Raw genomic sequence first — 43,580 nt, 5'->3', positions numbered from 1 at the left:
CCCCACCACTCGTCACTCAGCCGACCGTGACCTCTTCGGTCACGATGTCACCGAACGCGTCGATCTTCACGTTGTCGACCCGGTCGCTCGTCACGGCCTGGTTCAGTCCGTAGAAGAGCGGCGTGGCGGGCAGGTCGCGGAACAGGATGTCCTCGGCGCGCTGGTATTCCACCGTGGCCTCGTCGAGGGTGTCGGCGTTGTTACCGGCCGACAGGGCCCCGTCGAACTCGGGGTTGCTGTAGAAGGTCATGTTCGACCCGGCCGGCGGCATCGCGGCCGTGCTGTAGACGGGAGCCAGGAAGTTGTACAGCGACGGGTAGTCCATGATCCAGCCCATCCGGAACGGACCGGTCATGCCCTTGTCGTCCTGCAGCGGCAGGTACTGCGCGAACTGCAGGTCGCCGCGAAGCACGTACTCGACACCGAGGTTGCTGCGGAACTGGTTGCCGATCGCGGTCATCCACTGGTCGTGCCCGGCTCCGGCGTTGAACCACAGATCGACCGGCCGGCTGCGATCGAAGCCGGCCTCGTCGAGCAGCTTGTTGGCCTGCTCGACGTTCAGCTCGCACTTGGCGCCGCAGGCGTCCTCGCGGTAGCCCTCGACGACGGGCGACCCGAAGGAGGCCGCCGGCGTGCGGGTGTCGGTGAAGATGGCCGTGGTGATGGCCTGACGATCGATCGCCATCGAGAATGCTTCGCGGACACGCGGGTCGGCGAAACGCTCGTCGTAGGTCGGGAACGAGAGCGCGGTGATGTCGGGGCGGGCGCGCTCGACGTAGCGATCACCGAACTGGTCGCGGGCGGTGGCCCAGGCGTCCGGCGGCAGGTCCAGCAGCACGTCGAGGCCGCCGGCCTGGACGTCGGTGTAGGCGGTGGTCAGTTCGGTGTAGACCTTGAACTGCACGCCCTCGGCCTGCGCCGGGTTGTCGCCGGCGTACTCCTCGTACTTGGTCACGGTGAAGCCCTGACCGTCGACGAAGTCCTCGTCGGCCTTGAACGGGCCGTTGCCGATCGGACGGCGACCGAACGCCTCGGGGTCGTCGAAGAACACCTCGGGCAGAGGGTAGAACGCGGTGTACCCGAGGGTGACCGGGAAGATCGCGAACGGTTCCTTCAGCTCGACGGAGATCGTCGTGTCGTTCACGGCCTCGAGGCCCGACATGGTCGTCGCGGCGGGCTCGGCACCGTCGGCGGCCTGCAGCTCGTCGTATCCCTTGACGTTCTCGAAGAAGTACGAGGCGCCGTACGCGTTGGTGCTCAGAGCGGTGTAGTTCCACGCGTCGACATACGACTTCGCGGTGACGGGAGTTCCGTCGTGGAACGTCCAGCCCTCGTTCAGTTCGATGGTCCAGGTCATCTGGTCCTCGGACTCGACCGATTTCGCGACGCCGGTGTACTCCACGTCGCTGGTCTCGTCGTTGTAGCGCACCAACGGCGTGAACAGTGACTTGAGGACCTGATTGCCCTCGCTCTCGGTGGTGTTGCCCGGAACCAGCGGGTTCTCGGGCTGCATGATGTGCAGGCTGTAGACGCCCTCGGCACCGGAAGCGCTGCCGCCCCCACATGCCGCGAGCAGGCCGGCAGCCACGAAGCCTGCCGACACGGCCGCGATTACGCGCTTGACCCTCAAGATCGATCCTCCCTCAATTCCCGCGGGACGGGGTCGCCGTCCGCGCAGGCCGCGATGGTCCGCGGTGTCGGTGTGGGCCACAGTGCGAACGATGTGCAGCCCGGAATGCCGGGGGACTCTGGACACACTTCGAGAGTCCGTCACGCGGCGTCCCCCGATCGGGGGACCGGAAAAGAACGAACGAAATACCTTCGTAATCAGACAGGAACACACGTCGCCTGCCGGATACGTCGATGCGAAAGGGTTCCGACCACGGAACCGACCCTCATCCCCGCACTACATCCGCTCCCGCACCCCTTACCGCTGCCCGACCGGGAACCGGAATTGCTTCGTCCACCACCACTGTGTCCACAATCGTCTATGACGACCGTCACACATAATAAGCACAGGTAAGCAATGAGCGCGAATCCGCTGGATACGGCCGCGAGCGACCCGCCGACGGCCACATCGGGCAGGACCGGCTCGCGCGACGGCCGTCGCCTCCTTCCCGTCGAAGAGGGCCGACACCGCAGCGGTGACCTCGACGAGCGCATCCCACTCGTGGATCTCGCAGCGCCGCAATCGCACTCGCATCCGTGTGGTGATCACCTCGCTCGCCTCGCAGGCCTCCACGACCCCGCGGTCCAGTGCCGAGGCGACCGCCACCGCCGCCAGGTCGGCCGCCGCCTGCGCACGATGACGTGCGACGACGACCGACCCGACGTGCAGCAACGTGGCCGTGATCGCGATGAGGCCGGCCATCACGGCGCAGCCGATCACACTCGCGCTCCCGTCGTCGCCGAGGAGGGAGGGGCCCGACCTCATCGCGTTCCTTCCGGCTCGCGCACCGCCACCGCCTCGGCCGTGAGGGTCAGCAACGGGAGCAGCGGACTCTCCGCGGTCACGACCGCCACGATCAGATCTCCCTCCTCGCGTACCGCCACGCGTGCGTCCGGAGGCGCGACTCGCATGGCCACCTCGATCGCCCTCGCCTGGTCTCCCCGCGCAGCGAGGCGGGCGGCTTCGCGGGCGGCGTCATGGCACCGCACCTGGTACGCGATGCCCAGCACCGCACCGAGGCACAGTACGAGCACCGTGACCAGGCTCGCGACGGCGAGAGCCGCTTCGACGGTGACCCCGCCTTCGTCCTCACGAACGAAGGCACGTAACCAGCGTCGTCCGAGCATCTTTCGCATGCTTCGGTGTCACACCGCCGTGTTCAGGGCACGCTCGACGATGCCCGTCAGCGCGGACACGATCGAATCACCGGTCACCACGGTGTACAGCACCGCCCCGAAAGCCGCCGCCGCAATGGTCCCGATCGCATATTCCGCCGTCGACATGCCGTCGTCCTGCACGACGAGCCCGCCGAGACGACCACGCAGGCCACGTGCGAGCCCTGCGTCCGGTGTTCGTTTCCCCATCTTCCGTCCCTCCCATCCGTGCGGCGCGGACCGTCCGCGCCGACGTTCACATCAGCCCCGCACCCAGGACGTCCCGCGCCAGGCCGACGACGACCGGCACGATGCCCAGGCACACGAAAGCAGGCAGAAAACACAGACCGAGCGGCCCGCTCACGAGCACTCCGGCCCGATCGATCTCGGCAGCCACCCGGTCCTCCGTCTCGGCGCGATGCCGGACCGCGAGTTCGGCGACGATGTCCGACAGGGGCGCACCGGATTTCGCGGATCGTCGTGCCGCGCGGGCGAAATCGTCCAGCACGTCGACCGCTCCCGAACCTCCCCACGCATCGGCCGGATCGGCTCCGAGCGCCAATCGGTCGGCACCTCTCCGCAACGCCGCCGCGAGGTCGGGTGGAGCAGACTCCGCGACGACCCGCGCCGCAGAACCGGCGGGCATCCCCGCGCGCAGGCACGCCGCGAAGAGATCGAAGGCGGCGGGAAGCGCGTGCGGGTCGGTCTCGGGTGTAGTTGTATCCGACTGATCGGCAAGGGTTCTCGTGGAGAACAAGCGGGTGGTTCCACGAGGTGTCGGCGCGACGACGAGCGAGGCCGCTCCCAGCAACACCGCCCACGTCGCGCTCATGTCCCCACCCGTGCCGCGATCCGATCCGTCCACAACAGACCCGCACAGACCAGCGCAGTGCCCACCACGAGCATGACGCCGCCGAGCCCACCGGTGAGAAGGATGCCGAGCGGAGCGGCGCCCATGAGTTGCCCGAGACCCACCCCGAGCACCGGCAGTCCCGCCAGGACCGTCGCCGTGGCCCGCGCGCCGGCGAGACCTGCCTCCGTACGGGCACGGATCCGCATACGCGCGGCCAGATCGACGCGCGCGGCCCCGAGCAGTTCGGCGAGAGCGAGACCGTGACGGTCGGAGACCGCCCACGCGTCGGCAACACGGTCCAGACTGTCGGCGACGCCATCGCCGTCCGACGATGCTGCAGCAGATCGTAATCCGTGTGCCGCCGACCCGCCGAGTCGCGCCCGGGCCGCAGCGACCCGGAAGGCACCGGCGACGGACCCGGCCGTCTCCCGAGCCGCCGTCTCGCACGCGTCGGCGGGATGCGTCCCCACCCGCAGATCCGCGATCACGGTGTCGAGTCCCGACAGCAACATCCGCCGTTGCCGATCGAGCTCCGCAGCGCGACGACGCGATCGACGACGCCCCACCACGGTCGCCGCGACGGTCGCGCCGGCCACGGCCGGCGTGATCCCCGCCCACACCACAACCGTCGTGAGCACGACGACCACCACCCCGGCGACGAGGGCGCGCGGTATCGGGCGCGGCGCCGCGTCGGGCACCCCGCGTCGCAGTCGACGGCGGGCCGAGGACGACGGCAGGACGAACAGCGCCGCCGCGAAGCACAGGAGCGTCGCGTTCACGGCGCGTCCCGTCGACGCAGGATCCGCTCGAGGGTGTCCATGCCGTGCTCGTCGCCCCTGTCGTGGGTCCATGCGGGCGTGACGATCACGCCCGCGACGGGGTCCCGCTCGACCACGCCGATCCCCACGAGACGTCGCACTCCGTCGCTGCCCCGATGAACGTGCAGAATCACCTGCACCGCTGCGACGAGCTGGCTGTGCAGCGCCGCCCGGTCGAGACCGCCGAGCGCGGCAAGGGCCTCGAGCCGCGCGGGCACTTCGTCGGGCGAATTGGCGTGCACGGTCCCGGCACCACCGTCGTGACCCGTGTTCAGCGCGGTGAGAAGATCGACGACCTCGGCGCCCCTCACCTCACCGATGACGATGCGGTCCGGTCGCATCCGCAGCGCCTGCCGCACGAGATCGCGGACGGTGACCTCACCGACGCCCTCCACATTGGGTGCCCGTGCCACGAGGCGCACCACGTGCGGGTGGGCCGGGACCAGTTCGGCGGCGTCCTCGACGCAGACGATGCGTTCGGTCGGGTCCACCGCGCCGAGCAGCGCCGCGAGCATCGTCGTCTTCCCCGCACCCGTACCGCCGACGACGAGGAAGGCCAGACGCGCGCGGACGATGCGCAGCAGCAATCGGTAGGCGGCCTCGGAGACCGCACCGCGATCCCGCAGTGCTTCGAGTCCCTGGGTCGCGGGTCGCAGGACCCGCAGCGACAGGCACGTCCCGGCCTGCGCGACCGGGGAGAGGACCGCGTGCAGCCGGACACCGAACTCACCGTGCCCGGGCAACCTGCCGTCGACCCACATCTGGGCGTCGTCGAGTCGACGCCCGGCGAACAGTGCCAGTCGCTGCGCGAGTCGTCGGACCGCGGCCTCGTCGGGGAAGGTGACCTCGGTCAGGTGCAGCCCGTTGCCGCGATCCACCCAGACCCGGTCGGGTGCGGTGACGAGCACGTCGGTCACCGCCGGGTCTGCCAGCAGAGTCTCGAGCGGGCCCGCTCCGGTCAGTTCGGTCTGCAGATGCCGCAGTGCCGCAAGCAGATCGGAGTCTCCGAGCACTCCCCCCGATTCCGCGCGCAGGGCCGCGGCGACGCGGGCCGGAGTGAGCTCCCCGGTCTCGTCGGCCAGACGGTCGCGGACCCGCGAGAGGAGGTCGTCCCCAAGAATCCCGGTCATGCCGCACGCCCCGGGCCGGCGCGGTCTGCCCCGACGGCCGCCAGCACGTCGTGCGCCGCACCGAGCAACGGCGAGCGTGGCCGCAGCCGCAGGCCACCGCGTTCGAGCATCTCGCTCAGGCCCGGCTCGGGACGCATCGAAGTGAGCACGTCCAGGCCCACCGCGTCCGCCACGTCGACGGCTCGCAGGCCCCCGGGTGCAGGTCCGCGGACGACGACTCCGGCCGGTTCACCCCGTGCCGAGAGCGTGCGGGCGACCCGGGCAGCGGAGAGCACCGCACCGATCCGGGCCGGCACGACGACGACAGTGAGGTCGGCCAGTGCGATCACCGCGTCGGCGACCGGGTCGAAGCTGCGCCCCACATCGCAGACGACGGTGGCTCCCGCTCCGCGCACCCCGTCGACGACCGACTCTGCGGCGACGGCGGTGAGCCGAGCGGTGTTCTCACGGTCGGTGGACAGGACACCCACCCCGGATGCCCACACGGGCACGGCGTCGCGCAGGGCACGCGCGGAGACCCGTCCGCCGTCGACGGTGAGACCGGACCACCGCACTCCCGGACGCTCCTCGAGACCGGTCAGGACGTCGAGTCCCGCGCCGAACGGATCGGCGTCGACGAGCAGGGTGTCGCGTCGTTCGTCGTTCCCCGCGGCCCAGGCCAGTGCGGCGGCGAAGGTCGACGCGCCCGCTCCCCCGCATCCTCCGACGACCGCGAGGACAGTACCGGCACCGGTCGAGGGCTCGTCGGCGGCCGCGACGATCGAGAGCAGTTCCACCTCCTCGGACGGGAGGGCGAGGACGTGTTCGGCGCCGACGGTCGCAGCGGCCTGCCAGTCCGCCAGACCGGCCGTCCCGCTGCACACGAGGATCACGCCGGGGCGGCGGGGATATCCGGCCGCGCATGCCGCTGCTGCGGACGCGTCGAGGACGACGATCGCCGCGTCGGTCCACGCCCTGCGGGGCACCGGCACGGACATCTCGTGCAGCGTGCGGTCGGCCGCCGCGACCACGCGACGGAGGTCGGCGACCAGCGCAGGATCGTCGACCAGTCCGAGGATGTCGTTCATGCCCGACAGGCTGCCCCGCTGCGGGGTCGTGAGCGCCGGGGGAACGGCCTCGGAAGCCCCACCTGTGGATGAATCGGGGGCCTGTGGACAACCCGGCCGTGCGCACCCTCGTCGCACCTGTGCACAGGTCGGCGGGTGTAGAAGACAGTACGAAGACGTGTGGGAAAGGCCCTCACACAAAGCGACAGCCCTCGCCAGGGGGGAGGAGGCGAGGGCCGTCTGCGTTCAGCCCCGGGGGGTCGGGCTGAACACAACCCGAGTATCGACCCGGGCATTCGCGATAGTACACCGTTAGGCGTGACTACTTGCAACTTCAAACACCGGCGCGGCGCGCCCCTATTGTGGTGATCGTGACCGACACGTCCGTGAATCCGTCCCGACCGGCCCCGTCGACGGGGGGCTCACCGGATTCGGCTCGCATCGCAGCGTTCTTCGATCTCGACAAGACCGTCATCGCCAAGTCCAGCGTGCTGGCGTTCACCCGGCCGTTCTTCGAGGAGGGTCTCCTCAGCCGTCGGGCCGTGCTGCAGAGCACCTACGCCCAGCTCCTCTACCTGTTGTCGGCGGCCGATCAGGCCCGGGTGGACCGGATGCGCGAACACATCGCGCACATGTGCAAGGGATGGGATGTCGAGCAGGTCGGATCGATCGTCGAGAAGACCCTGCAGGACGTCGTGACGCCGCTCGTCTACGCGGAGGCGAAGGACCTGATCGCCGATCATCGGGCCCGCGGTCACGACGTGATCATCGTGTCCGCGTCCGGCCAGGAGGTGGTGACTCCGATCGCCCGGACACTCGGTGCCTCCCACAGCACGGGGAGCCGGATGCGGATCGTCGACGGCCGGTACGCCGGCGAGCTCGAGTTCTACTGCTTCGGGGAGGCGAAGGCGGTCGCGATCCGCGAGCTCGCCGAGCAGTACGGCTACGACCTCTCCCGCAGCTACGCGTACTCCGATTCGGCCACCGACCTGCCGATGTTGCTCGAGGTCGGCAATCCGCGCGCGGTCAACCCCGACCGCCCGCTGCGCCGGGCGGCAACCGAAAATGGTTGGCCCGTTCTCACTTTCGCTCGGCCCGTACCACTCGGACGTCGTGCCCGTCCGTCGCCGCGCGCCCTGGCGACGCTCGCCGCGACCCTCGGAGCGACCGCACTGATACTGGGTGCCACCCGCCGACTGGCCAAGCGCCGGATGCGTTGACACTCAGGGCCGCTCACCGCGAAATCGAAAACGAAGCATTGCCGTCGGGGGCTTGCCGACATCTCGCGGACGGGGTAGAAAGGAGTTACGGAAGGACGGAAGGCCAAGACCGAATCGGAAGAGAAGATTCGATCTCCCGACTGTTCTTCCCAGCACGGACACCGAGTACCCACGCGAAGCCGATGCCACTATAAGGGCACGAGTGTTGTGGGCCTGCGAGTTCCGGATTTTCGAAGACGAGTTCCCCGCACCCGTTGCGAGGACGAATCGACGATACCCGGATCATCGCCGAGGCCGTTGAATCACAACCCATTTCAGCACGCATGGTAACTCGGACCGTCCGTGCTAGCGGGTGGCGGAATCGATCTCGATCGATATGCCACCCGCTTTCGCGTGCAGGGGGTTTCGCGCGCAGAGGTTTGGTGGGGAGGCCCGGCCGGCGAAGCCTCCGGCACTCAGCCGGCGAACGCCTCGGCGATCGAGCCGGCCTCACGAGCCCCGGCCTCGAGCGACCCGCAGCAGAAGAGCACCCAGCCGCCGACGCCCTCCACGGTTCCCGCCCCGAATCCGGCGACCCCGTCGCGGTAGGCCTGCAGTCGGCGCATCCAGTGAACCTCGGGTACGCCCAGATTGCGCGTGTCGAGTCCGGACGCAACGCACACGAGCCGGGACGCGGCCCGCGCGACGATGCCGTCGGCGACACCGAACGGCTTCAGAACGGACAGTTCACCGTGCACGACCGCAGCGAGAACCGGCGCCGGCGCGTTCGTCCCGCCCGTGACGAGTTGCGCGAGCCCGTCGAGACGCTCGGCGACCCCCGGTTCCGTCCGCGGACGACCCAGTTCCTCGGCGTCCTCCACCAGATCCGCGGCAGCGAGCAGGTGCAGGCGGGCGAGCGCCTGCAGCGGGGCACGTCGCCACGTCGCGACCATGTTGCCGAGCGCATCACCGTCGAGCGACTGCGCGACCCGCAGTGCTCCGGCCAGGATCGGGTCGCCGCTCTCCCCCGGCTGCGGAAGTTCCATCGATCCGCCGTCGATCGACGCCGAGGCGCGGGCGGCCCGCACCGATGCCTCCGCGGCGGTGTTCGCCCAGCCACGCCGATTGGTTCGGTGGCGATGCACCTCTGCGAGCGCGTCGCGGGCACGGTCGGCGGCGTCGCGTACGCCCGGAAGGTCGACGAGAGGCTGAAGAGGGTCGGTCACGCCGACGACGGTACCGGCGCGCATGCGGTGGACGGACGAGAGGTTCACCGGTCGTGTCCGAATGCCGTTCGTCGCGCGAATTCGACCGATGAGCGAAAGTGACGGGGTTGCATATCGATGCAACGGTGCGGCGCCGGTCACAGATGATTACGCTCACAAGAGCCCGAATGGAACCATCCCGGAAAGAGGCCCCGCATCATGACGAGCGCAGCCCAGGAGCACGAATCGAAGGCGTACCCGCCGAGCCCGGAGTTCACCGCCACGGCCAACGCCGGTCCGGAACTGCAGGCCGCGGCCGACGCCGATCGGCTCGGATTCTGGGACGAGCAGGCGAAACGACTCGACTGGGCGGAGCCCTGGACGGAAGTGCTCGACTGGTCGAACGCTCCGTTCGCGAAGTGGTTCGTCGGCGGCAAGCTCAACGTCGCCTACAACTGCGTCGACCGGCACGTCGAGGCCGGTAACGGCGATCGGGTCGCCATCCACTTCGAGGGCGAGCCCGGCGACAGCCGGTCGCTGACCTACAACGACCTGCTCGCCGAGGTCTGTCGCGCCGCGAACACCTTCACCGAGCTCGGCCTGGTCGCCGGCGATCGCGTCGCGATCTACATGCCGATGATCCCCCAGGCCATCGTCACCATGCTTGCGTGTGCGCGCCTCGGCCTGACCCATTCGGTGGTGTTCGGCGGCTTCTCGTCGTCGGCGCTGCGCTCGCGCATCGACGATGCGCAGGCCAAGCTGCTCGTCACGGTCGACGGCCAGTGGCGTCGTGGCCAGGCCGCGCCGCTCAAGAACGCTGCCGACGAGGCCGTCGCCGACGCGAAGTCGATCGAGCACGTGCTGGTCGTCGCGCGCACCGGTATCGACGTCGAGTGGACCGAGGGCCGAGACCTGTGGTGGCACGAGACCGTCGAGAAGGCGTCGCCGGAGCACGAGGCGCAGCCGTTCGACTCCGAGCACCCGCTGTTCATCCTGTACACCTCGGGCACCACGGGTAAGCCCAAGGGCATCATCCACACCTCGGGTGGCTATCTGACGCAGGCGTCGTACACGCACCACTACGTCTTCGACCACAAGCCGGGCAAGGACGTCTACTGGTGCACCGCCGACATCGGCTGGGTCACCGGCCACAGCTACATCGTCTACGGACCGCTGAGCAACGGCGTCACCCAGGTCGTCTACGAGGGCACCCCCAACTCGCCGAACGAGCACCGGCACTTCGAGATCATCGAGAAGTACGGGGTGTCGATCTACTACACCGCCCCGACGCTGATCCGCACGTTCATGAAGTGGGGTCGTGAGATCCCCGACGCCCACGATCTGTCGTCGATCCGTCTGCTCGGCAGCGTCGGCGAGCCGATCAACCCGGAGGCGTGGCGGTGGTACCGCGAGGTCATCGGCGCGGATTCGGCACCGATCGTCGACACCTGGTGGCAGACCGAGACCGGCGCGATCATGATCTCGCCGCTGCCCGGCATCACGGCCACCAAGCCCGGCTCCGCGATGGCGCCGCTGCCCGGGATCTCGGCGAAGATCGTCGACGACGAGGCCAAGCCGCTCGGCGCGGGCGGTAACGGCTATCTGGTGCTCGACCAGCCGTGGCCGGCGATGCTGCGCGGCATCTGGGGCGACGAGCAGCGTTACCGCGAGACCTACTGGTCGCGTTACGAGGACCAGGGTTGGTACTTCGCCGGCGACGGTGCGCGTTACGACGACGACGGAGCGCTGTGGGTGCTCGGCCGCGTCGACGACGTCATGAACGTCTCCGGTCACCGCATCTCCACCTCGGAGGTCGAGTCGGCGCTCGTGTCGCACCCGTCCATCGCCGAGGCCGCGGTCGTCGGCGCGGCGGACGAGACCACCGGTCAGGGCATCGTCGCGTTCGTGATCCTGCGCGAGCATGTCGAGAACACCGGCGACACGCTCATCAAGGAACTGCGCGATCACGTCGCGGTGGAGATCTCCCCGATCGCCAAGCCCCGCCAGATCACCGTGGTGCCGGAACTGCCGAAGACCCGGTCGGGCAAGATCATGCGCCGCCTGCTGCGCGACGTCGCCGAGGGTCGCGAGCTCGGCGACACCTCGACCCTGGTCGATCCGGCCGTCTTCGACGCGATCCGCGGCAAGTAGTCCCGCACGAGGAAAGGCCCCTTCCGGATCGGATCCGGAAGGGGCCTTTCGCTGTCGGTACGACTACACCTCGTCGAGCGACCGGTCGCGCGTCTCCTTGACGATGAGCAGCGCGACGAAGGTCGTCGCCGCGGCGATGAGCAGGTAGATGCCCACCCAGCCGACGCCGTAGCTCGTGGCGAGCCAGGTCGCGATGAACGGGGCGACGGCGGCACCGAGGATGCTCGAGACGTTGTAGGAGATCCCGGAGCCGGTGTAGCGGACGTTCGTCGGGAACAGCTCGGGCAGGATCGCGCTCTGCGGCCCGAAGGTCAGACCCATGAGCAGCATGCCGACGAAGAGGAAGAACAGCATGCGGCCGGAACTCATGCCGTCGCTCGACAGCAGGAACTGGAAGCACAGGCCGAACACCATGATCGCGCCCGTGACGACGAGCAGGGTCGAGCGGCGGCCGTAGCGGTCGGCGAGCCATCCGGCGAGGGGCACGGCCGCGGCGAAGAACAGCACCGCGACCAGCTGCAGCACGAGGAAGTCCGCGTACTGGAATCCGGCACCGTGGCCGCCTTCGGCGGGGGTCTTGCCCGTTCCGAAGCTCAGGACCCAGGTGGTCATGATGTAGAAGAGCGTGTACGTCGCGAGCATGACGAAGGTGCCGATGATCAGCTGACGCCAGCTGGTCTTGAACACCTCGGCGAGAGGCGTCTTGACCTTCTTGCCCTCGGCGACGGCCTTGGCGAAGACCGGCGTCTCCTCGAGCTTGAGCCGCACGTACAGGCCGATGATCACCATGATGGCGCTGAGCAGGAACGGGATGCGCCAGCCCCATTCGAGGAAGGCACTCGACAGGTCGGGATCACCGTTGTCGTGGCCGAGCGCCAGCGTGATGATCAGGAACAGACCGTTGGCTCCGATGAAGCCGATGGGCGCGCCGAGCTGCGGCCACATCGCCGCCCAGGCGCGCTTGCCGGGTTCGGCCGTCTCGGTGGCGAGCAGCGCCGCCCCCGACCATTCCCCACCGAGACCCAGACCCTGGCAGAAACGCATGAGCGCCAGCAACGCCGGGGCGATGAGCCCGGCCTGGTGGTAGGTCGGCAGCAGGCCGATGAGGAAGGTCGCGATGCCCATCGTCAGGAGCGAGCCGACGAGGGTGACCTTGCGGCCGATGCGGTCGCCGAAGTGTCCGAAGACCACGGATCCGACCGGACGGGCGACGAAGGCGATGCCGAAGGTCGCGAGGGAGGCGAGCAGCGCGGTCGTGCTGTTGCCCTGCGGGAAGAACAGGTGCGGGAAGACCGAGACGGCGGCTGTCGCATAGATGTAGAAGTCGTAGAACTCGATGGACGTGCCGACCATGCTGGCGACGACGATGCGCCGGCGAGGAACGCCTGCGACGAGCGAGGAGCCGCCGTCCTCCACTCCGACCGATGTGCTCACTGAACCATCCCCACTACTCCACTCACATTCTGAGACAAGATCCCACTTACTAGGAAAAGTGAACACCCGAGTTTCCGCCCACCGCAAATCGGACACTCCTACGGACGCCCCCCGTCCGGCGTTAGACTCTTCCCCGGTGTGCCGGGAAGTCTGGTCGGCGACGGTTCGCCCGTGCCCGTATCCGCCCAGCGAAAGACGCCCGTGTCCGACACCTCCTCCGTTACCTGGACCAGTTCCCTGAACCGCTATCTCCGCGCCGAGACCGTCGGCGGTTCACTGCTGCTCGTCGCCGCCGCGATCGCGCTGATCTGGATCAACTCCCCCTTCGGCGACTCCTACACCGCGCTGCGCGACTTCGAGATCGGACCGGAGTTCCTCCACCTGCACCTGTCGCTCGGGACGTGGGCGAAGGACGGACTGCTCGCGGTCTTCTTCTTCGTCGCCGGCCTCGAACTCAAGCGCGAACTGGTCATCGGCGAACTCGCCGACCGCAGGAAGGCGATCCTGCCGGTCATCGCGGCCTGCGGCGGTGTGCTGCTGCCGGCCCTCATCGCGGCCGCCGTGGGCTGGGGAACCCCCGGCATGGACCGGGGCTGGGCGATCCCGGTCGCGACCGACATCGCCTTCGCTCTCGGCGTGCTCGCACTCACCGGTTCGCGCATCCCCACCAGCGCCCGGGTCTTCCTGCTGAGCCTGGCCGTCGTCGACGACCTCATCGGCATCGCACTCATCGCGATCCTGTTCACCTCCGGTCTCGCGCTCGGCTGGATGCTCGCGACGGTGGCCGCGGCAGCGGCGTACTGGTTCGCGCAGAAGAAGCGCATCACCACCCCGTGGCTGTACGTGCCGCTCGCATTGTTCACCTGGTACGCGATGCACAGCGCCGGTATCCACGCGACCGTCGCCGGGGTCCTCCTCGGCCTCCTCACCCGCGTCCGCACCGATCCCGGAGAGGACTACGGGCCCGCCGAGCGGCTCGCCCACCGCCTCCAGCCGTGGTCGGCGGGTCTGTGCGTCCCGATCTTCGCGTTGTTCGCCTCGGGTGTTCCCATCGGCGCCGAGATGCTCGGCAACGTCTTCACCGACCCCGTCGGCCTCGCCATCGTCCTCGGTCTGCTCGTCGGCAAGACCGTCGGCATCTTCGGCAGCACGTGGGTGGCCATCCGTTTCCGGGTGGCGACGAAACCGACCGGGCTGCAGTGGGGCGACGTCCTCGCCCTTGCCGTGCTCGGCGCGATCGGGTTCACCGTGAGTCTGCTGATCACCGAGTTGTCGCTGACCGGAGAGGCCGCCGAGATCGCCAAGGCCGCCGTGCTGGTGACGTCATTGATCGCCTCTCTCCTCGGGTCGGCGCTACTGTTACGGCGTGGGCGCGCCCACCGCCAACGGAACGAACCAACCGAAGGGGTCGAGTAGTGAGCGTGACGAACGCGAATCGTCCGGAGAACGGAGTCCCGTCGAGCATCTCGGGGATCCCGTTGACGAAGGTGGACGCTCCGACACCCCGCGACGCCAGTGTGGGCGAACTGGTGCGCGACGCCGCGACGCAGCTGTCCACACTGTTCCGCGCCGAAGTCCAGCTCGCCAAGGCAGAGGTGACCGGTGAGGTCAAGAAGGGCGTGCAGGGCAGCCTGTTCTTCATCCTCGCGCTCGCCGTGCTGACCTTCAGTTCGTTCTTCTTCTTCTTCTTTCTCGCCGAACTCCTCGACGTCTGGGTGGCGCGCTGGCTCGCCTTCCTCATCGTCTTCCTGATCATGCTGGTGGTGACGGGCCTGCTGGCCCTGATCGGCTACATGCGGGTCCGCAAGTTGCGCGCGCCCAACAAGACCATCGACTCGCTCAAGCAGACCGCGTCGATCCTCCCGAGCAGCCAGGACGGACACGACGCGGACGGCCCGCGCCACGCCGCGCCGCGTCACGCCACCCGCTGACGAACCGGAACCGTCAGTGCCCGTCCCCGACCCGTCCACGGTCCGGTATCCCGGACCGTGGACGCATCGAGACATCCACGCCAACGGCATCCGTTTCCATGCCGTCGAAGCCGGCCCGCACGACCCGGACACACCGCTTGTGGTGTTCGTGCACGGCTTCGCCGACCTGTGGTGGTCGTGGCGTCACCAGCTCACCGCCTTCGCCGATCTCGGTTACCGGGCGGTCGCGGTGGACCTGCGCGGTTACGGCGACACGGACAAGCCGCCGCGCGGATACGACGGCTGGACGCTCTCGAACGACATCGCGGGACTGATCCGTGCGCTCGGGCACACCGAGGCGATCCTCGTGGGCCACGCCGACGGCGGCCTCGTGTGCTGGGCGACCGCGGTGCTCCATCCCCATGTCGTGCGGGCGATCGCGGTCGTCGACTCCCCGCACCCCCTCTCGCTGCGCGACGCGACCCTGCGCGACCGTGCGCAACGCAACGCTCTGCTGCCGACCTTCCTCGCCTACCAGCTGCCGTGGCGTCCCGAACGGAAACTGGTCCGCGACAACGGCCTGGAGATCGAACGACTGCTGCGCGTGCGGTGCGGCCCGGACTGGCGTCGCACCGACGAGTTCGCCGACGTCGTCGACCGGTTGCGCACCGCGATCCGCATCCCGGGCACGGCGCACCTGACCCTCGAATACCAACGCTGGGCGTTCCGCAGCCAGTGGCGTCCCGACGGTCGCCGTTTCATGAAGGCCATGGACGTCGAGCTCACCCTGCCGATCCTGCAACTGCACGGCGCGCTGGATCCCTACGTGCTCGCCGCGACCCTGCGGCGCTGCGTGCGCCACGCCCCCGGACGGATCCTGAAATTCGTCGACGGGGCCGGCCACTACGCCCACCAGGAGAAACCCGAAGCGGTGACGGGACTGCTCGCCGACTTCGTCCGTGGACTCGACTGACCTGCCCGTCCGCCGGACGGGCAGGCGTCAGACGATGCAGGCGCCGGTCGCGACCGGCTGATTCACTCCGGCCATCTCCAGTTGCCGGCTCACCTCCGCGCCGGTGAGAACGAAACCGGTGTCGGTGTCGTCGACCGCCGCGCCGAAGACCATCCCGAGGACGCTGCCGGACGGATCGACCAGCGGACCACCCGAGTTGCCCTGCCGGATCGTGCCGCGCACCGTGTACACCTCGCGTTCGACGGTTCCTCCGCGGTAGATGTCCGGGCCCTGCAGGTCGAGCGTCTCGCGGATCCGCGCCGCGCTCGCCGTGTACGGGCCACCGCCCGGGTAGCCGAGCACGATCGCGTCGTCACCCGACTCCGCCGGCTCCGGGGCGAACCCCAGCGGCTGCGCGGTCAGTCCCGGCACCGCGAGGATCGCGACGTCCACCTCCGGATCGAAGAGCACGACGGTCGCATCGAGCGGGCCGCTCTCCGTATCGACGGTCACCGCCGCGGTTCCGGCCACGACGTGCGCGTTCGTCATCACCCGTTCGGGGGCCACGACGAAACCGGATCCTTCGAGCGCCTTCTGGCAGCTGGGTGCGACGCCGTTGATGCGCAGCACGCTCGTCTGCAGCCGGGCCGGGACCGATCCTTCGAGGAGACCACCGTCGGGTGCCTCCACCTCGGCGATCGGGGTGCGCCCGAACGGCCCGATCACCTCGGGCAGACCCGAGGTGTCGAGCAGCGCCGAGAACTCGTTGGGGATCGCGCGCATCCAGTCGGGGGCGACATCGTCGACGGTCCCGAGCACCTGGGAGCCTCGCACGGCCGCGGAGACGGCGGGCTGGGTCGTGGCGGTCAGCGGGATGGCGAGCAGCCACGCGGCGACGAGCACCGCGACCGACTGCAGACCGGCGCCGACGACGCTGTCCACCGCCCGCGCACCCGGACTGTGGATGCCGCTGCGCGCGGCACGTCCGAGCACCATGCCGGCCACCTCGCCGATCACCACCAGCACCACGATCAGAGCGATCCCGGCGAGGATGCGCATGCGCGCGTCGTCGATGTGCACGAGCACGTGCGGGGCGATGAGGATGCCCGCGACCGCACCGAGCAGCACGCCCAGGAAGGCCAGCGCCGAGGCGACGGCTCCCTGCCGGAGTCCGGAGGACGCGGCGATCAGGACGATCACCACGATGATCAGATCGATCCAGCCCGATCCGGTCATGATTCGACCACCCCCGTCTCCAGTTCGGCGAGTACGACGTCGAGGTCACGGACATCGTGGTGATCCCACTCGATCTCCCACCCCGACACCGCGAACAGACCCGCGAGCACACCCGCGGTGAAACCCCAGACCAGCATCCCGTCCACCTGGAATGCCGGGCCCTGATAGCCCAGCCGGTGCCGGACCTGGAAACGGTTGTCGGGGTCGAGCAACTCGTGCAGCGACACCCGGACCACGCGGGTCGCCTCCTGCGGGTCGACCACGCCGACGGGGCTCGGGGTCTCCCAGTAGGCGACCACGGGGGTCACGTCGAAGCCGGAAGGCGGGATGAACAGTTCGGGGAGCACAGCGAGCGGCCGGATTCCGGACGGATCCAGGCCGGTCTCCTCCTCCGCTTCGCGCAGGGCGGTGTGGATGGCGCCGTAGTCCTCGGGATCGGCGGCGCCTCCGGGAAAGGCCACCTGTCCGCTGTGCTGCCGCAACGTCGCGGCGCGCTGGGTGAGCAGGACGTCGGCGTCGGCGGGAAGTCCGCCGCGGGCGATCGGATCGGCCTCCGGCGACCCGCCGAACAGCACCAGCACCGAGGCCTGCCGCACCCGCGCGTCGCGCGGCGCGCGGCGGTTCAGGATCGGGTTGAGACCGTGCGGGTCGGTCGGCGACACCGAGGCGACACGCCGGAGCCATTCGGGGATCATGCGGCCACCCCCAGATGCTCCTCGACGACCGAAGCGACCTCGTCGGCCGACCGGAACGGGATCGGGAGCACCGCGGCGACCGATCCGTCCGCGCGGAGCAGCACCGTCACGGGAAGGACGGCGGGCGCGCCGACCGCGGCCTGCACACGACCCGAGCCGTCCTGCACACCCGGCAGATGCACGCCGTAATCGGCGAGCCTGCCGAGGGCGTTCGACTCGTTCGGGTCGGTGTGGACGGTGACGACGGTGATCTCCTCGCCCACCCGGGCGGCGTAGTCCTGGAGAACCGGCAGTTCCTCGGCGCAGGGAGCGCACCACCACGCCCACAGGTTCACCACGGCGGGCTTTCCGGCGAGTGCGGTCGCGAGGTCGACGGAGGATCCGTCGCCCACGCACTCGAAGACCAGCCCGGCGAGCGGACCGGCAGGAGCGGGCGAGGACACGCCCGACTGCGGACACGGATCCAGCGCGGCGGTCTCGCGCAGCGGGGCGAGGGACTGCGCGTCGTCCTGGGGTCGGCGATCCACGGGTGCGGCCGACGGGGTGACCGGTCCCGAACCGGTGGCCGGCGGAGGGTCGCTGCGGTCGCGCGGCCAGATGGCGACGATCAACGCAATGACGACGACGAGTGCTGCCAGGCTCCAGCGGCCTGCTGTGGAAGGACGCACTCCGTCACCGCCCGGCCAGCTCGAGCAGGTGCTCGGTCTCCGGTCCCTTCACCAGCGCGGCCGCGGTCTGCGGATCGGTGGGCCCGGTCCCGTAGGAGGGGCAGTCCTTCGCGAGGACACACACCCCGCATGCCGGCTTGCGTGCGTGGCACACGCGCCGACCGTGGAAGATCACGCGATGGGACAGCAGTGTCCACTCCTTGCGCTCGATGAGCGCACCCACCGCGTGCTCGATCTTGACCGGATCGGTCTCGTCGGTCCATTCCCAGCGACGCACGAGCCGCTGGAAGTGGGTGTCGACCGTGATACCCGGCACATCGAAGGCGTTGCCGAGGATGACGTTGGCGGTCTTGCGGCCGATGCCGGGCAGCGCGACGAGATCCTTCAGGCGGGCCGGCACCTCGCCGTCGTGCCGCTCGAGCAGAGCCTGACCGAGACCGATGAGCGAGTTGGCCTTGTTGCGGTAGAAGCCGGTCGAGCGGATGTACTCCTCGAGCTCGGCGCGGTCGGCCTCCGCGTACGCGCGGGCGTCGGGATACCGGGCGAACAGAGCGGGAGTCACCTGGTTGACCCGCACATCCGTGCACTGTGCCGACAGGATCGTGGCGACGGCGAGCTCGAGCGGATTCGTGAAGTCCAGCTCGCAGTAGACGTGCGGGAAGGCCTCGGCGAGGCGTCGGTTCATCCGTCGTGCGCGACGGACGAGGGCCAGGCGCGACTCCGGTCCGCGAGCCTTTCCGGTCACTCGGCGCGGGGCCGTCTCGGGGCTCTCGGACTGGGTGGCATGCACCTGATCCACTCTACGTAAACACTCTCCCCAGGATCCGGCCCCGTGTCTCTTCCGAGATCTTTCCGGTGTTTACTTCCGGGTATGCAAGCTCTTGCTGTCGTCCTCTTCCCGGTGCTGCTCATGTTGTTCGCACTGTCCATGGAACGTGTCGAAGCGCGCTTGAGTCGGTTGTCCGTCCGTGAGCAGGAAGTGGAGGAGTTCCTCGACAAGGCGGACCAGGCCGATGTCGCGGCACTCGCTCGTGAAGGTTTCCCCGGGGCCCTGGCCCGCTTCCAGCGTCGCCGTCGCCGCGGACCGAGCGCCGACGGCGCAGACGATTCGGACGGCCATCTGCGCGCGCGCCGCGCCAGCTAAACGACTACCTGCCGGTAGCCTCGTAGTGCCGATGATCGGGTTCGTCGACCGTTTCCGTGGTATCGGTCACTCACTCGTGCAGCGCGCACGATAGACTGGGCGCTCGTACGCCTGACAGGTGACCTGCCCGGGAAGTCCGTCGACGTGCAGACCCGGCAGTAGATGACGAATCATTCCCAAAAGGAGCGCACGTGGACGAGGTCCTGGCCAGAGCAGGCATCTTCCAAGGAGTCGAGCCCTCGGCGGTTGCGGCGCTGATCAAAGAGCTTCAGCCTGTAGATTTCCCGCGCGGCCATGTCATCTTCAACGAGGGTGAACCCGGCGACCGGCTGTACATCATCGTCTCCGGCAAGGTGAAGCTCGGGCGTCGTTCGCCCGACGGCCGCGAGAACCTCCTGACGATCATGGGCCCGTCCGACATGTTCGGCGAGCTGTCGATCTTCGACCCGGGTCCGCGCACCTCCACCGCCACCACCGTCACCGAGGTGCGCGCCGTGAGCATGGACCGCGACGCGCTCAAGGCATGGATCGACCAGCGCCCCGAGATCGCCGAGCAGCTCCTCCGCGTGCTGGCCCGTCGTCTGCGTCGCACCAACAACAGCCTCGCCGACCTGATCTTCACCGACGTCCCCGGTCGTGTCGCCAAGGCGCTGCTGCAGCTCGCCCAGCGTTTCGGCACCCAGGAGGCCGGCGCCCTGCGTGTCACGCACGACCTGACGCAGGAAGAGATCGCGCAGCTCGTCGGCGCGTCCCGCGAGACCGTGAACAAGGCCCTGGCCGACTTCGCGCACCGCGGCTGGCTGCGTCTCGAGGGCAAGAGCGTGCTGATCTCCGACTCGGAGCGTCTGGCGCGTCGCGCTCGCTGACCCACGGATCGCCGAAAGGCCGGGACGCTCTGCGTCCCGGCCTTTCGTGTGTCTCACCTCAGCCGGCCGTGGTTGCTCCGGTTCAGCTGTGGCTGCGCAGGTACTCCAGCTGCACGTTGACCGACTTCTCCGCCGCACCCCACAGCGAGGGGTCGACGTCGGCGTAGACGTGCTCGACGACCTGCCGCGCGGAGGCGTCGGTGCCGAGGGTGCGCAGTGCACCGCGCACCTGCTCGAGCCGGCCTTCCCGGTGTGCGAGGTACTCCCGCGCGATCGTCTCGAGGTCGGGCAGCTCGGGGCCGTGCCCGGGCAGCACCGTGTAGCCGCCGCCGAGTCCGATGAGCGACCTCAGCGACCGCAGGTAGTCGCCGAGGTCGCCGTCGGAGTCGTCGAGCACGGTCGTACCGCGGCCGAGGATGGTGTCGGCAGTGAGCACACTGCGGTCCTGTTCGATCACGAACGACAGCGAGTCGGCGGTGTGCCCCGGGGTCGCGACGACCCGGATGCGCAGACCCGCTGCCTCGACGACGTCGCCGTCGGACAGTTGCTGCCCACCGCCGTGGCGGTGTTCCGGCAGCACCGCGTGCACCGGACATTCCGCGAGCTGCGAGAAACGCTCGGCACCCTCGGTGTGGTCGAAGTGGCGGTGACTGATGAGGGTCGCCGCCACCGGCACCTGCGCGATCCGCTCGAGATGCCCTTCGTCGAGGGGACCCGGATCGACCACGACGCACTCATCGCTGCCGGGCGCCCGGAGGATCCAGGTGTTCGTTCCCTCGAGGGACATGATCGAGGGGTTCTCGGCCAGGATCACCGCGGCGTTCTCGGTGACCTGCCGCAACTGCGCGTAGGCGGGGTGGACCAGCGCCATCACTTGTGCCTCTCGTGTCGGGTCCGTCGGGAGCCGCCCTCGGTCGGGGAGGGTGGCGTCAGCGTACTTCCACCATCAGCTCGACCTCGACGGGAGCGCCGAGGGGCAGTTCGGCGACGCCGACGGCCGAGCGGGCATGCGCACCGACCTCACCGAAGATCTCCCCGAGCAGTTCCGACGCGCCGTTGATGACGCCGGGCTGACCGGTGAAGCCCTCGGCGGACGCCACGAAGCCGACGACCTTCACGACGCTCGCGATGTTGTCGAGTCCGACGAGAGCATCAACGGCGGCGAGCGCGTTGAGCGCGGCGGTGCGGGCCGCGGTCTTCGCCTCCTCCGCCGACACTTCGGCACCCACCTTGCCGGTGTGCGTCAGCTTCCCGTCGACCAGCGGCAGCTGACCGGAGGTGTAGACGACGTCGCCGTTGCGGACGGCGGGCACGTAGGCCGCCACCGGGGCGGCGACCGGCGGCAGGGTGATGCCGAGTTCGGTCAGGCGTGCGCTCCAGGTGTTGTGCGACACGGGTCAGCCCTTCGGACGCTTGAGGTAGGCGACGTGCTGCTCACCGGTGGGGCCGGGCAGGACGGTGACGAGCTCCCAGCCGTCGGCACCCCACTGGTCGAGGATCTGCTTGGTCGCGTGCGTGAGCAGCGGCACGGTTGCGTATTCCCATGTGGTGGTTTCACTCATGTCCTGACCCTATCCGGCACCGTTCACCGTCCACGACTTATAGGCTCGTGATCGTGGCATCTCCGACATCACATTCCGGCGAATGGCCGGCAGGCGCCGCCCAGGCGCGACTGCACTTCGTGTCCGGCAAGGGTGGCACCGGGAAGTCCACCGTGGCCGCTGCGCTCGCGCTGGCGCTCGCCGCCGGAGGTCGCAAGGTCCTGCTCGTCGAGACCGAGGGACGTCAGGGCATCGCGCAGCTGTTCGACGTCCCGCCGCTCCCGCCGGTCGAGACGAAGATCGCGACCGCGCCGGGTGGCGGGGAGGTGTCGGCTCTCGCGATCGACATCGAGGCGGCCTTCCTCGAATACCTCGACATGTTCTACAACCTCGGATTCGCAGGTCGCGCGATGCGACGGATGGGGGCGATCGAGTTCGTGACCACGCTCGCGCCGGGTCTGCGCGACGTGATCCTCACCGGCAAGATCAAGGAGACGGTGGTGCGGACGGACGCGTCGGGTACCCCCGTCTACGACGCGGTCGTCGTCGATTCCCCGCCTACCGGCCGCATCGGCAGCTTCCTCGACGTCACCAAGGCCATGGCCGATCTCGCGAAGTCCGGTCCGATCCGGTCGCAGAGCGAGGGCGTGGTCCGGCTGCTGCACTCCGACCAGACCGTGGTCCACCTGGTGACCCTGCTCGAGGCTCTGCCGGTGCAGGAGACGGCCGACGCGGTGGACGAACTCGAGGCCGCCGATCTCCGGATGGGCACGGTGATCGTCAACCGCACCGCCCCCGAACACCTGCCCGAGGAACTCGTCGACGACGTCGCCGCCGGCCGCATCGCGGGGCCCGCGGTCCGGACGACCCTGGAGAAGGTGTCCATCAAGCTGTCCGACGACGATTTCGCCGGCCTGCTGACCGAGACCATCGAGCACGCCGCGGTACTCCAGGCGCAACAGGTGAGCGCCGCTCAACTCGACGAAGTGAAGGTGGCACGCATGTCCCTACCGGCCCTGGCCGACGGTGTCGATCTCGGTGGCCTCTACGAACTCGCCGACGCCCTCGCCGAGCAGGGTGTCCGATGAGCGCACCGATCCGGAAGGCCCTCGACGTCGGCCGCATCCTGGACGACCGCTCGTCCCGGGTGATCGTGTGCTGCGGATCGGGAGGTGTCGGCAAGACGACCACCGCCGCGGCGCTCGCGTTGCGCGCGGCCGAGCGGGGGCGCAGCGTCGTGGTGCTCACGATCGACCCGGCGCGGCGACTGGCGCAGGCCCTCGGGGTCGCCTCGCTCGACAACTCCCCGCAGAAGGTGGAGCTCGGGCCGGAGGCGAAGGGCGAGCTGCACGCGATGATGCTCAACATGCGTCGCACCTTCGACGACATGGTGCTCGAGCACTCGACGCCGGAGAAGGCGCAGCAGATCCTCGACAACCCCTTCTATCAGACCGTGGCGTCGTCCTTCTCCGGCACGCAGGAGTACATGGCGATGGAGAAGCTCGGTCAGCTCGCGCAGAGCGACGAGTGGGATCTCATCATCGTCGACACCCCGCCGTCCCGGAACGCGCTCGATTTCCTCGACGCTCCCCAGCGACTCGGAGCCTTTCTCGACGGCCGGATGATCCGGATCTTCACTGCACCCGGGCGTGGCTTCGGCCGCCTGGTGACCGGCGCGATGGGGCTCGCGCTCAAGGCGGTCTCGACGATCGTCGGGAGCCAGATGCTGTCGGACGCGTCGGCCTTCGTGCAGTCGCTGGACTCGATGTTCGGGGGCTTCCGCGAGCGCGCCAACCGCACCTACCGGTTGCTGCAGCAGCCGGGAACCCACTTCATGGTGGTCGCGGCACCCGAACCCGATGCGCTGCGCGAGGCGTCGTTCTTCGTCGAGCGACTCTCGGGCGATCGCATGCCGCTGTCGGGCCTGGTGCTCAACCGCACCCATCCGACACTGTCGGCGTTGCCGTCCGATCACGCCCTCGCCGCAGCGGACCAGCTCGCCGAGGAGGAGGGCGTGGACGCGAAGGCCGCGGAGGCCGTTCTCCGCATCCACGCGCACCGGGCCGTGATCGCCAAGCGGGAGCTGCGGTTGCTACGCAACTTCACCGCGGCGAATCCCACCGTCCCCGTGGTCGGGGTGCCCTCGCTGCCCTTCGAGGTCTCGGATCTCGAGGCGCTGCGGGCGGTGGGTGAGCAATTGACCCGCGAGGCGTGATGTCTCGCGGGTCATGATCTCGGCGGTTCGTACCGGTGAGGTGGTGACTAGACCGCGCTCTGGTGCTGTCGCTGCGCCTGGAAGAAATCGGCCCAGGACTCGACCTCGGGATGCTGCTTGAGGAGAGCACGACGCTGCCGCTCCGTCATGCCTCCCCACACGCCGAACTCGACACGGTTGTCGAGGGCGTCCGCCCCGCACTCGAGCATCACCGGGCAGTGCCGGCAGATCACCGCAGCCTTGCGCTGCGCTGCGCCACGCACGAACAGTTCATCGGGATCGACTTCGCGGCAGCGAGCCTTGGAGACCCAAGCGATGCGCGCTTCGGCCTGATCGACGTCGAGTCGGGTCGTCGGGGTGGTCATGTGCATTCAGTTGCCCCTTTACTTTCCGAACGCCGGTTCGCGGTGTTCGAGGTCTGCGCCGCCCGTGTGCCGCGACGGCGCGAAACCTGCCCGTCAAGGTGTTATCTGCGTCACACTGATGTCTCAATCTAGGTAAACTGATGCCCACGCGCAAGGCGAACGAAACCTTTTCTGGTACGTACGTACAAAGTTGCACGTCGGAGGCGTTTTCACAGCGCCCGTCGTGCCACGCCCGCTCCCTGGAAACGGCCGGCCGGTCCCCCGCCACGTAGTGTGTAGGCGTGTCGATCCGAAGAACGGTGGCGAAGCTCGCTGGTTGCACGGCCCTCGGCGGCGTTCTCGTAGCAGGGATGCTCTTCCCCGCCGCGGGTGGATTCGGGTACGTCTCGAACCGCGCCGCGGACACCGTCGACAACAGTTCCGCAGAGCTCGTCGAAGGTGTCGTCCCAGCCGTGACGACCATGGTCGACAAGGCGGGCGAGCCGATCGCGTGGCTCTACGACCAGCGTCGCTTCGAGGTGCCCAGCGACCAGATCTCCAACGAGATGAAGCTGGCGATCGTCTCGATCGAGGACAAGCGGTTCCCCGAGCACCAGGGCGTCGACTGGCAGGGCACGATCCGCGCGTTCCTCACCAACACCACGAGCGGTCAGGTCGAGCAGGGCGCCTCCACGATCGACCAGCAGTACGTCAAGAACTACCTGCTGCACGTGATCGCGAAGACCGACGCCGAACGCCGCGCGGCGATCGAGACGACGCCGGCTCGCAAGATCCGTGAGATCCGCATGGCGCTGACCCTCGACGATCAGCTCACCAAGGACGAGATCCTCACCCGCTATCTGAACCTCGTCCCCTTCGGCAACGGGTCGTTCGGCATCCAGGACGCCGCCCAGACCTACTTCGGCATCGACGCGAAGGACCTGAACATCCCGCAAGCCGCGATGCTCGCGGGCATGGTGCAGTCCAGCTCGGCGCTGAACCCGTACACCAATCCCGACGGTGTGCTCGCCCGTCGCAACATCGTGCTCGACACGATGATCGACAACATCCCGGAGCGCGCCGACGAGATCCGCGCTGCGAAGGAACTGCCGCTCGGCGTGCTGCCCGAGCCCAACACGCTCCCCCGCGGCTGCATCGCCGCCGACGACCGCGGCTACTTCTGCGAGTACGCGCTGCAGTACCTCGAGAACTCCGGCCTGTCGCGCGAGCAGATCGACCGGGGCGGATATCTCATCCGCACGACCCTCGACCCCGAGGTCCAGAACTCCGTCAAGGAGTCGCTCGACCGGTTCACCAGCCCCACCGTCGACGACGTGGCCTCGGTGATGAACGTGATCGAGCCGGGCCAGGATTCGCACAAGGTCCTCGCCATGGGGTCGAGCCGCAAGTTCGGTCTCGACGCCGAGGCCAAGGAAACGGTCCAGCCGCAGCCCTACTCGCTGGCCGGTCACGGCGCCGGGTCGATCTTCAAGATCTTCACCGTCGCCGCCGCCATGGAACAGGGTCTCGGCACCTCTGCCGTGCTCGACGTCCCGTCCCGCTACAACGCCCGCGGTCTGGGCGACGGCGGTGCCCGCGGCTGCCCGGCCAACTACTACTGCGTCGAGAACGCCGCGCCCTATCCGTCGCGACTGTCGGTGACCGACGCGCTGGCACAGTCGCCGAACACGGCGTTCGTCAAGCTCATCGAGGCCACCGGCGTCGACGCGGTTGTCGACATGTCGGTGCGCCTGGGCCTGCGGTCGTACCTGCAGCCCCGCACCTCCGGCTTCGGCGACCAGTCGATGGCCGAGATGCAGAAGGACCAGCACCTCGGCTCGTACACGCTCGGGCCGACGTGGATCAACGCGCTGGAGCTGTCGAACGTCGCGGCGACACTCGCCTCGCACGGCAAGTGGTGCCCGCCCAGCCCGATCGAGGAAGTGTTCGACCGCGAGGGCAAGCCCGTGCCGATCACGCAGCAGGCGTGTGAGCAGGTGGTCGAGCCCGGCCTCGCCGACACCCTCGCGACGGCGATGAGCAAGGACACCTCCGCCGGCGGTACCGCTTCGGGTGCCGCGGGGTCGGTGGGCTGGAACCTGCCGGTCGCGGCGAAGACCGGTACGACGGAGTCGCACATGTCGTCGGCCTTCCTCGGCTTCACCAACCGGTTCGCCGGTGTGGTCTACACCTACGGCGACTCCCCCACCCCCGGCCAGATCTGCTCGGGTCCGGTCCGCCCCTGCTACGACGGCAACCTCTTCGGCGGTACCGAACCGGCGCGGACGTGGTTCTCGGCGATGCTGCCGGTGGCGAACAAGTTCGGTTCCATCGAGCTGCCCGCCCCCGATCCCCGGTACGTCCGCGGCGCGGGCAACGCCCAGGTTCCGGACGTGACGGGCCTGTCGAAGGACCGCGCTGTGCAGCGACTGCAGGACGCCGGATTCTCGGTCTCGGAGGCCACGATCGCCGGTGAGGAACGCGCCGGAACGGTGACGGGTACGTCCCCGAGCGGCTCGGCCGTCCCGGGATCGACGGTCACGCTGTTCATCAGCGACGGATCGGTCCGCGTGGCTCCCACCACGAGCGCCACCCCGGCCCGCCCGCGCGACCGCGAGGTGCCCGACACGACCCGCCGGTCGACGCCCGCGCCCATCCCAGGACGTGAGCTCGAGCAGAGCGAGTCGAGTCCGCCGGCGGAGGAGGAGTCCACTCCCACGACGACACCGAGCCGCCCCGACAACTGAGCCGCAGGGCTTCCGTTCGGTTACAGGCGTGAACGCACGGCTGCGGACAGGCGCTTGCCGTCGGCCTTGCCTGCCGCGATCTCGGTAGCGGCCTTCATCACCTGGCCCATGTTCTTCGGACCCGGCCGCGCGCCGAGTTCCTCCGCGACGCGCGCGAGGGCGGTGTCGACGACATCGACGAGCTCGGCATCGGTCAGCGGGGTGGGCAGGTACTCGTCGATGATCCGCGCCTCGGCGTGCTCCTTGGCCGCGAGCTCGCCGCGTCCGTTCTCGGTGTAGATCTCGGCGGCCTCGCCGCGCTTCTTCGACTCCTTCGCGAGGACCTCGAGCACCTCGTCGTCGGACAGCTCACGCGCCTCCTTGCCGGACACCGCCTTGTTCCGGATCGCTGCGAGCAGCATCCGGAGCGTCTCGGTCCGCAGCTTGTCCTTGTCCTTCATCGCTGCGGTCAGGTCCGTCCGCAGCCTGGATTCGAGGGAGGATGTGGTGTCGCTCATGCCGGAAACGCTACGCGGGGCAGGCGAACCACGTGCGAGGTCCACGCACGGCGGTACGCTGGAGAAGTGCCTGACCTGTCTGCAATTCGCCGCGTAACCCTCGGTGCTGCCGGCGCCGCCGCTCTCGGCCTCGGTTACGCCACGCTGATCGAACGGAACGCGTTCACTCTTCGCGAGGTCACGGTGCCGGTGCTCGCGCCCGGTGCGTCGACACTGCGGGTCCTGCACATCAGCGACCTGCACATGACTCCCAACCAGAAGCTGAAACAGAACTGGTTGCGCGAGCTCGACGGCCTCGAGCCCGACCTCGTCGTGAACACGGGCGACAACCTGTCGCATCCGAAGGCCGTTCCGGCCGTCGTCCAGGCGCTCGGCGGACTCCTCGCCCGCCCGGGTCTGTTCGTCTTCGGGAGCAACGACTACTTCGCTCCCGTGCTGAAGAACCCGCTCGCCTACTTCGACAAGGAGCACGACCGCGTCTACGGTCCTCCGCTCCCGTGGGGCGACCTGCGTGCGGCGTTCACCGAGCGTGGCTGGCAGGACATGACGCACGTGCGCCGCGACATCGAGGTCGGCGGCGTGCGCATCGCCGTCGGTGGTGTCGACGACCCGCATCTCGACCGCGACCGGTACGAGACGATCGCCGGCGCAGCCGATCCCTCGGCCGACCTGCGGCTGGGCATGACGCACTCCCCCGAGCCGCGGGTGCTCGATCGCTTCGCCGAGGACGGCTACGACCTCGTCCTCGCGGGCCACACCCACGGCGGTCAGCTGTGCCTGCCGTTCTACGGCGCGCTGGTGACCAACTGCGGGATCGACCGGTCGCGGGTGAAGGGCGCGTCGCGCTGGGGTGCCCGCATGCGACTGCACGTCTCCGCGGGCATCGGCACCTCGCCGTTCGCTCCTGCCCGGTTCTTCTGCCGTCCGGAGGCCACTCTGCTCACCCTCGTTCCGGCCTCGCGCGACACCGCGCAGCAGGCCAGCGGTGATGCGGCCGAGCGCGCCGGGTTACGTCGCTGACCAGCCGATTTAATCTTCTGCGGCCTCGTGTTGTAAGCTGACCGAGGTTCAATACGGGGTGTGGCGCAGCTTGGTAGCGCGCTTCGTTCGGGACGAAGAGGTCGTGGGTTCGAATCCCGCCACCCCGACTCGTGGAAGAACTCGTCAGGGCACTTTCTCCTCACGGAGAAGGTGCCCTGACTGCATTCTCGGTCCCGACGTGACTTCCGATGAATCCGAGTGACAAGAGCGGTCTCGACCGATGGGCGACGAATGGCGGATCGTTCACGAACATCAATCCGTCCCGTTCCTCTTGGACGGTTCGTTCTTCGCCGCCATCGCCTCACGGAGTAGCCCTCTCGATCTGCGCCCGCGAGGAAAGCGAGCACCGTTCATCAGCAAAAGATTCTTCAAGTTTGTTTTGAGCCTGAAAAACAGACTTATATGCCCTAAACTGAAACGCGGCACCGCACTCGCGAGACGCTCCGGCTCCGGTCGGGGGGAACGGAAATCAGCGGATGACGCGACGACACAGGGCCTCCCAGCAGGACGCGCCGGAGAACTCCGGAGGTTCCACCCTCACCAGGCCACGACCACGGCGACGACGGTGGCTCGCCGTCCTCGTGCTCGTCGCGTGCGCGTTCATCGCCGCGGGAGTGCCCGTCTACGTGGCCCCGCAGATCGAGATCGAGAACCTCAGCCCGTATCGCCGGGCCGATGCGATCTTCGTCCTCGGCGGTGCGATCTACGAGCGCTATCCCTACGCGCTCGAACTCGCACTCGAAGGCTTCGCACCCGAGGTCGTGGTGTCGAATCCCAACGGCACGAAGGACGTCTGGTTGACGGACCTGTGCGACCACCCGCGTTACGAATTCCCCGTCACGTGCTTCGAGCCGGATCCGCCGACCACGCGCGGTGAAGCGATGGAACTGCGTCGACTCGCGGAGCAGCGCGGCTGGGAGAGCGTCATCGTCGTGACCTTCGTGCCGCACGTCTCCCGCGCACGCTTCATCCTCGACCGATGTTTCGACGGCGAGCTCATCATGGCCGCCAGCCCTGCCGACATCGCCCTGTCGTACTGGGCGTGGGCGTATGCCTACCAGACCGCCGGCTATATGCGGGCCTTCTCGCACACGGGGTGCTGAGACGGGACGTCAGGGCAGCAGGCGGTCGAGGAACCGGTTGCTGAACACCCGATGCGGGTCGTACTGCTCGAAGGCCGCGAGCGCGGCGTCCCAGCCCTGCCCGGACGGCAATCCGGTGCGGTACATGGCCGGCACCGTGTCCCCGAGGAAACCGGGGTCGCGGTAGCCGCCCTGATCGTCGAACGCCCAGCCCTTCGACCACTCGGACCGGAAGGTTGCATAGTCGCCCGAATAATGGGCGGCCATCCACTGCTCCATCTCGCGGAAGAAGGCCGGCATCCCGGCCGTTCCGGGGATCGAGACCACGTTCATCCAGATCGCGGTGTCCCAGTCGGGCCGGTCGGGGCGGGGACGCACCGGCGACAGGTCGGGCACCCCGGCGGCGTCGACGAGCACCTCGTCGGCGTCGTCGACCTTGCACAGACGTACCTCGAACGGCATGTTCACGGGGTACTGACCGAGCGAGGCGTAATGCGTCATCCGCTCGTGCAACCACGTCGTGAACTCGTTGATGACGCGGGCGATGTTGTCGCGTCTCGTCACGACGACACCGCCACCGGCGACCACGCGCAGGGTCGCGGCGCGCAGGTAGAACAGCAGGTCCTTGGACCAACCCCACAGATCGCTCGTGCCGGTCGCTGCGAGTCCCGCGGCCACTGCACCGAACTGCGACGCACCGAAGGCCGGTGTGACGCCCTGGGCACCGCGCACGACCTGGCCGAGCAGGTCGGTGAGTTCCTCGGGCAGGCTGTCCGAGAAGTAGTAGTTGTACGGGCCCTGCACCTCACGGGAGGCGGCGGGCTTCTCCGGGGAGACCGACCAGATCTTGAGCCAGGGCGTCTCGGTGAAGGGGAACCAGATCGCCTCGACCCGCCCGTGCTCCTCGACGTAACGCTCGAAGGTGCGTCCCGGCGAGCCGGGCGGTGCGAACAGTTCGCGCCACGGGATGTCGGTGAAGCTCTGGCAGCGCACCCGGTAGTTCGCTCCGGCCTGCAGCGTCACCGAGGTGACGAAGGTGCGTCCGAGGTGGGCGAGCAGGGGTCCGATCTCCGGGTCGGCGCGGCGGAAGTCGCGGAGTTCGTAGGCACCGGCCGACGGGTTCCACACCACGGCGGTCAGGGCCAGGACGAGATTGGACAGGGAGCCGAACGACTGGCCGGGGATCACCGTCTCCCCCGCTGCCGGATAGGTGGCGCCGTGGGCACCGATCGACAGTGCCCCTGCGATGGAGATGTCGCCGATGGCGGGCGAGTTGGCCCAGCCGAGTCCGTTGGCTTCGAGCGCGGTGAGGATCGCTTCGATGCTCGCGCCACCGCCGGCCGTCACGCGCGGAGGTGCGGCGCCCGCGTCGACGACGACCTGGTTCAGCTGCGACATGGTGTCGACCAGCACGACGTTCTCGATGTCCTGCCCGGCCTCGAGGGTGAGCGGACTCCAGCTGTGCATCGATCCTCGGGGACGGATCCGGAAGCCGTGGGCGTGTGCCCAGTTCGCGAGGCGGACGACGTCGTCGGCGGTGCGCGCGGTCGCGGTCCACACCGCGTCGAACCGGATGGTCTTCGCCCAGTTGACGAACTGTTGCTGCGAGAGCGGGATGTCGGCCGGGAAGTCCGGCGGCGCGGGGATCGTCGCGGCCGGGTCGCCGAGCGGTACCGCACCCGCGAGCGTCCATCCCGTGCCTGCAAGGACAGCTGCTCCTGCGGCTGCTCCGAGAAGACCGCGACGACTGACGGTGGGACCAGAGGCTCGAACGCTCACGAGGGCGGGTTCCGTTCTGTTCTGCGGGCACGGACTCCGCAAAAATAGAACAAGTTCCCTTTATTCTCCAGCACCGCTACCGGTGTGCGGCACCTTCGCTCCAGAACGACAGGCCCGACGCCTCCAACGTGCCGAGGATGTGTTCGGGCGCGCCGTCGACCGACCAGACCGCCATCGCGACCGCCGCCACGGTGAGGGCCGGACCGAGGATGCCGAGTTCGAACGGGCCACCCGCACGGATGGACAACGCCGACGGCAGCTTGATCTCCCACCAGCGCGACCCGCGCCAGGGCACGAACGGCGCGAGGAAGGGGATGCCCTCCTTGGTGATGGCGTCGCCGAGACAGTGCGTCGCGCATCCGAGGGCCACCGCGACCCCCAGGCCAGTGGACGCGACCTCCTGCGGGAACCACGTCCACGACAGGATCGACAGTGCCGCCGCGCTCAGGGTGACGACCACCCATCCGCGCTTCTTCGCCCACGACCCGAACAGCCCGCGCAGCGCGAGACCGAGGGTGACGAACAGGACCCCGATGATCGCTTCCCTGCCGAAGCTCGCGACGAGCGCCGAGACTCCGGCGCCGAGCAGCGCCGCGAACAGCGCGGTGTGCGTCATGGTGCGGTGCCCGCCGCGCCGCTTCCGGTCGCGGCTGCCCTTGGTGAGCGAGTAGTAGCCGAGCGAGACCGCGTCGATGCCCTTGGCGAAGGTCTGGCTCACGGGTCCGAACGACCTCGCGACCGTCGACTGCGCCGTGTCGAGATCCGGAAGCAGGGCCGCCCCCGAACACACCGCCGCGAAGGCGAAGGTCTCCGCGGTGGATGCGGGTGCACCCCAGTCGGGAGGAAGCAGATCGGCGACGACGAGCCCCACCAGCGCCCCGGATACTGCATGGGTAGGACCCATCACCATGTCGGACAACACCTTTCGACGAACTAGCGCGAACACGGCCCCGCGTGACGACGCCGGCCCGGATCTCCAACCTAACAACCACAGCCGACACAGCTGTCACACGCGTGTTCGAACAGCCGATATGTTCGGCAGGCGCCGGCAGGGCCGCCCACCGTAAGAGGTGGACGGCCCTGCCGTCTGTGCCGAATTCCTCGTTTGCGAGGAAGATGGAGTTGTTGCCGTCGGATGGAGGGAGAGCGACATGGACACCACGCTGATCGTGCTGGCGCTGGCAGCCCTGATCTACTGGTGGGGACTGCTCTGATCCCGCCCCATCTCCCCCGGTGACGGGTCAGGCTCCGGCGCGCACGCCCGCCTCGACCCGCTTGCCGAGCTCCTCGTCGACATTGCGCCAGTACTCGAAGATCCGCTCGTAGAGCGCCTCCGAGGTACCGCCGAGGACGTGTCCGACGATGTTGTTCACGAGGCGTTCGCGTGCCGCGTCGTCCATCACGTCGCGGACGAGGGTGCCCGCCTGACCGAAGTCGTCGTCCTCGGGATGCTGCACGTATCCCGCACGCACGGCCTCGGTTCCGAAGTTCCACAGACCTTCGTCACCGGCCCGCTCGGGATCGGCGTGCGGACCGCCGAAGCTGTTCGGTGCGTAGACCGGGGTCTGCGGATCGTTGAAGGTGTAGGCCATGTTGCCCTCCTTGCTGTAGGAGTCGACACGGGCGGCCTTCGCGGAGTTCACCGGCAGCTGGGCGTGGTTGACGCCGATGCGGTAGCGGTGGGCGTCGGCGTAGGAGAACACGCGGCCGAGCAGCATCTTGTCGGGCGAGAAACCGATGCCCGGCACGACGTTCGACGGGGCGAACGCGGCCTGCTCGATCTCCGCGAAGAAGTTGCGCGGGTTGCGGTTCAGCGTCATGGTGCCGACCTTGATCAACGGGTAGTCCTTCTGCGACCACACCTTGGTCAGGTCGAACGGGTTGAACCGGTAATTCTCCGCCTCCGCGACCGGCATGATCTGCACGTGGAGCGTCCAGCTCGGGAACTCGCCGCGCTCGATCGCCTTGTAGAGGTCGGCGCGGTGGTAGTCGGGATCCGAGCCGGCGAGGCGGTCGGCCTCGTCCTGGGTGAGGAACTCGATGCCCTGGTCGGTCTTGAAATGGTACTTCACCCAGAAGCGCTCACCGTCGGCGTTGATCCACTGGTAGGTGTGCGAACCGAAGCCGTCCATGTGGCGCCACGTGCGCGGCAGGCCACGGTCACCCATCAGCCAGGTGACCTGGTGTGCCGTCTCGGGGCGCAGGGTCCAGAAGTCCCACTGCATGGTGTGGTCGCGCAGGCCGGAGCCGGGCAGACGCTTCTGCGAGTGGATGAAGTCGGGGAACTTGATCGGGTCCTTGATGAAGAAGATCGGCGTGTTGTTGCCGACGAGGTCGTAGTTCCCGTCCTCGGTGTAGAACTTCAGGGCGAAACCGCGCGGGTCGCGCCAGGTGTCGGGGCTGCCCTGCTCACCGGCGACCGTCGAGAAGCGTGCCAGCATCTCGGTTTTCGCGCCCGGCTGGAACAGCTTCGCCTTCGTGTAGGCGGAGACGTCCTCGGTGACGACGAGCTCACCGAACGCGCCGGCGCCCTTGGCGTGCACGACACGCTCGGGCACCCGCTCGCGGTTGAAGTGTGCGAGCTTCTCGACCAGGTAGTGGTCGTGGAGCAGGATCGGTCCCTGGGTACCCGCGGTCAGCGACTCGTTGTCGCTGGCGACGGGGATACCGACATTGTTCGTGGTGTAACGGGCATTCGTCATGATGACCTCCGAATACGTGTGTTCCGGGTCTCGGGACACGAAGCCGGTGGTTCGGCCCGCGGAGGGGCCGGACCACCGGTGAAGCGAGTGGGCGCTAGTCGGCGCGACAATCGGGGCACAGGCCCCAGAAGGTGACCTCTGCTTCGTCGATGACGAAGCCGTGGTCGTCGGACGGCGTCAGGCAGGGTGCGGCCCCGACGACGCAATCGATGTCGACGACCGTGCCGCATGCGCGGCACACGAGGTGGTGGTGGTTGTCGCCGATGCGGGTTTCGTACCGCGCGGGTGATCCGGCCGGTTCGATCCGGCGGAGCAACCCGTTCCCCACGCATGCCTTGAGTACGTCGTACACGGCCTGCGTCGACACCGAGCCGAGTTCGTCGCGCACGTGGGCGGCGATTCCATCCGCATCGGAATGCGGATGCTCGGCAACGGTTCTCAGTACGGCAACGCGGGGAGCGGTCACCCGCAGACCCACGGAGCGCAGTTGCTCCTTGGGGTCGAAGTGATGCTCGTGTCCTTGTTGCATGACACCAAGTATGCCCCTTTTCTGGAATAAGTCAAGAAAAGGATCGGTGCGGCGCTGACCTACATGCGCGACACGACTCGCGACGCGCCCGTGGACATCCGCCCGGAGGTGATGACGATGCCGTGGTGGGTGCCCGGGCGCAGCCAGTGGCTCAGCGTCGGTCCCTCCGCCGCGACGGTCACCCGCGCGTAGCGGAACTTCCCCCGCAACCGGGCGGTGGCACGTTCGACGGCGCCACCGGGGATCGGCTGGGCGAAGGTAAGCCCACCCGCGATCGGCAGTTCCGGACCCTTCGGCGCGGCCGAGGTGGCCACGTTCCATCGGGCGCCGGTCGCGGAGAAGTCACCGAGGACGTCGCCGTCGAACTTCGCGAGCACCTTCGGCAGCTTCCAGTGCTCGCGACCACCGTGCACCGACGGCTCGGAGTCGACGGCGATGAACGGCACCGCCATCGCCGGGATCAGGCCGCGACGCAGCACCGGGCTGGCCAGCACCTCGCGGTACGGCCCGACCGGCGAGTCGAGATAGTCGACCATCATCGCGAGCGTGATGGGCAGGGTCGCGCCGGTCGGCCCGTACTGGGCGGCATCCGGGGTACTGCGATGCCACCACAGGGTGGCCCGCACGGCGGCCGGCCAGGGTGGTGGCGGCGAGACCGGATAGTCGGTGCGTTCGTCCTCGCTCTCAGGCACTGTCCAGAGCACGGGCGCTCTCCTTCCGAACGGGGGTGATGGGCAGTCGCAGCGCCGCCGGAGCCTCGACGGGCACGGCCGGTCGCACGGGCTGCACGGGCTGCACGGGTTCGTAGGCCGACCCCAGCGGGGGCCGGTTGTCCTTCTCCCCCTTGTTCGGCCACAGCGCCAGCGCACGTTCGGCCTGCGCGGTGATCGTGAGGGACGGGTTCACGCCGAGGTTGGCGCTCACCGCGGAGCCGTCGACGACGTGCAGACCCTCGTGTCCGTAGACCCGCAGGTACGGGTCGACGGTGCCGGTACGCGGCGAATCGCCGATCGCGCATCCGCCGAGGAAGTGCGCGGTCATCGGGATGTTGAACAGATCGGCGATCGAACCGCCGGCGTCACCGTCGATCTTGTCGGCGACGCGGCGAACCGCCTCGTGGCCCACCGGGATCCACTCGGGCGGCGGGGTGCCCGGTCCCTGCTTGCTGGTCAGGCCGCGGCCGATCGGCGTGCGCCGGGTCGCGAGCTCGAGCGAATTGTCGTCGGTCTGCATCACGAGAGCGATGACCGTGCGCTCCGACCAGTTCCGCACCGACAGGGAGCGGAGGAAGGCAGCGGGATTCTTCGCGGCGACACCGAAGAACTTCAGCAGTCGCGGCATCCGCGTGCCACCGTCGACGAGCAGCGCCTGCAGCAGGCCGATCAGGTTGCTGCCCTTGCCGTACCGCACCGGTTCGATGTGGGTGTGGTCGTCGGGGTGGAAGGACGACGTGATGGCCACACCCTGCGTGTAGTCGACGACGCGGTCCTGCGCGGTCGCGGCGAGCACCGCCTCGGAGTTGGTGCGCACCACGGTGCCGAGAGCCGGCGACAGGTTCGGCAGGTCGCCGGTTTCGCGGCTCGCGAGCAGCAGGCGCGCCGTGCCGTAGGTACCGGCCGCGATCACCACCTGGTCGGCCGTGAAGATCTTGCGGCGCTTCCTGATGCCGTCGGTGCTGCGGGTGTGGACCTCGTACCCGCCGCCGGCACGGGGCACCACACGGGTCACCGTCGTGAGGGCGTGGATGTGCGCGCCGGCCTTCTCCGCGAGGTAGAGGTAGTTCTTGACGAGCGTGTTCTTCGCTCCCACACGGCAACCCGTCATGCAGCTGCCGCACTCGGTGCAGCCGGTGCGGTCGGGGCCGGCTCCGCCGAAGAACGGGTCGGGCACCGTCTTACCGGGTTCGTCGAAGAACACACCGACCGGGGTGGTCGTGTAGGTGTGGCCGACACCCATCTCGTCGGCGACCTGACGCATCACCTCGTCCGCGGGCGTGGTGCTGGGATTGGGACGGACGCCGAGCATCCGTGCCGCCTGGTCGTAGTACGGGGTCAGTTCCGCTTCCCAGTCGGTGATGTGACCCCACTGCGGGTCGCGGAAGAAGGGCGTCGGCGGCTTGTACAGGGTGTTGGCGTAGTTCAGCGACCCGCCACCCACACCCGCTCCGGCCATGACGAGCACGTTGGGCAGCAGGTGCATGCGCTGCACCCCGTAGCACCCCAGCTGCGGAGCCCACAGGTACTTGCGCAGCCGCCAGCTCGTCTCGGGCAGCTCGTCGTCCTCGAAGCGCCGCCCGGCCTCGAGAACTCCTACCTTGTATCCCTTCTCCGTGGCGCGCAGTGCTGCCACGCTGCCGCCGAATCCGGATCCGATGACGAGGACGTCGTAATGGGTCATGCGCTCGCTCCTGCCGTCGCGCGGTACTCGGTGTAGCTCTCCGGGTCGAACTGCTTGGTCCTCGCCCGGTACTGCCACGTGAAGGTCGGCCACATCACGGAGTTGCGGCCCTTCTCGTCGATGTACCAGCTGCTGCAACCACCCTGGTTCCAGACCGTGTTGTTCAACGCCGGGTCGAGATCGGCGGTGTAGCGGCGCACCGCGTCGTCGCGCACCTCCACGGCCGAGATTCCGCGACGCTCCATCGTGCGCAGCGCGTCGGAGATGTAGTTGGCCTGCGATTCGAGCATGTACACGATCGAGCTGTGGCCGAGATTGGTGTTGGGGCCGTACATGAGGAACAGGTTGGGGAAGCCGGGCACGGTGATACCGAGATAGGCCGAGGGGCTGCCGTCCCACGTCTCGGCGAGGGTGCGGCCGTCGCCACCGCGGATATGATGCGCGACCGGCGGTTCCGTCGGCGTGAAACCGGTACCGAAGATGATGGTGTCGACCGGATACTCGGTGCCCTTGTCGTCGACGACACCGTTCTCGGTGACCGCCGCCAGACCGGAGGACACCACGTCCACCTTCGGGCGGGTGATGGCCGGGAACCAGTCGTTGGACAACAGGATCCGCTTGCAGGTGATCGCGAAATCGGGGGTCAGGCGCTTGCGCAGTTCGGGATCGCGCACGCTCTTGCGCAGCACCCGGCGAGCCCGGACCTCGAACAGCGGCAAGAAGTACTTGCGGGCGAAGGACTTCGTCATGCCGACGACGTAGATCTCCTTCTGTCCGTACACGAATCCGCGCATGAGCTTCTGGGCCACGGGGAAGCGCCGGTAGAGCGTGCGGACCGACCGCGCGATGACGTGGTCGTGCTTGGGCATCACCCAGGAGGCGGTGCGCTGGAACAGCGTGAGATGTTCGACGCGGTCGACGATCGCCGGCACGAACTGGATGGCAGACGCTCCGGTACCGATGACGGCGACACGCTCACCCGTGAGGTCATGGTCGTGATCCCATTCGGCCGAGTGGAACTTCTTGCCGCGGAACAACTCCAGGCCGGGAACCTTCGGGTATGTGGGTGTGGAGAGGGCGCCGGTCGCGGCGACGAGCACGTCGGCGGTCAGGTCGCCGCGGGAGGTGGAGATCCGCCACACGGCACGCTCGGCGTCCCACTGGGCCTCGCGCAGTTCGCATCCGAACATCGTCCGGTCGGTCACGCCCTGCTCACGTGCCACACGGCGAAGGTACGCGTAGATCTCCTCCTGGGTGCCGTGCGCTCGCGACCAATCGGGTTCTGGCGCGAAGGAGAACGAGTACAGCGCGCTCGGAACATCGCATGCGGCACCGGGATAGGTGTTCACGCGCCAGGTTCCGCCGACGTCGTCACCGCGCTCGAGGACGAGGACGTCGGCGTCGGGGTTCTCGCGCAACAGTGTTGCAGTCATACCGATGCCGCCGAAGCCCGCGCCGACGACGAGCGTGTGCACGTGATCGGGAAGCAGTGCGAGACTCATTTCATCACCAGCGCCTTCCAGACCGGGAGCAGGCGCTCCCGGAATTCTCGATCGGATTCGGGGGTACGCATCAGGGCCGAGACGGCGAAGCCCCGGGCGATTTCGATGCTGAGGTCGATGTGCTCGGGCGAGACCCTGTCGCCCATGATCTCCAGGCAACCCGTGCGGAGCGCGTCCGACACCTTGCGTTCGAGCGGGATCATCGCCTCGTGCAGGGACGAATCGGTCCGCGCCGCGACCCACAGTTCGAGCGCTGCGGCGAAGAGCGGGCCGGAGAAGGCGTCCATGAGCGCTTCGAAGCCGTGCTCCGGGTCGGGTCGTGTCTCGAGGATCTCCTGCAGCCGCTTGTCGACGAGGTGCTCGACCGCCGCGACGACGAGGCTCTCCTTCGTCGGGAAGTGGTGGAGTTGGGCACCTCGCGAGACTCCGGCACGTTTGGCGATGCCCTGCGTGCTGGTTCCCGAATAGCCGTGCTCGACGAGCGAGTCGACCGCGGCGTCGAGCAGCTTGGCTCGCGTCGCGGCTGTGCGTTGCGCCTGGGTGCGACCACCGTTCGGCGCAGTGTCCTGGATCACGCTTCGCAGCGTAACGGGAAAACAACAAACAGTCCAGACTGCTTGTAAATATTTCGGGCCTACCGGATCAGGCCCGAAACGCGACGGAGCGGGTGGACCCGAAGAGGTCCACCCGCTCCGCCGAGCAGGTCCGAAGAGCCTTAGACGAGCAGCTCCGCGATCTGGATGGTGTTGAGAGCAGCGCCCTTGCGCAGGTTGTCGCCCGAGACGAAGAGCGCGAGACCGCGACCCTCCGGAGCACCCGGATCCTGGCGGATGCGGCCCACGAGCGAGACGTCGTCGCCTGCTGCGGCGAGCGGGGTCGGCACGTCGACGAGGCGGACGCCCGGAGCGTTCGCGAGCAGCTCCTGCGCACGCTCGACCGACAGCGGCCGCTCGAACTCGGCGTTGATCGACAGCGAGTGGCCGGTCACGACGGGAACGCGCACGCACGTGCCCGACACGAGCAGGTCCGGCAGGCCGAGGATCTTGCGCGACTCGTTGCGCAGCTTCTGGTCCTCGTCGGTCTCACCCGTTCCGTCGTCGACGATCGAGCCGGCGAGCGGCACGACGTTGAACGCGATGGGCGCGACGTACTTGTTCGGGGCCGGGAAGTCGACGGCGTCGCCCGCGTGGACGAGCTTGTCGGCCTCGTCGGCGACGGCACGCACCTGGCCGACGAGTTCCTCGACGCCCGCCAGGCCGCTACCGGAGACCGCCTGGTAGCTCGACACGATCAGGCGCTGGAGCCCTGCCTCGTCGTGCAGCGCCTTGAGCACCGGCATCGCGGCCATCGTGGTGCAGTTCGGGTTGGCGATGATGCCCTTCGGCGGGTTCTTCACCTGCTCCGGATTGACCTCGCTCACGACGAGCGGGACCTCGGGATCCTTGCGCCACGCCGACGAGTTGTCGACGACGATCGCCCCGGCGGCCGCGAAGCGCGGAGCCTGCTCCTTGGAGAGAGTGCCACCGGCCGAGAACAGCGCGATGTCGATGCCCTTCAGATCCTCGTCGGAGGTCGCCGCGACGTCCTCGACCACGATCTCCTCACCGCGGAACGGCAGCTTCTTACCGGCCGAGCGGGCCGACGCGAAGAACCGAACCGTGTCGGCCGGGAAGTTGCGCTCCTCGAGGAGGGTGCGCATGACGATACCGACCTGCCCCGTGGCGCCTACGACTGCAATGGTGGTCACGATTACCGCCCCGTTCCTGCGTGCACGACGGCCTCTTCGTCGCCGCCGAGCTCGAATGCCGCGTGCAGAGCGCGCACGGCGTCGTCGAGTTCGTTGTCATCCACGAGCACGGAGATGCGGATCTCCGACGTCGAGATCAGGTCGATGTTGATGCCGGCGTCGGCGAGGGCCTCGCAGAACTTGGCCGTGACGCCGGGGTGGCTCTTCATGCCGGCACCGACGAGGGAGACCTTGCCGATGTGGTCGTCGAAGAGGACCTGAGTGAAGCCGATGTCGCCCTGCTGCTTGGTGAGGAGTTCGACCGCGCGCGGGCCGTCGCTCTTCGGGCAGGTGAAGGTGATGTCGGTCTTGCCGGTCTCGACCTTCGAGATGTTCTGCAGCACCATGTCGATGTTGATCTCGGCGTCGGCGACGGCGCGGAACACCTTGGCGGCGTAACCGGGGGTGTCGGGGATACCGACGACGGTGATCTTCGCTTCGCTGCGATCGTGCGCAACGCCGGTGATCAGGGCCTCTTCCACAGGGATGTCCTCCATCGATCCGGACACGATGGTGCCGGGCTTGGTGGTGTACGACGAACGAACGTGCACGGGCACGTTGTAGCGGCGGGCGTACTCCACGCACCGCAGCATGAGAACCTTCGCGCCGCACGCGGCGAGCTCGAGCATCTCCTCGAAGGAGACCTTCTCGAGGCGCTGCGCGTCCTTGACGATGCGCGGGTCCGCGGAGAACACGCCGTCGACGTCGGTGTAGATCTCGCAGACGTCCGCGTTCAGCGCGGCGGCGAGTGCGACGGCGGTCGTGTCCGAACCGCCACGACCGAGAGTCGTGATGTCCTTGCTGTCCTGGCTCACACCCTGGAAGCCGGCGACCAGCACGATGCTGCCCTCGTCGAGGGCGGTGCGCACGCGGCCGGGGGTGACGTCGATGATCTTCGCCTTGCCGTGGCTGCCCGTGGTGATCACGCCGGCCTGGGAACCGGTGAACGACCGGGCCTCGGCGCCGAGCGAGTGGATCGCCATCGCGACGAGGGAGTTGGAGATGCGCTCACCGGAGGTGAGGAGCATGTCCATCTCGCGGGCCGGCGGGGCCGGACACACCTGCTGTGCGAGATCGAGGAGTTCGTCGGTCGTGTCTCCCATGGCCGAGACGACGACCACGACGTCGTTGCCCGCCTTCTTGGTCTCGACGATCCTTTCAGCGACGCGCCGGATCCGCTCGGCCGTCGAGACCGAGGATCCTCCGTACTTCTGGACGACGAGTGCCACGCTGGCCAACCTCCGGGTTTCGGGAACAAGTCCAGTGGCCCAGCTTACCGACCGCGGCTTCCATCGACCCGGGGCGTCTCAGGAAAGTGTCGTGCGCAACAGCATGACGTTGTAGTCGCCCCACCGTGAGGCGGTGAAGTAGAGGTCCGTATCCGTGGACCACGGGTGGATGAACGGAGCGTAGAGACCACCGATCTGACGGTGGGTGACCAGCACGCGGGCCTCGCTCCACGGCCCCTCGGGTCTCACGGACGTCCTCATCTCGATCGTGCCGTTCGCCTCGTTGCCGTAGAGCATGACGAACTCGCCGCCCAGGAACTGCACCGACATCTCCCCGACGGCGGGTGGCACGACCGGGGTGGCCGCGGCGGCGTCGCCGGGCACCCAGCCGTCGCCGCTCCAGTACTCGTAGGCGGCCAGATCCAGCAGAGCGGTCTCGGGAACGCGCGAGACGAAGGCCGCGCCGAACCGGCCCTGCGGTGTGCCGAAGTCGTAGACGTATCCCTCGTGGCGGATGTAGGCGTGCTGCTGGAAGTTCTCGTTCCCGGTGGACAACTGCTGCACCGTGGGCACGTCGAGCGGCAGGTTGATCCGCGCCGTCGCCGGGTCGAGCTGCCAGGTCTCCCCGTTGTCGGTCGAGGTCGCGATCATCGACGCGTTGGTCCACCACTCGCCGTGGTCGCCCCACGACCGCACCGACATGAAGTTGACGTATTGAACGCCGTCGACGGCGATGCCGGCCGTGGGGATCACGGTGATCTCGACGCCGTCGAGTGCGAGGCTGCCCACGAGTTCGCGGGAGATGTCGGGCGCGGAGGGCAGGACGGGGGAACCCGCACGTGGGTCGCCGGGCACCGGATCGGGCACGTCGATGCCGTCGGAGAGATCGGCGTCGGTGGTGCGCATGAGGACGTTGTGGCGCCACTGCTGGTCGGGCAGCGAGCAGTCGCCGAAGGTGTCGCCGAAGGCCATGAGGACCTGACGGTCCTCGCCCTGCGCACCGTTGTCCCACATGATGCCGAGGTCGGTTCCCGAGATGGAGAACCTGTCGTAGGTCCTGTTGGGGCTGCGCGGGCCGGTCACCCAGGCGACGGTGCTGGTGGGGCCCGGGCCGAGTGCCGGTAGCGGTCCCTGCGGGCCTTCGGGTGCGAGTCCTCCACTCCCCGATCCGCTGCTTCCGAGCCGCGGTCCTGATGATCCCGTGCCGAAGGATCCGGAGCCCGAACCCGAGCCGGGGAGTCCCGAGTCGCAGGGTTCGCCGTGCGCGGCGGGGGCGGAGACCGCCATGAGTCCGAGTGCGAGCAGTGCACTGCACGATCCGGCAATCGCCGTGCGCAACGATCCCATCGATACGCCCTTCACCCATCGTGTTACCGGAGATACCGGTGTTACTGATGTTGCGGGAGTTACGTTCGGTAACGCTAGGGGCGCAAGTACCGCTCTGTCAGGCGCGTTCGTATCGATCGGGTCACGACATCACCGCTGCCCGGTCACACGGAACGCATGCGTGTGGGAGGTGCCACTTGGTCGAGGTGGGGTATGGCGCGATACACTGCAGGGCATGCAGCGCGTGCTTCTCCTCGGCCGCCGCGGCGGGATCTGACCAGACCGGCTTCCCGTCGCGGGGTTTCGACGCGCCGGTCGATATTCGATCTGGGCCCACAGGTCCCCTTTTCTCTTTGGAGTTACGTCATGTCACCCGCCGACGCTTTCACCTCCGGCTCGCGCACCATCACCCCGCCGAGCAAGCCGGCCCCGGCCGACCAGCCGTCGTGGAACAAGCAGAAGAACTCGTCGATGCCGACCTATCGGTACCGGCCGTTCGCCGAGGAAGTCGAGTCGATCTCGCTGCCCGACCGCACCTGGCCCGACAAGATCATCGATCGCGCCCCGGCGTGGTGCGCCGTGGACCTGCGCGACGGCAACCAGGCGCTGATCGACCCGATGAGCCCCGCCCGTAAGCGGCGCATGTTCGATCTGCTCGTACGCATGGGTTACAAGGAGATCGAGGTCGGTTTCCCGTCCGCGAGCCAGACCGATTTCGATTTCGTCCGCGAGA

43 protein-coding genes and 1 tRNA gene (1 of these 44 only partly in view) are annotated in these 43,580 nt (G+C 68.4%); 14 read left to right on the top strand and 30 right to left on the bottom strand.

Features of this window, described 5'->3' with window-relative positions:
- Window positions 1-16: 16 nt before the first annotated feature.
- The 8 genes from ACNJ7K_RS18415 to ssd form a co-directional block, all read right to left on the bottom strand.
- On the bottom strand, window positions 17-1,630 hold the full coding sequence (locus ACNJ7K_RS18415; protein ID WP_455409414.1) for a peptide ABC transporter substrate-binding protein: 1,614 nt from the start codon (window positions 1,628-1,630) through the stop codon (window positions 17-19).
- A 297-nt stretch (window positions 1,631-1,927) separates the two neighbouring features.
- Window positions 1,928-2,434: an Rv3654c family TadE-like protein gene (locus ACNJ7K_RS18410; RefSeq protein ID WP_487042031.1), complete on the bottom strand. Its 507-nt coding sequence runs from the start codon at window positions 2,432-2,434 to the stop codon at window positions 1,928-1,930.
- Window positions 2,431-2,796 (bottom strand): TadE family type IV pilus minor pilin, encoded by a 366-nt coding sequence (locus tag ACNJ7K_RS18405; protein WP_159416863.1) that lies wholly within the window; start codon window positions 2,794-2,796, stop codon window positions 2,431-2,433. The genes ACNJ7K_RS18410 and ACNJ7K_RS18405 overlap by 4 nt, the downstream gene beginning before the upstream one ends.
- An 18-nt stretch (window positions 2,797-2,814) precedes the next feature.
- A complete protein-coding gene (locus ACNJ7K_RS18400) occupies window positions 2,815-3,033 on the bottom strand; it encodes a DUF4244 domain-containing protein (RefSeq protein WP_120281229.1) in 219 nt (72 codons plus the stop codon).
- A 46-nt stretch (window positions 3,034-3,079) separates the two neighbouring features.
- Window positions 3,080-3,655: a type II secretion system F family protein gene (locus ACNJ7K_RS18395; RefSeq protein ID WP_455409415.1), complete on the bottom strand. Its 576-nt coding sequence runs from the start codon at window positions 3,653-3,655 to the stop codon at window positions 3,080-3,082.
- Window positions 3,652-4,455: a type II secretion system F family protein gene (locus ACNJ7K_RS18390; protein ID WP_487042030.1), complete on the bottom strand. Its 804-nt coding sequence runs from the start codon at window positions 4,453-4,455 to the stop codon at window positions 3,652-3,654. The genes ACNJ7K_RS18395 and ACNJ7K_RS18390 overlap by 4 nt, the downstream gene beginning before the upstream one ends.
- Window positions 4,452-5,624: a TadA family conjugal transfer-associated ATPase gene (locus ACNJ7K_RS18385; protein WP_230792508.1), complete on the bottom strand. Its 1,173-nt coding sequence runs from the start codon at window positions 5,622-5,624 to the stop codon at window positions 4,452-4,454. Before ACNJ7K_RS18385 ends, ACNJ7K_RS18390 begins: the two co-directional genes overlap by 4 nt.
- The gene (gene ssd, locus ACNJ7K_RS18380; protein ID WP_487042029.1) at window positions 5,621-6,691 is read right to left on the bottom strand and encodes a septum site-determining protein Ssd; all 1,071 of its coding nucleotides are present in this window, start codon (window positions 6,689-6,691) and stop codon (window positions 5,621-5,623) included. The genes ACNJ7K_RS18385 and ssd overlap by 4 nt, the downstream gene beginning before the upstream one ends.
- Window positions 6,692-7,035: 344 nt before the next feature.
- On the opposite strand from ssd, the gene ACNJ7K_RS18375 reads away from it, so the two are divergent.
- Window positions 7,036-7,890: an HAD family hydrolase gene (locus tag ACNJ7K_RS18375; protein WP_372474241.1), complete on the top strand. Its 855-nt coding sequence runs from the start codon at window positions 7,036-7,038 to the stop codon at window positions 7,888-7,890.
- A gap of 455 nt (window positions 7,891-8,345) precedes the next feature.
- Here ACNJ7K_RS18375 and ACNJ7K_RS18370 read toward each other — a convergent pair whose 3' ends face one another.
- Complete coding sequence (locus tag ACNJ7K_RS18370; protein WP_026061360.1) at window positions 8,346-9,095, bottom strand: Fic family protein; 750 nt, start codon at window positions 9,093-9,095, stop codon at window positions 8,346-8,348.
- A 198-nt stretch (window positions 9,096-9,293) separates the two neighbouring features.
- Between ACNJ7K_RS18370 and acs the strand changes: the two genes are divergently transcribed.
- Window positions 9,294-11,225 (top strand): acetate--CoA ligase, encoded by a 1,932-nt coding sequence (gene acs, locus ACNJ7K_RS18365; protein ID WP_487042028.1) that lies wholly within the window; start codon window positions 9,294-9,296, stop codon window positions 11,223-11,225.
- A gap of 63 nt (window positions 11,226-11,288) precedes the next feature.
- Here acs and ACNJ7K_RS18360 read toward each other — a convergent pair whose 3' ends face one another.
- Window positions 11,289-12,659: an MFS transporter gene (locus tag ACNJ7K_RS18360; RefSeq protein WP_487042027.1), complete on the bottom strand. Its 1,371-nt coding sequence runs from the start codon at window positions 12,657-12,659 to the stop codon at window positions 11,289-11,291.
- Between the two features lie 201 nt (window positions 12,660-12,860).
- Here ACNJ7K_RS18360 and nhaA point away from each other — a divergent pair, with 201 nt between their 5' ends.
- From nhaA to ACNJ7K_RS18345, 3 genes are read left to right on the top strand one after another with little or no spacing between them, the layout of a single operon-like run.
- Window positions 12,861-14,075, top strand: a complete 1,215-nt coding sequence (gene nhaA, locus ACNJ7K_RS18355; protein ID WP_120283891.1) for a Na+/H+ antiporter NhaA — start codon at window positions 12,861-12,863, stop codon at window positions 14,073-14,075.
- Window positions 14,075-14,590, top strand: coding sequence for a phage holin family protein (locus ACNJ7K_RS18350; RefSeq protein ID WP_016693234.1), 516 nt, complete (start codon window positions 14,075-14,077; stop codon window positions 14,588-14,590). The genes nhaA and ACNJ7K_RS18350 overlap by 1 nt, the downstream gene beginning before the upstream one ends.
- A 16-nt stretch (window positions 14,591-14,606) precedes the next feature.
- Window positions 14,607-15,542, top strand: coding sequence for an alpha/beta fold hydrolase (locus ACNJ7K_RS18345; RefSeq protein ID WP_120281223.1), 936 nt, complete (start codon window positions 14,607-14,609; stop codon window positions 15,540-15,542).
- 27 nt (window positions 15,543-15,569) lie between these two features.
- Here the strand turns inward: ACNJ7K_RS18345 and ACNJ7K_RS18340 are convergent, their stop codons facing one another.
- The 4 genes from ACNJ7K_RS18340 to nth are packed head-to-tail and all read right to left on the bottom strand — an operon-like array spanning window position 15,570 to window position 18,919.
- A complete protein-coding gene (locus ACNJ7K_RS18340) occupies window positions 15,570-16,757 on the bottom strand; it encodes a MarP family serine protease (RefSeq protein WP_159416879.1) in 1,188 nt (395 codons plus the stop codon).
- Entirely contained in the window at window positions 16,754-17,452 is a 699-nt protein-coding gene (locus ACNJ7K_RS18335) for an NUDIX hydrolase (RefSeq protein WP_120281221.1), read from the bottom strand. Before ACNJ7K_RS18335 ends, ACNJ7K_RS18340 begins: the two co-directional genes overlap by 4 nt.
- Window positions 17,449-18,120 (bottom strand): TlpA family protein disulfide reductase, encoded by a 672-nt coding sequence (locus ACNJ7K_RS18330; RefSeq protein ID WP_230792510.1) that lies wholly within the window; start codon window positions 18,118-18,120, stop codon window positions 17,449-17,451. The genes ACNJ7K_RS18335 and ACNJ7K_RS18330 overlap by 4 nt, the downstream gene beginning before the upstream one ends.
- A gap of 4 nt (window positions 18,121-18,124) precedes the next feature.
- Window positions 18,125-18,919 carry an endonuclease III gene (nth, locus tag ACNJ7K_RS18325; protein WP_060653837.1) on the bottom strand — a complete coding sequence of 265 codons (795 nt, stop codon included), beginning with the start codon at window positions 18,917-18,919 and terminating at the stop codon, window positions 18,125-18,127.
- Between the two features lie 72 nt (window positions 18,920-18,991).
- On the opposite strand from nth, the gene ACNJ7K_RS18320 reads away from it, so the two are divergent.
- A complete protein-coding gene (locus ACNJ7K_RS18320; RefSeq protein WP_060653839.1) occupies window positions 18,992-19,264 on the top strand; it encodes a hypothetical protein in 273 nt (90 codons plus the stop codon).
- Between the two features lie 191 nt (window positions 19,265-19,455).
- Window positions 19,456-20,130: a Crp/Fnr family transcriptional regulator gene (locus tag ACNJ7K_RS18315; protein WP_006552426.1), complete on the top strand. Its 675-nt coding sequence runs from the start codon at window positions 19,456-19,458 to the stop codon at window positions 20,128-20,130.
- A gap of 82 nt (window positions 20,131-20,212) precedes the next feature.
- Here ACNJ7K_RS18315 and ACNJ7K_RS18310 read toward each other — a convergent pair whose 3' ends face one another.
- The 3 genes from ACNJ7K_RS18310 to sp36 are packed head-to-tail and all read right to left on the bottom strand — an operon-like array spanning window position 20,213 to window position 21,692.
- Window positions 20,213-21,001, bottom strand: coding sequence for an MBL fold metallo-hydrolase (locus tag ACNJ7K_RS18310; protein ID WP_120281217.1), 789 nt, complete (start codon window positions 20,999-21,001; stop codon window positions 20,213-20,215).
- Window positions 21,002-21,059: 58 nt separating this feature from the next.
- A complete protein-coding gene (locus ACNJ7K_RS18305; RefSeq protein ID WP_159416880.1) occupies window positions 21,060-21,524 on the bottom strand; it encodes a RidA family protein in 465 nt (154 codons plus the stop codon).
- A gap of 3 nt (window positions 21,525-21,527) precedes the next feature.
- On the bottom strand, window positions 21,528-21,692 hold the full coding sequence (gene sp36, locus ACNJ7K_RS18300; protein WP_006552429.1) for a Sp36 family protein: 165 nt from the start codon (window positions 21,690-21,692) through the stop codon (window positions 21,528-21,530).
- 50 nt (window positions 21,693-21,742) lie between these two features.
- Between sp36 and bagA the strand changes: the two genes are divergently transcribed.
- On the top strand, window positions 21,743-22,759 hold the full coding sequence (gene bagA / locus ACNJ7K_RS18295; RefSeq protein WP_372474249.1) for an ATPase BagA: 1,017 nt from the start codon (window positions 21,743-21,745) through the stop codon (window positions 22,757-22,759).
- Window positions 22,756-23,886, top strand: a complete 1,131-nt coding sequence (gene bagB, locus ACNJ7K_RS18290; RefSeq protein WP_230792511.1) for an ATPase BagB — start codon at window positions 22,756-22,758, stop codon at window positions 23,884-23,886. Before bagA ends, bagB begins: the two co-directional genes overlap by 4 nt.
- A gap of 47 nt (window positions 23,887-23,933) precedes the next feature.
- Here the strand turns inward: bagB and ACNJ7K_RS18285 are convergent, their stop codons facing one another.
- The gene (locus ACNJ7K_RS18285; RefSeq protein WP_006552432.1) at window positions 23,934-24,257 is read right to left on the bottom strand and encodes a WhiB family transcriptional regulator; all 324 of its coding nucleotides are present in this window, start codon (window positions 24,255-24,257) and stop codon (window positions 23,934-23,936) included.
- A gap of 293 nt (window positions 24,258-24,550) precedes the next feature.
- Between ACNJ7K_RS18285 and ACNJ7K_RS18280 the strand changes: the two genes are divergently transcribed.
- A complete protein-coding gene (locus ACNJ7K_RS18280; protein ID WP_120281215.1) occupies window positions 24,551-26,977 on the top strand; it encodes a penicillin-binding protein in 2,427 nt (808 codons plus the stop codon).
- Window positions 26,978-26,997: 20 nt separating this feature from the next.
- On the opposite strand, the gene ACNJ7K_RS18275 is transcribed toward ACNJ7K_RS18280, so the two are convergent.
- Window positions 26,998-27,474 carry a GatB/YqeY domain-containing protein gene (locus ACNJ7K_RS18275; protein ID WP_120281214.1) on the bottom strand — a complete coding sequence of 159 codons (477 nt, stop codon included), beginning with the start codon at window positions 27,472-27,474 and terminating at the stop codon, window positions 26,998-27,000.
- A gap of 66 nt (window positions 27,475-27,540) precedes the next feature.
- On the opposite strand from ACNJ7K_RS18275, the gene ACNJ7K_RS18270 reads away from it, so the two are divergent.
- From ACNJ7K_RS18270 to ACNJ7K_RS18260, 3 genes are all read left to right on the top strand, one after another.
- A complete protein-coding gene (locus ACNJ7K_RS18270; RefSeq protein WP_120281213.1) occupies window positions 27,541-28,494 on the top strand; it encodes a metallophosphoesterase in 954 nt (317 codons plus the stop codon).
- Window positions 28,495-28,548: 54 nt separating this feature from the next.
- Window positions 28,549-28,622: transfer RNA gene (locus ACNJ7K_RS18265), tRNA-Pro, on the top strand.
- A gap of 474 nt (window positions 28,623-29,096) precedes the next feature.
- Complete coding sequence (locus ACNJ7K_RS18260; protein WP_120281212.1) at window positions 29,097-29,618, top strand: YdcF family protein; 522 nt, start codon at window positions 29,097-29,099, stop codon at window positions 29,616-29,618.
- Between the two features lie 9 nt (window positions 29,619-29,627).
- Here the strand turns inward: ACNJ7K_RS18260 and ACNJ7K_RS18255 are convergent, their stop codons facing one another.
- The 11 genes from ACNJ7K_RS18255 to ACNJ7K_RS18205 form a co-directional block, all read right to left on the bottom strand.
- The gene (locus tag ACNJ7K_RS18255) at window positions 29,628-31,376 is read right to left on the bottom strand and encodes a cholesterol oxidase substrate-binding domain-containing protein (RefSeq protein WP_230792512.1); all 1,749 of its coding nucleotides are present in this window, start codon (window positions 31,374-31,376) and stop codon (window positions 29,628-29,630) included.
- A gap of 76 nt (window positions 31,377-31,452) precedes the next feature.
- On the bottom strand, window positions 31,453-32,286 hold the full coding sequence (locus ACNJ7K_RS18250; protein WP_230792513.1) for a metal-dependent hydrolase: 834 nt from the start codon (window positions 32,284-32,286) through the stop codon (window positions 31,453-31,455).
- A 331-nt stretch (window positions 32,287-32,617) separates the two neighbouring features.
- Window positions 32,618-34,078: a catalase gene (locus ACNJ7K_RS18245; protein WP_159416884.1), complete on the bottom strand. Its 1,461-nt coding sequence runs from the start codon at window positions 34,076-34,078 to the stop codon at window positions 32,618-32,620.
- 94 nt (window positions 34,079-34,172) lie between these two features.
- A complete protein-coding gene (locus tag ACNJ7K_RS18240) occupies window positions 34,173-34,607 on the bottom strand; it encodes a Fur family transcriptional regulator (RefSeq protein WP_024102806.1) in 435 nt (144 codons plus the stop codon).
- 59 nt (window positions 34,608-34,666) lie between these two features.
- Window positions 34,667-35,299: an acetoacetate decarboxylase family protein gene (locus tag ACNJ7K_RS18235; RefSeq protein ID WP_230792516.1), complete on the bottom strand. Its 633-nt coding sequence runs from the start codon at window positions 35,297-35,299 to the stop codon at window positions 34,667-34,669.
- Window positions 35,292-37,004, bottom strand: coding sequence for an FAD-dependent oxidoreductase (locus ACNJ7K_RS18230; protein WP_230792514.1), 1,713 nt, complete (start codon window positions 37,002-37,004; stop codon window positions 35,292-35,294). Before ACNJ7K_RS18230 ends, ACNJ7K_RS18235 begins: the two co-directional genes overlap by 8 nt.
- Window positions 37,001-38,506 (bottom strand): flavin-containing monooxygenase, encoded by a 1,506-nt coding sequence (locus tag ACNJ7K_RS18225; protein WP_159416887.1) that lies wholly within the window; start codon window positions 38,504-38,506, stop codon window positions 37,001-37,003. The genes ACNJ7K_RS18230 and ACNJ7K_RS18225 overlap by 4 nt, the downstream gene beginning before the upstream one ends.
- Window positions 38,503-39,081, bottom strand: coding sequence for a TetR/AcrR family transcriptional regulator (locus ACNJ7K_RS18220; protein WP_159416888.1), 579 nt, complete (start codon window positions 39,079-39,081; stop codon window positions 38,503-38,505). Before ACNJ7K_RS18220 ends, ACNJ7K_RS18225 begins: the two co-directional genes overlap by 4 nt.
- Before the next feature lie 140 nt (window positions 39,082-39,221).
- Window positions 39,222-40,253, bottom strand: coding sequence for an aspartate-semialdehyde dehydrogenase (locus tag ACNJ7K_RS18215; protein WP_159416889.1), 1,032 nt, complete (start codon window positions 40,251-40,253; stop codon window positions 39,222-39,224).
- Window positions 40,254-40,255: 2 nt separating this feature from the next.
- The gene (locus tag ACNJ7K_RS18210; protein ID WP_120281204.1) at window positions 40,256-41,521 is read right to left on the bottom strand and encodes an aspartate kinase; all 1,266 of its coding nucleotides are present in this window, start codon (window positions 41,519-41,521) and stop codon (window positions 40,256-40,258) included.
- A gap of 78 nt (window positions 41,522-41,599) precedes the next feature.
- Window positions 41,600-42,868 carry a glycoside hydrolase family 183 protein gene (locus ACNJ7K_RS18205; protein WP_159416890.1) on the bottom strand — a complete coding sequence of 423 codons (1,269 nt, stop codon included), beginning with the start codon at window positions 42,866-42,868 and terminating at the stop codon, window positions 41,600-41,602.
- Window positions 42,869-43,213: 345 nt separating this feature from the next.
- On the opposite strand from ACNJ7K_RS18205, the gene leuA reads away from it, so the two are divergent.
- A protein-coding gene (gene leuA / locus ACNJ7K_RS18200) for a 2-isopropylmalate synthase (protein WP_120281202.1) crosses the window boundary here: on the top strand, window positions 43,214-43,580 show its 5' portion. The gene runs 1,445 nt beyond the window's last position; 367 of the gene's 1,812 nt are visible here — the first part of the coding sequence; the start codon lies at window positions 43,214-43,216; the stop codon falls past the right edge of the window.

Source organism: Rhodococcus shunpengi (assembly GCF_048381395.1).
GTDB lineage: Bacteria > Actinomycetota > Actinomycetes > Mycobacteriales > Mycobacteriaceae > Rhodococcus.
The sequence above is the reverse complement of the archived record's forward strand: the minus strand, read 5'-3'. Positions and strand labels throughout refer to the sequence as shown.

Coding starts and splice junctions, on each gene's coding strand:
- ssd (WP_487042029.1), bottom strand. CDS start 6,691: ATGAACGACATCCTCGGACTGGTCGACGATCCTGCGCTGGTCGCCGAC.
- ACNJ7K_RS18400 (WP_120281229.1), bottom strand. CDS start 3,033: ATGGGGAAACGAACACCGGACGCAGGGCTCGCACGTGGCCTGCGTGGT.
- acs (WP_487042028.1), top strand. CDS start 9,294: ATGACGAGCGCAGCCCAGGAGCACGAATCGAAGGCGTACCCGCCGAGC.
- ACNJ7K_RS18385 (WP_230792508.1), bottom strand. CDS start 5,624: ATGACCGGGATTCTTGGGGACGACCTCCTCTCGCGGGTCCGCGACCGT.
- ACNJ7K_RS18395 (WP_455409415.1), bottom strand. CDS start 3,655: ATGAGCGCGACGTGGGCGGTGTTGCTGGGAGCGGCCTCGCTCGTCGTC.
- bagB (WP_230792511.1), top strand. CDS start 22,756: ATGAGCGCACCGATCCGGAAGGCCCTCGACGTCGGCCGCATCCTGGAC.
- ACNJ7K_RS18335 (WP_120281221.1), bottom strand. CDS start 17,452: ATGATCCCCGAATGGCTCCGGCGTGTCGCCTCGGTGTCGCCGACCGAC.
- ACNJ7K_RS18320 (WP_060653839.1), top strand. CDS start 18,992: ATGCAAGCTCTTGCTGTCGTCCTCTTCCCGGTGCTGCTCATGTTGTTC.
- ACNJ7K_RS18405 (WP_159416863.1), bottom strand. CDS start 2,796: ATGCTCGGACGACGCTGGTTACGTGCCTTCGTTCGTGAGGACGAAGGC.
- ACNJ7K_RS18340 (WP_159416879.1), bottom strand. CDS start 16,757: ATGACCGGATCGGGCTGGATCGATCTGATCATCGTGGTGATCGTCCTG.
- ACNJ7K_RS18250 (WP_230792513.1), bottom strand. CDS start 32,286: ATGGTGATGGGTCCTACCCATGCAGTATCCGGGGCGCTGGTGGGGCTC.
- ACNJ7K_RS18205 (WP_159416890.1), bottom strand. CDS start 42,868: ATGGGATCGTTGCGCACGGCGATTGCCGGATCGTGCAGTGCACTGCTC.
- sp36 (WP_006552429.1), bottom strand. CDS start 21,692: ATGAGTGAAACCACCACATGGGAATACGCAACCGTGCCGCTGCTCACG.
- ACNJ7K_RS18275 (WP_120281214.1), bottom strand. CDS start 27,474: ATGAGCGACACCACATCCTCCCTCGAATCCAGGCTGCGGACGGACCTG.
- ACNJ7K_RS18230 (WP_230792514.1), bottom strand. CDS start 37,004: ATGACCCATTACGACGTCCTCGTCATCGGATCCGGATTCGGCGGCAGC.
- ACNJ7K_RS18240 (WP_024102806.1), bottom strand. CDS start 34,607: ATGCAACAAGGACACGAGCATCACTTCGACCCCAAGGAGCAACTGCGC.
- ACNJ7K_RS18245 (WP_159416884.1), bottom strand. CDS start 34,078: ATGACGAATGCCCGTTACACCACGAACAATGTCGGTATCCCCGTCGCC.
- ACNJ7K_RS18310 (WP_120281217.1), bottom strand. CDS start 21,001: ATGGCGCTGGTCCACCCCGCCTACGCGCAGTTGCGGCAGGTCACCGAG.
- ACNJ7K_RS18410 (WP_487042031.1), bottom strand. CDS start 2,434: ATGAGGTCGGGCCCCTCCCTCCTCGGCGACGACGGGAGCGCGAGTGTG.
- ACNJ7K_RS18225 (WP_159416887.1), bottom strand. CDS start 38,506: ATGAGTCTCGCACTGCTTCCCGATCACGTGCACACGCTCGTCGTCGGC.
- ACNJ7K_RS18285 (WP_006552432.1), bottom strand. CDS start 24,257: ATGCACATGACCACCCCGACGACCCGACTCGACGTCGATCAGGCCGAA.